The following is a 57083-nucleotide window of genomic DNA, read 5'->3' on the forward strand; positions in this document are numbered from 1 at the left end:
GAGCCGACCACCCCCGCGACGACGGCTCCGGCCGCCGAGACCCCGGCTCCGACCGCGACGCCGACCCCGGACGTCACCACGAAGGCCGCCGACGCGACCGTCACCATCGACGGTGCAGCCAAGGTCGGCACCCTCCTGAGCGCCGTCGTCACCGGCTTCGACGAGGACTCCTCGTACAAGTACGTCTGGGCTGACCAGGACCGCAACGTCCTGTCGAAGACCGCGACCTACCGCATCGACCCCACCGACGTGCGCAAGACGATCACCGTCACGGTGACCGGCACCCTGCCCGGCGCCACCGAGACGACCTCGGTGACCTCCGACGCGACCGCGCCCGTCAGCCAGACCCCAGCCTTCCTCGGCGAGGACGGCAAGCCGACGAAGGCCGGCGCCGACGCTGACCACCCGCTCGAGCTGAGCACCACGGCCGGTGACGCGTTCTCGCACACCTTCCGTGCGCAGGGCTTCCCGGAGCCGAAGTACGCGCTCGCGTGGTTCGACGAGGACGAGCTCGAGGACACCACGTACTACGACGAGAACGGTGACGAGTACGTCCCGGAGCCCGACGAGCAGCTCCCGGACGGCATCACGTTCGACGCCTCCACCGGTGAGCTCAGCGGCGTCTCGACGGAAGCGTCCGACTGGACCTTCGCGGTCACCGCGACGAGCGGCACCGAGACCGTCACGCAGTACGTCGACCTGACCGTCGAGGCCGCCGCGCCGCTCGGCATCATCGTCTTCACGACCGACCGTGCCGGTGCGTTCGACCTCGGCGAGGACGAGGACGACACGAGCACCCGGACCAGCTGGATCATCGACCCGGAGGGCAAGGTCTACACGTTCACCATCACGGGCGACGGTGAGGGCGGCTACACCGGCAACGAGGTCGAGGGCGGCCGGCCGACCATCAAGCAGGGCGGGACGCTCGTCGTGTCCGGCGGCCTGGTCGACGTGTTCGGCAACGAGATCACCGACGAGAACGAGGAGTCGATCGTCCCGACCGTCACCTCGGACGTGGCGAGCGACGTCATCGCGCCGGACCCCGACCTGGGCTTCTTCGGCCTCGTGAACGTCACGTTCCCGCACGCGTCGATCCACAACCTGTCCGTCTCGGCCGGTGACTTCACCACCTCGTTCGCGGTGGACGTCCAGCCGACCGCGGTCCCGACAGTGCCCGGTGTGTCCACTCCGGTCACCCCGGTCCCCGCGGCCGCACCGGTCACCCCGACGAACCGTGGCGGCCAGCTCGCCTACACGGGTTCGGACGCCACTGGCGCCCTGCCCTGGGCCCTCGGTCTGCTCGTCGCCGGTGCCGGCCTGATCGGCGCCCGCACCCTGCGCCGTCGCCGCGCACAGCGCTGACGGACGACCAGCGCTGACGTACGACCAGCGCTGACGGTCCCCCGTCGTCTCCCGTCCGTCGCGTGCCCGCGTGACGGACGGGAGGCCCGGCTCGGCCCCGCCTGTCCGCCTCCCCGGGGCGGCGGGGCCGTTTCCGTCCCACCGTCGGTAGCGTGGGCACCATGCCCACGCTGCTGCACATCGACTCCTCGGCCGACCTCTCCCACTCCCGTTCGCGCGCGCTGACCGCCGCGTTCGCCGATGCGTGGCGCGCACGCGGACCGGAGTACACGGTGGTCCGCCGCGACCTGCACGTCGACCAGCTCCCGCACCTCGAGACCTCGGCGCTGCACTGGGCGGCAGCGGACCGCACCGCGGACGAGTCCGTCGCTCCCGAGGCCGAGGCACTGCGCCAGGAGGTCATCGACGAACTCCTCGCCGCCGACGTCGTGGTCGTCGGGTCCCCGCTGTACAACTACACGGTGCCGTCGACGCTCAAGGCCTGGATCGACCGCATCCACATCCCCGGGGTCCTGGCGGGCGACGTGCAGCCCCTGGCCGGCCGTCCGGTCGTGACCGTGGTCAGCCGCGGTGCGACGTACGACGCCGGCACCCCGACCGAGGACTGGGACCACGGCTCGCCGGTCCTGCACCTCATCCTCGGCACGGCGCTCGGCATGAAGCTCTACCCGATCACGGTCAGTGCGACCCTGGCCGACCGGCTGCCCGACCTCGCCCCGCTCGCCGAGCACGCGTCCGCCGAGCTCGCCGACGCGAAGACGACGATCGAGCGCCTGGCCACCACGCTCGGCTGACGTCAGGACGCGAACGGTCAGGCGGGGCGGACCTCGCCGGACCGGCCGAGCAGCTCGGCGTGGAACGCCGTCTGCGTCAGCGCGCTCGCGAGCAGGAACCCGGTCATCGACTCGATCCCGCCGCTGTACGGCACGCGGGCGGCGACCTCGAACAGCGTGGGCCGGTCGAGCAGGTCGAGTGCTTCGGCGACGTGCCGCGACCGCTCCTCGCGGTGTCGAGCCAACGTCTGCGCGCGGGCGACGACGTCGGCGAACCGGTACTCGTGGCCCGGGCAAGCCTCGAGCCCGGCGTACACGTCGAGTCGGCCGAGCGACGCCAGGTAGTCACCGAGCGGGTTCGTGGCGGTCCGACCACCGAGGCCGATCCCGGAGTTGATCCGCGGCAGCACGTGGTCACCGGTGAACAGCAGCCCGCCCGGCTCGTCGACGAAGCACACGTGCCCGGCGGTGTGCCCGGGCGTCCAGAGCGTCCGGATGGTGCGCCCCGGGATCGGCAGCACGTCGCCGTCGGCCAGCAGCAGGTCGGCGTAGGGCGCCTCGCTCCGCCCGAGCCCGATCCGTCGTCCGCTCCCCCAGGCCGCGACGACGCCGTCGTGCAGCTCGGGCGGCAGGCCCCACGTGGCGATGTCGGCGTCGTTCTGCACCGCGTCGGTGCGCTCGCGGTCGAGGGTGTCCACTTCGAGCCCGTGCATCGCGACCCGTGCACCGGTCGCTCGGCGGATCGCGGCGGCGGCACCGAGGTGGTCGGCGTGCAGGTGCGTCACGGCCACGAGGGACACGTCGTCGAGCGACCGGCCGATCGCCGACAGTGCGGCGCGGACCTCGTCGAGCCCGCCGTCGGCCGACCACCCGGGATCGATCAGCGCGAGGGACCCGTCCGCCCCCTCCACCACGTAGACCAGGGTCGCGTCGGGCACCCCGAACCGGAACGGCACCGCGAAGGTCCAGATCCCCGGCCGGACCTGTTCGACGGGCGGCAGGACGCCGTCGCGGAGCGCGGCGGCCTGCACGGGGCTGATCGGTTCCGGAGCCGGCGCTGCCGACGGGGGCACGGTCGTCACCCGCACCACACTACTGACGCGATCCGACCTGCCCCGGGTGATCCGGGCCTCCCGGCCGCACTTCGTGAGCAGAAATGGTCGAGTCGTCGCGCCGGACCCGACCATTCCTGCTCACCAAGCGCACACCCCGCCCACGCAAGCCCCACCCGCGCCCGAGTAGACACGACGCATGGAGATCGCACCGATGCTGGCCAAGGCCGTCGCCGACGTCCCGGAACCCGACAGCGTGACCGGTGGCCTGCGGTACGAACCGAAGTGGGACGGCTTCCGCGGCATCGTGACGATCGACGGCGACGACGTCGAGATCGGCAGCCGCGGGGCGAAGCCGCTCACGCGCTACTTCCCCGAACTCGTCGAGGCCTTCCGCGCGCAGTTCGGCGGCCGTGACCACCCGGTGGTGCTCGACGGCGAGGTGATCCTTCGCTCGGGCGAGCCCGGAGCCGAGCGCCTCGACTGGGAGGCACTGTCGCAGCGCATCCACCCGGCGGCCTCGCGGATCGCGAAGCTCAGCGCCGAGACGCCCGCGCAGTTCGTCGCGTTCGACCTGCTCGCAGCGGACGGCGACGAGCTGGTCGACCTGCCGTTCGACGAACGACGTGACCGGCTGGAACAGCTCGCGAGCGGCATGTCCGACCCGCTGTTCGTCACGCGCACCACACTCGACGTCGACCAGGCACGCGAGTGGCTCACCACCTTCGAGGGCGCCGGACTCGACGGCGTCGTCGCCAAGCGCCGGGCCAAGCCGTACGAACCGGGCAAGCGGACCATGCTCAAGATCAAGCACCACCGGACGGCCGACGTCGTCGCGATCGGGTACCGCGTGCACAAGAGCGGCTCGGGCGTCGGGTCGCTGCTCGTCGGGCTGTACGGCGACGACGGTGAGCTCCGCCAGGTCGGCGGCGTCTCCGCCTTCTCCGACAAGCGCCGGCTCGCCCTGGTCGACGAGCTCGAGCCCGTCGTGCTCCGCGATGCGGACGGGAGGCCCGTCACCGGTGACGGGGAACGCTCGCGGTTCTCGTCGGGTCGCGACACGTCGTTCGTCCGGCTGGCGCCGGAAGTCGTGCTCGAGGTCCGGTACGACCAGATGGAGGGCGACCGGTTCCGGCACACGGTGCAGTTCGAACGGTGGCGTCCGGACCGCGACGCGGCGTCGTGCGGGTTCGACCAGCTCGAGGTGCCGTCGGCGTACGACCTGCGGGATGTCCTGTCCTGACGCGTGGTTGTCCGTTTTTCGTCGTCTTCCCCGTGATCGCAGGAAAGTAGTTAGTCGAACTAGCGAAACGCTGCCACGATGGTGATCAGCACCACGAGGCACCCATCCCGGGAGCCCCAGGACCGAAAGCGGATCGACATGAGCACCAGCACGCTTGTCCGCCACTCGCAGCGGAACCCCTTCACCGAGGTACGCGAGGCACGCCGCCAGCGCACCCTGCAGCTCAGTGCGGTCATCAGCGCCATCGCCGGCGTGACCGCCACCGCGCTCGCACTCGTCACGATCGGCCTGGGCTCGTGATCGTCGACGGCATCAGCGACGCGCACCGCGGCACCTGGTCGCGCCTGACCCGCCTGCACACGGCGAGCGTCGGGCTGCCGATGCAGACGTCGCGCGTCGACGACCCCGACCGCTCGACGGACACCCTGCCCTCCGTCTGACGGTCCCCGCTGACCCGACTCAGGGTTTCTTGGCTCGGGACGGTTGCACACGCGGCGGCTCGCCGGGCATCTTCGGGAAGTCCGGCGGGAACGGCAGTTCACCCTCGCCGTTCTCCAGGTCGCGCTCCCACCACGCCAGCAGCGGCGCGATGCTCGCTGGCTCGTCGTGCATCGCCTGCCACGGGTCGCCGATCGTCGCCAAGCGTTCGGGGACGGTCCGGATCGTGAAGGTCGTCGGGTCCGCGGTCGGCAGCTCGTCCCACGTGATCGGCGTCGACACCGAGGCGTGCGCGAGAGCCCGTGGACTGTAGGCACCGGCCATCGTCCGGTCACGGTTCGCCTGGTTGAAGTCGACGAAGACCCGCTGGCCTCGCTCCTCCTTCCACCACGCCGTCGTGACCAGGTCGGGCATCCGCCGTTCGAGTTCTCGGGCGGCGGCGATCACGGCGTGCCGGACGTCGAGGAACTCGTGCTCGGGTGCGATCGGGGCGAACACGTGCAGACCGCGGTTGCCGCTCGTCTTGATCCACGCCGTCAGACCCGCTTCGTCCAGGACCTTCCGGAGTTCCTGCGCCACGGGCACCGTATCCGAGAAGTCCGTGCCGGGCTGCGGGTCGAGGTCGATGCGGAGCTGGTCCGGGTGGTCGCTGTCCTCGGCGCGCGACGCCCACGGGTGGAAGACCACGGTGTTCATCTGCGCGGCCCACACCGCGACGGCCGGCTCGTCGATGACGAGCTGCGGGTGCTTCCGGCCGCTCGGGTACGTCACCGTGACCGACCGCACGTACACCGGGGCGCCCTTCGGCGGGTTCTTCGAGAAGAACTGCTCGCCGTCGACGCCGCCGGGGAACCGCTGCAGCGAGATGGGCCGGTCGCCGTTGGCCCGGACGAAGGCGTCGCCCACGGTCACCAGGTACTCGGCGAGGTCGGCCTTGGTGATCCCGGCCTCCGGCCAGAGCACGCGCGAGGGACTGCTGATCCGGACCTCGCGGTCCCCGTCGGGCCCGGGTACCCGCACCGTCGTCGCTTCGCTCGCCATGCAGCGGAAGGTACTCGGTGCACGATGGACGAGTGAGCGCGTACCTCGGAGTGGACCTGGCGTGGGGGCTCGGCACCGCGAGCCGTGCCCCGAACGAGACCGGACTGGTCGCGATGGAGTCCGACGGCACGATCACCGATGCCGGATGGGCCCGCGGGGTCGACGACGTCACGACCTGGGTCGCGGAACACCTCGGGCCGCGGTCGCTCATCGCCGTCGACGCCTCGCTCGTCGTGACGAACCCGACCGGCATCCGCGAGTCCGAACGGCAGGTCGGGCAGCGCTACGGCCGGTGGAAGGTGGCGGCGAACCCGACGAACCAGGCCTCCGCGGCGAGCGCCGGCGCCAGCCTGCTCGACCGGCTCACCGCACTGGGCGTCGAGTACGTGTCCGACACGGCATCCATGCACGCCAGGACCGGGCCGGCGATGTTCGAGTGCTACCCGTACACGACCCTGGTCGGCGTGGAGGAGCTCGGGTACGACGTCGAGCGGCCCCGGTACAAGCGCCTGGACCTCAGGGTGCCGGCAGCCGAGGCCCGGGCACGCCGCGCCGAGGCGTTCGACGAGCTCGTCCGGCGCCTGCGCGAGACCCCGCTCGACCCGCCGTTGCAGCTCGACTCGCATCCGCTGGCTGCGGGCCTCGCCGACCCGTCAGTGCTGCACGGTCCGACGCACAAGCACCGCGAGGACCTGCTCGACGGTGCCCTGTGTGCCTGGACGGCGGCGTTCTGGGAGCGGCACGGGGACGAACGCGTGCAGATCCTGGGAGGCGATGTGGGCCTCCCGTCCGACCCGGTGGACGAGGCGGGCCGCCGGCCGGTCGTGGTGGCGCCTGCGCGCCCGTCGCAGCGGAGGCCGCCGCAGATTGGTCAGTCGTGCTCGCGCTGAGCGTCTGAAGCGATCACCTTTGCGAGCAGGTCGCGCAGTGGACCGAGATCGCCCAGCATCGAGCGGCGGGCTGCAGAGTGGTTTTCGGACTTCGTCGCCTGCTGCCAGTCGAGCGTGACGTCGTGCTCAGCGGCGTACTGTCGCCAGAACTCTCGCTGCGTTCGACCGTTGCCCTCCATGAAGGGGTGGATGTAGTTGAGTGTCGCGAACTGCTCCGTGAGGAAGTCGAGCGGCCGCTTCAGCATCTCTCCCCCGCCAGCCAACTCGCCGTCGAGCTGGGCCATCCGCGGAGCGATGAGTTGGGGAGGCAGGAAAGGTTCGTCCGGGTTCTTCGCGATGCCGTCGAGACGGTACTCGCCAGCCCACTCGTAGACGTCCTGGAAGAGGTGGGCGTGGATTCGTCGAATCCGCTGCGATGGTCGGAGACCGCGGAGACCGCGGACCTCGCCGAGCAGCAAGTCGAGTTCGCGGTCTTGCACCTCAGGCACTTCGAGTGCCGCGAGTGCGGCTCTGCTCGTCGCTCCGAACTTGTTCCGCAGAACGAAGTTCTCGTCGTGGTAACCGCCGACCGGTCGACTCACCGGCGGTGTGCGAAGGCCCGGAGCTCCTCGCGGCTGATCTCACCCCGTGCGAAGCGGCTCATGTACTGAATCCACTCGGGGTTGTCCTCGAACCCTTCGAGTCGACCGGAGTGGATTACCGCCGCCACGGCGTGCGACCGCTTGGCGCGCTCGGCGCCACTGACGGTTCGAACGACTCGCTTGGCCATGAGACCGATTCTACGCGGTCGAGCCCTTGCGCTCCAGAGCCGGGTGGACGCACCGACGCGCGGCTAGGGTTGACCGGTGAGCACGACGAGCGAACCCCTGCACATCGGGCTGGTGTCGCTGCACACCTCCCCCGGAGACGAACCCGGCTCGGGCGAGGTCGGCGGCATGAACGTCGTCGTCCGGCACCAGGCCGAGGCGCTGGCCGATCGTGGCCACCACGTCGACATCATCACGCGGCGTTCGGCGCCGACGCAGCCGGACTCGGTGTCGCTCGTGCCGGGTGTGTGCCTGCGGTTCCTGTCGGCGGGTCCGGCGGAGCCGGTGCCGAAGGGTGAGCACGACGCGTTCATCGAGCCGTTCCGCCACGAGCTCGAGCAGCTCGGGCCGTTCGACGTCCTGCACTCGCACCACTGGTTCTCCGGTGCCGCTGCCCTGCCGGTCGCCCGTCAGCGCGGCATCCCGCACGTGCAGTCGTTCCACTCGATCGCCGCCGACCCCGAGACGCCGTTGTCCGAGGGTGAGCGGCCAGAGTCCGCCGGGCGCATCACGGGCGAGCAGCAGCTGGCGCGTGAGTCCGATGCGGTCGTCGTGGTGTCCGAAGCCGAGGCGTCGACTGTCCGGACGCGGCTCGGCGGTGCCGACGCGCGGATCTGGATCGTGCCGCCCGGGGTCGACGGGTCGGTCTTCCGTCCGGCGGCCGCCGGTGCGCGCCGGGCCGCCACGCCCTACGTCGTCGCGGCGGCTCGCGTGCAGCCGTTGAAGGGGCTCGACCTGGCAATCGAGGCGATCGCGGGCATCAGCCAGGAGGCCCGTCCCACCTTGGTCATCGCAGGGGATGCTTCGAGCGAGGCGGGTGACTACGTGGACGAACTGCGTCGGCTCGCCGCCGCGCGTGGCATCGCCGACCGCGTCACCTTCATCGGGCCGCAGTCGCGTGCCGACCTGGCGTTCCTGTTCCGTGGCGCGGCAGCCGTGCTGGTGCCGTCGCACTCCGAGACGTACGGGCTCGTGGCGCTGGAGGGCTCGGCGTCCGGGGTGCCGGTCGTGGCCGCGGCTGCCGGGGGCCTGCGTGAGGCCGTGGTCGACGGTGAGACGGGTGTCGTGCTCGAGTCCCGTGAGCCGTCGGTGTGGGCCGCCGAGATCGAGCGGATCCTGACCGACTCCGGGTACGCGGCCGCGCTGTCCTCGGCCGGGCGCGAGCACGCGGAGCGTCTGAGCTGGGAACGATCGGCTTCGGGGCTCGAGGACGTGTACCGCCGGGTGCTCGGCAGCGGGTCGCGGGTCGGATCGTGAGATGACGGCGTTCGACGCGTTCTGGGCAGCGCTCGACGCCGTGCCGGTGGAGGCGGACGCCGAGGCGCTCTACGACCTCGGTTCGGCCGAGGGGCGGTTGCGGCGATCGAACCTGCAGCGGTACCTGGAGCAGTTCGGGCCGGCGGCGGACACCCTGCTCGTGGCCGAGGCACCCGGGTGGCGGGGCATGACGAACACCGGCATCCCGTTCACGAGCATGCGCGAGCTCGAGACGGACCGGTTCGGCGACGACTACCTGGTGCCGCCGGAGCCGACCGCCCCGTGGGAGGCCTCATCGCGCGTCGTGCAGGCGGCACTGTCCGACTGGGCCGGGCCGCTCCCCGTGGCGTGGGCGATCTTCCCGCACCACCCGTTCGTCGCCCCGGACCGGCTGACGAACCGCACACCCCGTCCGGCCGAGGTGCGGTCGGGAGCACCGGTCGCCCTCGCGCTGCTCGAGGCACTCGGTGGCGTCGACCGGGTCCGGGTGGTCGCGGTGGGCCGGAAGGCCCAGGGTGCGCTCGCGTTGGCCGGCATCGAGGCGATCGCCGTCCGGCACCCTGCGCAGGGTGGCGCGAAGCAGTTCACCGAGCAGCTCCGAGCGTTGGACCGCTCGCTGTAGTTCCCCGTGCCGGTCCCTCCGGTCAGGCTGAGCGGACCTCGACGCCCTTCGCGGCCAGGGCCTCGGCGACGTGGGCGGGCAGCGGCGCAGCTGCGTACACGGTGCGGAGGGCCGGCAGGTCGAGGACGTCGTCCCAGTTCTGCGGGTCGAAGCGGTCGTCGGAGCCCTCCCACCCGGGGTGTACGTCCTGGAGCACCTCGAGGTCGGTGTCGACGGTGAGCTCCGTGACGAGCGACAGGTGCGACGGCAGGAGTTCCAGGTCGTCGTAGTACTCACGGGCCCGGTCGTCCTGGCCGTCGACGTCGAGGTCCTCGTCCGTCTCGTCGGCAGCCTCCGGGTCGTAGGGGTCGAGGACGTCGAGGTCGTAGCAGAGGACGTCGAGCACCAGCAGCTTCGCGTTGAAGTCGGCGAACTCGACGGGCTCTTCGGTGGTGTTCGACTCGTGGTCCATGGCCCGGAGAGTATCCGTCGCCGAGCGACCGTGTTGCGATCGCGAGAAACCTTCCTGTGGGACTAGACAGCAAGGCGTCTCGCGCGCAAGGGTGACGCATGGCCACCACCAAGACGGACCGACCACAGCAGGAGCAGCCCGAGCTCCGCAGGGTCATCGGTCCCAAGCTCCTGCTGCTGTTCATCGTCGGCGACATCCTGGGAACGGGTGTCTACGCGCTCACCGGTCAGGTCGCGGCAGAGGTCGGAGGAGCAGCGTGGCTCCCCTTCCTCATCGCCTTCGCGGTCGCCCTGCTGACGGCGTTCTCGTACCTGGAACTCGTGACGAAGTACCCGCAGACCGCGGGCGCTGCGCTCTACGTGCACAAGGCGTTCGGCGTCCACTTCATCACCTTCATCGTGACCTTCATCGTGATGTGTTCCGGCATCACCTCGGCGTCGACGGCGTCGCGGGCGTTCGCCGCCAACCTCGGTGTCGGGTTCGGCCTCGAGTTGCCGAACGCCGTCGTGATGCTCATCGCCATGGGCTTCATGCTCGCGGTGATGGCGATCAACTTCCGCGGTGTCAGTGAGAGCGTGAAGACGAACGTGGTCCTCACCCTGGTCGAGCTGTCCGGTCTCGTCATGGTGATCCTGATCGGCTTCTGGGCGATCGCGGGTGGCAACGCGGACTTCTCACGGGTGGTGATGTTCGAGACCCCGGAGGACAAGACCCTGCTCATGTCGATCTCCACGGCGACGTCGCTGGCGTTCTTCGCGATGGTCGGCTTCGAGGACTCGGTGAACATGGCCGAGGAGACCAAGGACCCCTCGCGCATCTTCCCGAAGGTGATGCTCACCGGCCTCGGCATCACGGCCGTGATCTACACGCTCGTGTCGATCTGCGCCGTCGCCGTCGTGCCGATCGGTGAGCTCGCCGGCAACGAGACCCCGCTCGTGACCGTCGTGCAGACCGCCGCCCCGGACTTCCCGATCGCCGACCTGCTGCCGTTCATCTCGATGTTCGCCGTGGCCAACACCGCCCTGATCAACATGATGATGGCGTCGCGACTGCTGTACGGCATGAGCAAGCAGGGCGTGCTGCCGGGCTTCCTGGCCCGCATCTCCCCCGCCCGTCGCACGCCGTCGAACGCGATCGTCTTCACCACCGCGATCTCCCTGCTGCTCATCGGCTGGGTCTCGCTCGACCCGGACTCCCCGATCGTGGTGGTCCTCGGTGGCACGACCTCGCTCCTGCTGCTCACCGTGTTCGCCGTCGTGAACCTGACGGTGCTCGTGCTCCGCCGCGACAAGGTCGACCACAAGCACTTCCGAGCCGGCGTGATCATCCCCGTCATCGGCATCATCACGTGTCTGTGGCTCGTGCTGCCGTTCTCGTCCGGCCGTGACCCGCAGCAGTACCAGATCGCCGGTGCGCTGCTGGCCCTGGGTGTGCTGCTGTGGATCCTGACCTGGTTCACGCACGGTCGCAAGCAGCCCGAGAAGGCCCCGACCGGCCTGGTCACCGAACCGACGAAGGTGCAGCACCCGCCGCACGACCACCGCGACGTCTGATGGACGCGACCGCCGTCATCTGGACGATCGTCATCGCCGCCATCGCGCTCATCTCCCTGTCCGCCGGCGGATGGGGTCGGAGCAGGTCGCGCCGACGCCGACGCTGACGTCGCGGCTGACGGTCCTGGTGCACGAACCCCGTGTTCGGTGCACCAGGACCGTCAGTGCGTCACAGCGACCCCCGATCGGGCGGGTGCGGTTCCCAGGCGGCGCCCGTACGCTCGTCGTGCTCCGCCTGCCCCGCCCCGTCCGCCGAGAGGTCCCGTCATGCGCCGTGTCGGCATCACGCTCGCGTCGGTGTTCGGCGCCGGCATCGTGGTCGTCGGGATCGGGGTCGTGGTGCTCGTCGTGATCGCGGTGAACTCGATCGCCGGCATCGCGAAGTCCAGCGCCGCCGACGCCACCCCCACGTGCCCGAAGGTCGCCTCGAAGACCGTCGGCGGCATGGTCGTCCCCGCCGGCCCCATCGCGGGCTTCTGCCAGGACCGTCTGGTGAACGCCGCGTCGGTGATCCAGGCCGCGAAGGCGGTCGGCATCGGACCGCACACCCAGGCCGTCGGGGTCATGACGGCGATCGGCGAGTCGAGCCTGGTGAACCTGGACCACGGCGACGCCGCGGGACCGGACAGCCGCGGCCTGTTTCAGCAGCGCGACAACGGCGCCTGGGGCACGTACGAGCAGCGGATGGACCCGTACACTGCGGCGTCGATGTTCTACGCGAAGCTCGTCAAGGTCCCCGGTTGGAAGACGATGACGCCGACGCAGATGGCGCACGCGGTGCAGATCAACTCGGACCCCGAGCACTACGCGAAGTCCTGGCCCGCGGCGAAGGCCGTCGTCGAGGGGCTGACAGGCGAGACCGTGCCGGACACCGCCCCGCAGGGCTGACCGGGCACGCGACCGCCGGCCCCGACGCTCACGCGACTTCCTGGTCCTGGTCGTGCTCGTCGAGTTCGATCATCGCGGCACCGCCGTCGTGGACGATGACCTGCGCGCGCAGCCGGATCGCGTGCTCGTCGAGGGCGCAGGCGCACGCGTCGACCCACTCCCAGTCGACCGGGTGCACGCGGTCGACACCGGGCCGCTCCCACGCGAGGACGACGTCGACCGCGCCGAGCTGCCCGACGATCTCGGAGATCAACGACGCGAAGTCGCTGACGTGCTCGTCCGGTTGGTAGGGCAGGTCCGCGATGGGCAGCAGGAACGGGATCGACATCCCGAGCTCGTCGAGGAACACCACCCAGCACTGCCGGCGCACCGGGCGGTCGACCAGGGCGGCGACGAGTTGGACGACGTCGTCGTCGGTACGGACAGGGGTTCGGATCAGGCGGTCGAGGGTGTCGGTGTCAGGCATGACTCCAGCGTCGCGAACCCGGCCCGCCGACCGACGGCCGCCGTGCGCATCTGTGGACAACCTCGCCGCCGCAGCCACCTGTGGAGGAACTTCGGCGATCCCGACGCCCCCGCGGTCGTCGCGGTGCACGGGTTCGACCAGCGCGAGAAGGACGCCGGACGGGCCTCCAGTCCGAACCTGACCGGCTCGGCGAGGTTCCACGACCTGCCGCACGCTGATCGCCGAGGTTCCAGACCTCGACGAACAGGGCGCCGACATGCCGAGATTTCGGAACCTCGGGACGGCAGCGCCACTCAGATGCCGTGCGTCACCGAACTCTCGATGAGGAGCAGCGCCGCGAAGAACACCGCGACGACGGCGGCCATCCCGACGAGCACGACCGGCCATGCCAGCCGACGCCGCACCAGCCGCAGGATGCACACCACGATCGAGGCGACCAGCACCAGCGCGATCAGGATCGGCCCGACCGTGACGACCGAGTCCCCGAGCCCCACGTTGCAGGTGTTCCCCGGGGCAGCGCACGACACGAACGCCAACGACATGAGCTTGATGCCCCAGCCCGCTGCCAACGCTTCGAGCGTGAGCACCACGAGCAGGGCGATGGAGGCGACCATGTCCGCGACGCGGCGGCGCCCTGCCAGGGGGTGGCGGGCCTCCCGTCCGAACCGTGCCGGAGCCGACCCGAGCGGATCGAGACGCGCCCCCGGAACAGACTCCTGACCCGGAACAGACTCCGGCCCGGTCCCGGGAGCCGAACCGGCGTCAGCCGGACCGGACGACCGGGCGGGCGCGTCCATCAGGACCGCCGGCCGCGCGTGGACCAGAGGGCCGCGGCGATGAGCAGCGGCTGCCCGAAGAGGCGCGCGACGCGCTTCTCGTCGGTGTCCAGGCCGAACGCGTCGCGGCGGTTGACCCACTGTGACAAGTTGCCCGGGAAGATCACCGTGAAGAACAGTGCAGCGACGGAGCCGACGAAGCGCCGGACCGGCTTCGGCGCGAGCACGAGCGCCGAACCGAGGGTGATCTCGGCGACACCGGAGGCCAGCACGGTGGCGTCCTCGGAGAGCGGCACGAACTCCGGAACCTGGGCCGTGAACTCCTTGCGCGCGAAGGTGAGGTGACTCGTGCCGGCGAACACGAGCGCCAGGCCGAGCAGGACGCGGAGGAAGGAACGCATGCCTCCATCGTGCCTGCTCCCGGGCGACGGTGCTCGCACGTGTACGGAACCCGACCGGCTCGGTACATTCGGACGTATGGGAGCACCCTCTCGGGACCACGAACCGCCAGCAGCCCCAGCGACCTTCGCCGTGCTGCTCGGTCCGGTCGCGTTCTACCTCGGCATCATCGTGCCGGCGCAGGGCACGGTCCGGCACGTGCTGATCGGTGCGGCGTTCGGCGTCGTCTGCGTGCTGAGCGGTTGGCGCGCGATCGTCATCGCCGGTCGCCGTCGCCGGGCGGTGCAGGTCTGGGCGTGGATCGGCATCGCGATCGGCGCGGCCGGGCTGGCCATGATCGTCTGGCAGCTGCTCGTCATCGCGACCGCCGGGGCGTTCCCGCCGCCGTTCTGGTCGCCCTACGCGAACCGCTGATGCGGGTCACCAGCCGAGCGTGCCGGGCGCACCCTTGAACGGGCCGACGACGTCCGACGTGATCCAGCCGCCGTAGAAGTCGCCGTCCTGCGACTGCACGACCTCGCCGCCGACCTCGCACGAGTCCATCACCGACGGGTAGATCGCGACGCGGTCCCGGAGCGACTCGTACCCCGGCTCGGGCGTCGGGTAGTTCCACGCGGCGCGGCTCGCGACGGTGCCGTCCCCGCCGACCACGTCGAAGTACCGCGCCCGGCCCTTGAACTCGCACATGCTCGACCCCTGGGCGGGGCGGAGGTCGAGGTCGGCCATCGGCAGGTAGTACACCGGCGGGTGCGAGGTCTCGAGGACCCGCACGGCGTCGGTGGTGTCGGCCACGACGGTGCCGCCGAACCGGACGACGACGCGGGCGGTGACGGGCTCGACGGCGGGCGGGCGGGGGTAGTCCCAGACCGATTCCTGTCCGGGGCCGGGTTCGATCCGTGTGGGATGGCGCATGGGATCGTGTCTACGCCGAACGGCTGCGGTCCGGCTGGCGGGCGGGGTGCACTGAGCCGCCGCAAGGTGCACCATGGGCGGGTGACGACGACGACACGCACGCTCTTCCGACGGAAGCCCATCGAGACGATCGATGACGACACCGGAGCCGAGGGTGGCCTGAAACGGCACCTCGGCCTCTGGCAGCTCACCGCGATCGGCATCGGCGGCATCATCGGCGCGGGGATCTTCACCCTCGCCGGCACCGTGGCGAACGGCGTCGCCGGTCCCGCAGTCCTCATCAGCTTCCTGGTCGCCGGCGTCGCGAGTGCCGCCGCAGCGTTGTCGTACGCCGAGTTCGCCGGCCTCATCCCGAAGGCCGGCAGTGCGTACACGTACGGCTACGCGGTCCTCGGCGAGATCGTCGGGTGGTTCATCGGGTGGGACCTGCTGCTCGAGTACACCGCGATCGTGGCGGTGGTCGCGATCGGCATCTCCGGCTACGTCGGGTTCCTGGTCGGCCAGTTCGGCATCGACCTGCCCGCCTGGATGCTCGGCGCCCCCGGCACCGGCGACGGCCACGTGATCGACGTCTTCGCGATCATCCTGTGCTTGGTCACCGCGTTCGTGCTCACCCGCGGCATCCGCAGTGCCGCCCGGTTCGAGTTCGTCGCCGTCGGCATCAAGGTCGCACTCGTCGTGCTCATCGTCGTGCTCGGCGTGTTCCACATCAACAGCGCGAACTACTCCCCGTACTTCCCGTTCGGCTTCGGTGGCGTGATGACCGGTGCCGCGACGGTGTTCTTCGCGGTGTTCGGCTACGACGCCATGTCCACCGCGGCCGAGGAGTCCGTCGATGCCCGCAAGCACATGCCGAAGGCGATCCTGCTGTCGCTCGGCATCTCGATGGTCCTGTACGTGCTGGCGACCCTGGTGCTGACCGGGATGCAGAAGTACACCGACATCGACCCGGCCTCGGGCTTCTCGTCGGCGTTCGCATCGGTCGGCCTCGGTGGTGTCGCGAACGTCATCGCGATCGGCGCCATCGTCGGCATCGTCACGGTGCTCGTCACGTTCATGCTCGGCGCCAGCCGCGTCTGGTTCTCGATGAGCCGCGACGGTCTGATGCCGAAGTGGTTCTCGAAGACCGACCCGAAGCGCCACGTCCCGACCCGCGTCACGTGGATCCTCGGCATCGCGTCGGCGATCCTGGCGGGCGTCCTGCCGATCGGCGTCGTCGCCGAGCTCACGAACATCGGGATCCTGCTCGCGTTCGTGGTGGTCTGCTCCGCGGTGATCGTGCTCCGCTACCGCCAGCCCGACCTCGACCGCCAGTTCCGGCTGCCGTTCATGCCCGTCATCCCGATCATCGGCGTCATCGCGTCGCTGTGGCTCGTGACGTTCCTGCAGTGGGAGACGTGGGTGCGGTTCGCGGTCTGGTTCGCGATCGGCCTGGGCGTGTACTTCGGCTACTCCCGGAAGCACAGCAAGCTGGCGGCCGGCGAGCCGACCGACGCGACGAAGCCGTAGCGAGCAGGCGCCCTAGCGTCCGCTCCAGCGCACCCAGCCCTGCACCTGCGCCGCAGCGCTCTCGAGCGACGAGTGCGCCCCGTTGATCGAGTGGTCCGGCGAGTCCACCGTGAACTGGTCCGTCCGGGTGACGTCGCAGACGACCTCGGAGCCGAGCCACACGTTCCAGTGGTCTGCAGAATCGTGCACCCACCGCAAGCGGTCCGGCATGAGCGTGTCCAATCGAGTGGAGAGCGACGAGCAGTCGTCGCCCGTCCACGCAGACGGTAGCCCTGCTCGATGTGTGCCGTTCGGGTCGGCGGCTCCGCGCGTCGGTGGCACCTGGCACGATTGACCCGTGCCAGCAGCCCCGATGATCGACGCCGTCGACGTCATCCGTTTCGTCGGGCCGCAGACCTTCGGTCGCGCACGCGACGTCGTGCGCGCCGGTCTGGTCGACGATGCCGTCTGGAACGCCGACGACGGCACCGTCACGGCGACCGTCTCCGGCACCGCCGACGACCCGTACGAGTGCCGCATCGACATGACCGTGGCGCGCGGCGACTTCATCCGCCCGGTCCGCAGCACGTGCAGCTGCCCCCTCGGCGGCGACTGCAAGCACGTCGCCGCCGCACTGCTCACCATCAACGCGCGTGCCCTGGCCGCCAACGCCGGCCCGCGTCCGGAAGCGCCGGCTCCGCCGCCCTCGGACTGGAGGCACGACCTCGCCCGCCTCGCCGGTGACGACGAGCAGGCGGTCACCCCGCAGGGCACCCGGATGGGTCTGCAGTTCGAGTTGCGTGACGCGGTCCCCGCAGCCCTCGCGGCCCGCGCCCGGGCCGCCGGCCGAGCCCTGCCTGCGCCGTCTCGCACGGTCCGGCTCGGGGTCCGACCGGTGACCCGCAGCGACGCCGGCAACTGGGTGCGCGGGCAGCTCACCTGGGGCACGCTTCCCTACTCGCAGAACCGCCTGGGCCTCGGCGCCGAGCAGCACGGGTGGTTCATGCAGCTCGCGGCCCTGCACCGTGCCGGCCAGCTGGCGGGGTTGCCCGGCGAGAGCGACTGGCTGCACCTCGACGACTTCCGCAGCCCGCTGCTGTGGCCGTTGCTCCGGCAGGCGTCGGGGCTCGACATCGCCTTCGTCACCGGCAAGCGCGAGGGCGGGGTGGTCCTCGGCGAGCAGGCCCAGGTGCTGCTCGACGTCTCTCGGCCCGGTGTCGCCCGGCACGACGACGCCGTGGTGATCGGCGCGAGCGCGGTGCTCGACGGCCGCCCGGTGGTCCCCGGTGCCGCGCGGATGGTCGGCGACCACGGTGTGTACGTGTTCCGCGAGAGCCCCGAGTTCACGGTCGGGCTCGCACCGACCCCGGCGCCCGTGCCCGAGGACCAACGGCGCATGCTCCTCGAGGGCACCCGCATCACGGTGCCGACGGCCGAGGTCGACGAGTTCCTGGCCGACTGGTCGCCCCGGCTGCGCGGTGCCCTCGGGCTCGTCAGCTCCGACGGGTCGGTGGAGCTGCCCGAGCGCACCCCGCCCGAACTCGTCCTGACGGCGACGTTCGAGCCGGCCAGGGCACCCCGCACCGACGACCGGGTGCACCTGCACTGGCGCTGGCACGTCGACGGCCGCAAGGACCCGGCGTCGCTGCACGGCCCGCTCCCCGACCTGACGGGACTCCGCGCCGCGGACGACCCGGCCAGCACCGACGTTCCGGCCAGCACCGACGTGCCCCCGGCCCTGGACCCCGCCACGTCGACATCGCGAGCCGACGACGCGACTGCGGGCGAGCCTCCCGTCCGCCCTGCCGGACCCGGTGGCGGACTGGACTGGTTCCAGGACGGCACCATCGACGGGGCCGACGTCGCGGTGTTCGCGAACGAGTTCCTGCCGGAGTTGCCGGCGCTCGGCGTCCGCACGGTGGTGCAGGGTGAGCGCCTCGACTACGAGCGGTTGAGCGGGCGGCCGCACATCCGCGTCACGACGATGCCGTCGGACAAGCACGACTGGTTCGACCTCGGCATCATCGTGAGCGTGAACGGCAAGCAGATCCCGTTCACCCCGCTGCTCACCGCCCTGGCCGGTCGGCAGCGGCGGCTGAAGCTCGTCGACAACTCCTACTTGTCGCTCGCCGACCCCGCGTTCGACCGACTCAAGGAACTCATCGACGAGGCCCGCGACCTCGACGAGTGGCAGCCCGACCAGCCGATCCAGGTGACGCCGCTGCAGGCCGGGCTGTGGACCGAGTTCGACCTGCTCGCCGACGAGACCTCGCACGACGAGCGCTGGCAGGCGATCACCGCGGGGCTGATGGGGGCGACTCCCCCGGGTGACGTCCCGGTGCCGGACACCGTGCACGCCGAGCTGCGGCCGTACCAGCACGCCGGGTACGCCTGGCTGTCGTTCCTGGCGGCGCACGGCATCGGCGGGGTGCTCGCCGATGACATGGGCCTCGGCAAGACCCTGCAGGTGCTCGCGATGGTCGCCGCCCGTCGAGCCGCCGAGCCCGACGGGGCGCCGTTCCTCGTCGTCGCGCCGACCTCGGTCGTCGGCAACTGGGTGGCCGAGGCGGCGAAGTTCACGCCGTCACTGCGGGTGGCCGCCGTCACCTCGACATCGCTGAAGGACCCCGGTCTCGTCGCCCGCACGGCCTCGCAGGCCGACGTCGTCGTCACCTCGTACGCGCTGCTCCGGCTCGACTCGCAGGCGTGGACCGACCTGCCGTGGTCGGCGCTCGTGCTCGACGAGGCGCAGTTCGTGAAGAACCCGCAGTCGCAGACCCACCGGGTGGCGTCCGAGCTGCAGGCACCCGTGAAGTTCGCGATCACCGGCACCCCGCTCGAGAACGGGCTCACCGACCTGTGGGCGCTGTTCCACATCGTCGCGCCCGGGCTGCTGTCCACCTGGACCCGGTTCGGCGACGACTACGTGAAGCCCCTTGCCTCCCCCGAGCTCCGGGGCGAAGCGCGCCAGCAGCTCACCGCGAAGCTCCGGCGTCGGATCCGGCCGCTCATGCTCCGCCGGACGAAGCAGGCCGTCGCCGCCGACCTGCCGCCGAAGCAGGAACAGGTCGTCCGGGTCACGCTCGACCCCGCGCACCGCGAGCTGTACGAGCGCACGCTCAACCGCGAGCGACTGAAGGTCCTCGACCTGATCGACGACCTGTCGAAGAACCGGATGATCGTGTTCCGGTCGCTGACGCTGCTGCGGATGCTCGCACTGTCGCCGGCGTTGGTCTCGAGCGGGTCGGACTCGCCCTTGTCGCCGTCGACGCCGATCCCGTCCGCCAAGCTCGACCTGCTGCTCGACGAGCTCGAGCAGCTCGCGGCCGAGGGCCGACGCGCCCTGGTGTTCAGCCAGTTCACGTCGTTCCTGCGGATGGTGTCCGATGCCCTCGACGAACGGGGCGTCGGCTACGAGTACCTCGACGGCTCGACGCGCAAACGCCCACAGGTGATCGAGCGCTTCCGGCAGGGCACCGCGCCCGCGTTCCTCATCTCGCTGAAGGCCGGCGGCTTCGGGCTCACCCTGACCGAGGCCGACACCGTGTTCGTGCTCGACCCGTGGTGGAACCCCGCCGCCGAGTCCCAGGCCGTCGACCGAACCCACCGCATCGGGCAGACCCGGTCGGTGAGCGTGCAGCGCTTCATCGCCGAGGACACCATCGAGGAGAAGGTCCTGGCCCTCGCTGCGCGCAAGGCCGAGCTGTTCGCCACGATGATCGACGACGACGCCCTGTTCGCCGACGACCTGACCGCCGACGACATCCGCTCGTTGCTCGCCTGACGCGCAGTGCGCGGTTGCGCGTCAGGCGAGCGCGAGCGCGGGTGTCAGCGCGCGCGAGCGTCGGCGGGCGGGCGGGCGCGTCGGCGGGCGGGCGCGTCAGCGGGCGAGCGCGTCGATCGCCGCGATCTCGTCCGCCGACAGCTCGATGCGGGCACCGGCGGCGTTCGACCGGATGCGCTCCGGGTTCGACGACTTCGGGATGACGACGAAGCCGTGCGCGACGTGCCACGCGACGATGACCTGGGCGCTGTCGGCGTCGTGCGCGGTGGCGATGTCGAGCAGCGTCGGGTCCTGCAGGTTGCTCGCCTTGAAGGGGCTGTAGCCCTCGAGCACGACCCCGCGCTCGGACAGCCCGTCAGCGATCGTCTTGTCGTACTCGACCGGGCTCCACTTGATCTGGTTCACGGCCGGGGCGGTGCCGGTCGCGGTGACGAGCTCGTCGATCTGGTAGAGCGAGTAGTTGCTCACACCCACGGCTCGGGTCAGTCCGTCGGCCTGCGCCTGGACGACCTGTTCCCACACGTCCGGGCGGGCCTCGCCGTTCGGCGGCCAGTGCACGAGCCAGAGGTCCAGGTGGTCGAGGCCGAGCTGGTCGAGGCTCTCCTCGATGGTCTCGCGCACGCGGTCGGCGTTGTCCGGCGGCAGCTTCGTCGTCACGAACACGTCGTCGCGGGCGAGTCCGGACTCGGCGAGGGCTTTCCCGACGCCGCGCTGGTTGCTGTAGCCGGTGGCGGTGTCGATGTGGCGGTACCCGGCCGCCAGTGCTTCGCCCACGGCGGCGGGGGCCTCGCCGTCGGGGATCTGCCAGGTGCCGAAGCCCAAGAGCGGCATCGACCCACCGGTGACGGACACGGACGGATTCGCGTAATCGGTCATGCGGACCTGTCTACGCCGTGGTCGTTCGGCCGTTCAGAGCGTGGCGGTCCGCAGCCGTGTCCGAGGTCTCCGGCATGATCGTCGAGGCCACCCCGGCCGGCACAACCGCATCACTGCACCACCGCACCGCCGCACCGCCGCCCCACCAGGAGTTCCACGCACCCATGACGTCCCGCCGACGCCGCCGCACCCGCATCAGCCTCACCTCCGTCCTCGTCGTCCTCGCCCTCGCGGTCGGCGGCTACGCGCTCGACGCCACCGGCGTCCTCGGACCGGACGCCGACGCGGCTGCCGGGCCCACGGCGGTCGCCACGGCCACGGTCGGTACGGAGCGCGACGCACCGGAGCCGAGCCGAGCCTCCAGTCCGACAGATTCGACGGATCCGACGGATCCGACGGATCCGACGGATCCGACCGTCAGCACGTCGACCGACACCGACGCTGCGGACGCCCGCGCGCTCCTCGCCACGCTGCCCGTCAAGGGCAAGGCCGCCGGCACCGGGTACGACCGCACCGGCGAGTTCGGCAGCGCGTGGATCGACGTCGACCACAACGGCTGCGACACCCGGAACGACGTGCTCGCGCGCGACCTCAGCGGCATCGTGCGCCAGGGTCCGTGCAAGGTGGTGACCGGCACGCTCGTGTCCCCGTACACCGGCACGACGATCGACTTCGTGCGCGGCAACACGACCTCGACCCTCGTGCAGATCGACCACGTCGTCGCGCTCGAGAACGCCTGGCGCACCGGTGCCCAGCAGCTCAGCCAGTCGGAGCGGGAGGCCCTGGCGAACGACCCGTCGAACCTGTTCGCCGTCGACGGCCGGTCGAACTCGCAGAAGCGCTCGGGCGACGCCGCGACCTGGCTGCCCGCGAACAAGGCCTTCCGCTGCACCTACATCGAGCACCAGGTGTCCGTGAAGGCCGAGTACCGCCTGTGGGTCGTGCCCGCTGAGCGCGATGCGATGGAGCGGGTGCTCGGCGCCTGCTGACGTCGGGCGGTCTGCCGCCGCTGAGTGTCGACCTGGAGGCCCGGCGCACCTCCGCCCCGCGTGGCAGGCTGCGGACATGGCTGAGCAACTCACGGTCCCGCAGGCGTTCGCGCTCCTCCAGGTCGAGCCCGACGGGCGCAAGTCCCTCGACGGGCAGACGCTGGACACCGGTCTCGCGGGAGCGGTCCTCGCCGACCTGGCGCTCCGCGGTGCCGTCTCGCTGCAGAACGGCCTGGTCACCGTCGTCGACGGCGCCGCCACGGGCGACCCGGTGCTCGACGGTGTCGTCGGCTCGATCGCGGCGTCCGGCGCGCCTCGCAAGGCGAAGTGGTGGGTGAGTCGGCTCGGGAAGCAGCGGCTCCGCGACGACGTCTTCGCCGGACTCGTCGAGCGAGGGATCATCAGCGTCGAGCAGGGCAAGGTGCTCGGGCTCTTCCCCACCACGAAGCACCCGGAGCGCGACGGGGCGCCGGAGGCGCTGCTGCGATCGGGCATCGCGGACGTCCTGGCTCGGCGGGCGACCCCGACACCGTTCTCCGCTGCGGTCATAGGGCTGCTCGACGCGACGAACACGCTCCGCAAGCAGTTCGGCGCGGTCGACAAGGGACTGGTGAAGGAGATCACCTCGGGCACCTGGGCGAGCCCCGCGGTGAAGGCCGTGCTCGAGGAGATCCAGGCCGCGGCGATGATCGTCATCATGGCGGCGACCACCGCGACGACGACCACGGTCATCACGAGCTGACGTCGCCAGCACACCCTGCAAAACGACAGGTGTAGCCTAAAGAGAATTCATCGTCGAAGACCTCAGGAGGCCTCCCTATGCCCGAAACCAGCACCAGCACGTCCCGCTTCGCCGGCCGCGTCGTCCTCATCACCGGCGGCGGCTCCGGCCTCGGACGTGCAACCGCCGTCCGCCTGGCCACCGAGGGCGCTGCGCTCTCCCTCGTCGACGTCTCCGAGCAGGGTCTCGAGGCCTCGAAGGCCGCCGTCCTCGAGGCCACCCCCGACGCCCAGGTCCTGACCACCGTCGCCGACGTCTCCGACGAGGCCCAGGTCGACGCCTACGTCGCAGCCACCACCGAGCGCTTCAGCCGCATCGACGGCTTCTTCAACAACGCCGGCATCGAGGGCAAGCAGAACCCCACCGAGTCGTTCACCGCCGCCGAGTTCGACAAGGTCGTGTCGATCAACCTGCGCGGCGTGTTCCTCGGGCTCGAGAAGGTCCTCAAGGTCATGCGTGAGCAGGGCTCCGGCATGGTCGTGAACACCGCGAGCGTCGGCGGCATCCGCGGCATCGGCAACCAGTCCGGGTACGCCGCCGCCAAGCACGGCGTCGTCGGCCTGACCCGCAACTCCGCCGTCGAGTACGGCCGCTACGGCATCCGCATCAACGCCATCGCCCCCGGCGCCATCTGGACGCCCATGGTCGAGAACTCGATGAAGCAGCTCGACGCGGAGAACCCCCGCAAGGCCGCCGAGGAGTTCATCCAGGTCAACCCGACGAAGCGCTACGGCGAAGCCCCCGAGATCGCCGCCGTCGTCGCGTTCCTGCTGTCCGATGACGCGTCCTACGTCAACGCGACGGTCGTCCCGATCGACGGCGGGCAGTCAGCCGCGTACTGAGCCGCACCGGTCCGACGCCCGGCGCACCTCCTCGTGCGCCGGGTGACGACCTGGAGGCGCGGCTCGGCCCCGGCGTGTCCGTCCAGCGTGACAGCATGGTTGGCGTGAGCAACGACGAGACGAACGGATCCGCCTTCGGCCGAGGCGTCGACAAGGCCCCGCCCACCGCGGCCGCCGAACTCCGCCGCCGGATGGCAGCCTCGCCGGCGGGCTTCCTGCGCAGCGCGGCGTGGGTGCCGTGGAAGCCATCGGGTACACCGGAGGCCGGCAGCGTCGCCCACGTCATGATCCGTGACAAGCCGTTCGTGCCCGTCTTCACCGACCCCGCCGAACTCGCCGCTGGCCTGCCCGACGCCGAGGGGCGTCCGGTTCCGATGACCGAGCTCGTGACCGCGCTGCCCGAGGAGTTCGGCATCGTGGTCGACCCCACCAGTGCGGCCGAAGCGAACTTCCTGCACGCCGACGTACTCGCCCAGATGCGGGTCCAGATGCAGGGTGGCGTCCCGACCAGCGACGGCTGACTCGAACGGTCGTACCAGTCGAGTACGCCGGGCAGGTCGGCCGCTGCTCAGCTGCTCGCGGTCAGAGCGGCACCGGCGATCGCCCACCAGTAGCCCAGCAGCGCTCCTGCCGGGACTGCAAGTACGGCGACCGCGACGGCGCGACGCATCATCCGCTTCCGCCGCGCCGCCTGGCCGATCTCCCGCTCGAGCCGTTCGAATCGCTGGACGTGGCGAAGGGTGTCGTTCACCACGACAGCCTCGACATGCCAGGTCCCACGTTCCTCGGCCAGCATCGACAGGAACCGGACGGCTTCGTCGGAGTGGACTCGCGGCAGATCCCTGATCCAGGCGCCGATCTGACGGGGCTCGACCGTCACGACGGCCGGTGCGGTCTTCCCGAACTGCAGCGTTCCCGCTGCGATGACCAGGACCGGCTGGACCGGGACCGGTCCGCCGGCTGCGGCGGACAACAGGCGAGTCGCTCGTTCCCCCTCGGCGAGGGCGCGGTGCACGTGCGGGGTGCGTTGCCCGTTGACCATCAGGGTTCGGCCACCCGCCCAGACCTTCTGCCCCGAATGGTTCTTGGTGTTGATCGAGAACACGCCGGTGGATCCGACGACGACGTGGTCGATGTCCGTCGTGCTCTTCCCGACCGGTACCGCGTGCAGCACCGTGAACTCGGAGCCGAGCGCATCGAGCTGGGCAGCGACCTGCCGTTCTCCCACAGCGCCCTTGAACCACGAGCGGGCTTCGTCACGAAGCGGGTCGTGCCCCCAGAAGCGCTGCCAGCCGGTTCGCGCCGGCCCCTCGGCCTGGATGGCCAGGCACTCCTGCATGACCGCGTACCCGGGCTTCCGCGCTCGGAGCGTCAGCGCGGCCCCGCCCCTCGGAGTCGGGCGGTGGTCGGCGACAGCGGTGTTCTCCCCCATGTGTCCACCGTCCCAGGACGACAGGTGTCGGGACCAGCCCTCGTTCTGGCGTCACAGCCGCGGCGGTGCGGCTCGGCGCTCTGGCACGCTGACGGTTCTGGTTCACGATCGCCGGACTTCCTGAACCAGGACCGTCACTCGCCTGGCAGCACGCCGGGCTCCGCCACCGAGCGGCGGCAGAGCGGCCCGCGCGGCCGGCGCGGTCGTCAGCGAGCGGGCTGGACGAGCTCGATGAAGCGGGACAGCAGCGACAGGCCGGTGATCGACGGCGGGAGCCCCGTGGTGAGCGCCGGCGAGTGCGCGAGGTACGCCGCCCACTTCGCCCGCGAGATCGCCACGTTCAGCCGGTTCGGCATGAGCAGGAAGTCCAGCCCGCGCGGGATGTCGGCTGCACTCGACGCCGCCAGGGACACGATCGACACCACGGCCTCGCGGCCCTGGAACAGGTCGACCGTGCCGACCTGGGTACCGGTGAAGCCAGCGCGATCGAGCTCCTGACGGATCAGGGCACCCTGCGCGTTGTACGGGGCGACGACGATGACGTCCTCGTCGGTCAGGGCGCGAGCGTCCGAGCCGTCGGTCCAGGTCCGCCCGACGACATCGCCGACGAGGGCCACCACGCGGGCGGCTTCCTCCGGTGACGAGGTCGTGTTGCCCGCGTGCACGACCGGCACGGGGTGCACGCCCGCGTCGATGCCGTCGAGGTGCCGACCGGACACCATCGACGCGAGCTGCCCGTCGTAGGACAGCGCCGAGACGGACTCGGTCAGCGCCGGCTCCATCCGACGGGTGCGGGCCAGGAAGTAGCCGAACTCCGGCGGCAGGACGTGCTCGCCGTCCGCCAGCCACCCGAGCGCGGACTCGTCGACGGGCTCCGGGTGGGAGCCCTGGGACACCTGCGGCAGCTGTTGCGGGTCCCCGAGCAGCAGGAGTCGGGTCGCGGCGATCGAGGACGCGATGGTCGGTGCGAGCGAGAACTGTCCGGCCTCGTCGACGACGAGCAGGTCGAGGGAGCGGCGCTCGATCGTCGACGCGTTCGCGAACGTCCACGCGGTCCCGCCGACGACGCCGCCGGTGCCGGAGGCCTCGCACGAGGACAGGAACGCGGCGACGGCAGCACCGTTCTTCACGGGCGTCCACGCGGCGGCATCGAGTTCGTCCTCGGTCACCCCGGACTTCGGCACCTTCACGACTCGGTCCGCGGGCACGCCGGCGTTCACGACCGAGGACAGGAAGTTCTCCGAGGTCGCATGGGACTGCCCGACGACGCCGACCCGCCAGCCGTACTCGCGGACGAGCCGTGCGACGACGTTCGACCCGACGTAGGTCTTGCCCGTGCCGGGAGGCCCCTGGATCGCCAGGTACGAGTGGTCGAGGCCGAGCAGCGTCGCCACCACGGCGGACACCGTGTCGTCGCCCTGCACGGGCACGATCGCACCGCGCGGCGGCACCCGACGCAGCAGGTCGAAGGCCGGGTCCGCCACCATCGAGGGCAGCTCGTCGAGGACCTGCTGCCCCCACTCGGCGATCGCCTCGGGCTGCGGCTTCGCGCGGGGCGGTGCCGACGGCGCGAGCGCGACGGGGAAGTCGTGGTGCGGTTCCGCCCCGACGGGCAGGCCCTCCTTCACGAGCACCTCGACGGCGTCGCCGTTGTCCCACACGTCCACGATCACGGCGCGGGATGACGCGCCCTTCGACCCGGGGCCCGGAGACACGACCGACGGCGGAAGCGGGTCGTCGTAGACGAGGTGGGGCGTGCCTCCAGGCCGGAGCCGCGAACCGGGCGCGAGCGTCCCCGACAACCGGAGTTCTCGCGACTGCGAGCGGGCACGCGGCAGCGTGTCCCAGTCCCGCTCGACGGACGCGCGCTCCACGACGAGGACGTCGCGGGTGTCGGCCCAGTCGTCGACCGGGTTGCGCAGGCGGTCGAAGTGGTCCTGCCAGAAGGTCTTCGCCTCGCGCCGGTGGTAGTCGATCGCGGCTGCGGCGAGCGCCAGCGCGGTCTCGTCCGGCGTGCGGTCGAGGGCGTCGACGTCCTCCAGGTGTGATGCGAGCGCGACGTAGACCGGGTTCGGTTCGCGCTCGACGGGGATCGGCGGAACGTCGAGTTCGAGTGCCGGATCCGCTGCGTCCGGGTCGTCGGTGCGCAGCGACCGGAGCCAATCGCGCAGGCGCAGGGTCGAGCGGCAGTCGTAGGCGTTGTAGTCCGCGACTTCGTCGAGCATGTGCTGACCGGCGGCGGGGTCCCCGTTGCGGAGTTCCTCGATCGCGTCGACGTAGGCGGTGATGCTGTCGGCGGCGTTCGTGACGTCGCTCTCGCGCAGGTCGTCGCCCATGTACAGCGGCTCGAGCTTCTTGATCGAGTAGCTGTGACTGCCGACCACCAGCGCCTTCCGCACGATCGGGTACAGGTCGACCAGGACGCCAGCGCGCAGCAGGTCGTCGACGGCCTCTTCACCGACCCCGTGCCGGACGGCGAGCGACAGCAGGTGCGTCCGCTCGTAGGCGGCGTAGTGGTAGATGTGCATGCCCGGGTACTGCTGCCGCCGGGCCGCGATGAACGCGAGGAACTGCTCCAGCGCAACTCGCTCGTCTCGGATCGTGTGCGCCCAGAACGCGGTGAACTCCGCGCGGTCGTCGACCAAGCCGAAGAGGTAGTCGAGGCCCCAGTGCACGCCGTCCTCGGTGTGCAACGGGTCGCCTTCGAAGTCGAAGAAGACGTCGCCGGCGTCGGGGGCCGGGATCGCGTCGAGCGCGCGGGCATCGAGGACTTCGAAGCGCGGCTTCACAGGCTGGTCCGGCCCGTCGGCGCCGTTCCGTCGGGCGGTCTCCGTCTCGATCTGGAGGCTCGCCTGGCGCACCAGCCGATCCTGCGTCGCGCGGGACAAGCCCGGCACTGCCCGGGTGCGGACCGCCAGGTCGTCGATCGTCCGCACCTCGTGCTTGATGAGCTTCGCCCGCTGGTCGAGGCGCATGCCCGCAACGAGGACGAGGTCGCGATGCTCGGCCACCTGGGTCGAGCAGACGTCGCAGCGCCCACAGCTCGAGTAGCGCGGGTCGCCCCACTGCAGTTCGGCGTCGGCGGCGATGCGCTCGGCGATGACCCGCTGCAGCTCGGCGCGCTGCGTGCGGTACACCGGCGCGATGTCGGCGAGGTCGTGCGTGGTCGTCGTCCGGTCGCCGAGCACCAGGTGCACCTGGGCTCCGGTGGGGATGCCGTGTGCTTGCATCTGCTCGGCGTAGGCGGCGAGCTGCAGCAGGGCGCTGATCTTGGCGTGCCGGGCGAGCTTGGTGTCGTAGACCTCGTACTCGCCCTGGTCGTTGCGGATGATGAAGTCCGCGAAGCCGATGAAGCCCGGGCTGCCCGCCGTGGGCGCCGCGTGGAACGTCGGCTGGTACAGGACGTCGGCGCCGTCGGCGAAGGCCTGTCGCGCTTCGGCTGCGGCGCGTGCGTAGTCCGGCGGGGCGGGGCGGTCGAACTCGACGACGTTCCGGGTGCCCTTCAGGATCGCGAGGTAGTCGAGCTCGTGCTGGTCCCCCAGCCGGGCGGTGCGCTCGAGCATGTCGTCGTGCGCATCGGGCAGGGGTTTCCCGCGACCGAGCTTGACGTCGAGTCGGCGCAGGAACGCCCATTCGCAGGCCGACCACGTGCTGAGGTCACTCGGGCTGAGCAGCACGTGCCCATCGACGCCGATCTGCATGCGTTCCCCCGTCTCTCTGGTGCCCTGCGAGCCTAGGGCCGCCCGCAGACACCGGCGCCGTGCGCGATCAGTCGGCAGCGGCCGGCGTCAGCGCACCTCCGCGGAGTCCCAAAGGCGGCGCGCCAGCCGACCGGCCTCAAGGACGGCAGGCCAAGCGACCACGGCGAGCAGACAGCCGTCCGTGACGGCGCGCGTCAGCGGAACGAGCAGCAACGGCACCTGCGTCCAACTCGCGAGCATCCAGCAGCCCGCGGCGATCCCGATGATGCACCCGAGACGCCGCAGTGCCGTGGAACCGGCCCGACGGGCGATCACCACGCCGATGGCGAGCGCGAGGACCGGCCCGAGCATGTGCGCAACCGACACCGACCAGTACACGGCCATTGGTTCCACATCGACAGCCATGCGACCAACCACCTGAACAGCCAGGGCACCGAGCGTCCAACACACGAGCCGGTCTCCACGCCAGCTGAGCACGCCCCCGATCAGCAGCAGCACGATGCTCGCACCCGCCAACACGGCGGACGAGCTGGCCATCGGACTCTCGAAGAAGATGCGGGTGAAGTCATCGGCTGCCTGGATCGTCACTCCGAGAGCCCCGAGCGCCCCGGCGCTTCGTCCGATCGACACAACGCGCATCAGTCCTCCGCTCCGGACCGGAACAGGTCGTCGTGCCGTGACATGGCTGTTCGACACACCTGTTTCCACGCGGGGCCGCGCTCGGACAGCATCGATGGCCATCGCGCCTCGTCGTCCTCCGCACGGAGGAGCGCGAGATCACGCTGGTCCAACGACGCTCGCACGGCTTCGCCGACGCCAGAGAACGCCCGGTCGTAGTACGCACCGTCCGTCTCCGTCACCCGCTCACCGCGGATCGCACGGACGGCCTCGTCGAACGTGTACTGGGAGCAGTTGGTCAGGAACTCCTGCTGCGCCGTCGGGGCAGGGGCGGATGTCGACGACGACCGCACCTCGGGATCCTCGCGAGGCGGATCGACCTGGGAGATCAGATCGCGCGGTCCGACGACGAACCAGTTCACGCCGCGACGGGCTCCGCGTCCGTCCACGAGAGCGTCAGCCCATGACGGGAGGATCTGGTCGACGGACCGGCTGCTGCCGTACACACGAACGGAGACCGTGTCGGCCGCGTCCACGCAGTCGTAGCCACGCATCGAGTCCCAGAACGTCAAGTCGTCCTGGTAGTCGTCCCGGTCCTCACAGGGGAGCCCCGCAATGAGCACATCGGCAAGACGCTGCTGCGAAACGGTCTCGATGATCCGGGCGCTTTCCGTCGCCGGGCGAACGGTCGTGGTGGTCCGGGGCGTTCGGGTCGTCGTCGAGTCGGGAGCACCGCACCCGGTCGCGGCGACCGCGACGGCGCAAGCGCCCACCCAGATGAGCGAGCGCTTGCGCCGACGTGTCGCGATCAGCCCCACTGCACGCCCGCGACGCCCGAAGCAGTCATTCCCCGGATCTGCTTCGATGCCGCAACGTTGCCCCAGTTGATGACCACGCCACGGCGACCGGTCCCGCATCCCGACGCGGTCCACGTCGTCTGCGCACGAGCGTTGAAGCCCTTGCTCCACACGCAGACCCCGACCCGGCCTCGGTCGCGGTACCAGCTGTACGTGACCTTCGTCTTCGTGCTCGACCCGATGATGCTGCACCCCGACACGGACGTGAGCATCTTCGGGATCGCCGCGAACGCGCGGTCATGGCAGGGATTCTTCCGGCCGATCGAGTTCCCATCCTCGTCGACCCGGGTCGCGTTCGCGGGGTCGAAAGTCGGGTCGACGACCACGTTGTCGGGAACGGCCGACGATGGGTCAGGTTCGGCCGCGACCGCCGGGCCAGCTGCCAGCAACGGTGAGACCACCGCGGCGACCGCGGCGACAACCAGCATTTGCTTCATGGTGTGCTGCACTGCACATCCCCCTCTCAGTCAGACAACCGCTCTGGTTGCCACTGCAAGGTATATCAATGTGCTGACTGATATGACAAATCTGACTAGTCTGCTCTCCGTGCCGGCACGAACCGCGGGCCGTCGTACCCGTCGCGGGTCACGTGCGCCGTGAAGTCAGCGAGCGAGCGGACCCAGTGCCCCCGCTCGCCGTACAGCGCCTGGTAGACGACGACCGGTTCCTCGGTCTCGACGTCACGGGCGACGAGCAGCACCTCGTAGTCGTTGCCCTTGAAGTGGCGGTACCGGCCAGGAGTCACGTCGTCGCTCACACCCGCGACCCTAAGCGCTCCTACACTCGGGCCATGACCGAGCACGCTCGAACGGACCGCGGCCTCGACCGACTCGTCAACTTCTCGGACGCCACGGTCGCCATCGCGATCACGCTCCTGATCCTGCCGCTGGTCGACATCGCCAGTGACCTGCGCGACGGCGAGGGCGCGGGCGACCTGCTCCGGGAGCACTGGCCCGCCCTGCTCGAGTTCCTCATCACGTTCTGGTTGATCTCGCGGTTCTGGATCCTGCACCACCAGGTGTTCGAGCACGTCCGCTCCTACAACGCCCGGGTCATGCAGCTGAACTTCGTGTGGCTCATCAGCATCGTGTTCCTGCCCTTCGCCGCCAACCTGCTCAACAGCGGCGAGAACGACGACCGTGTGGCGCACGCGCTCTACCTCGGCAGCATGGTCGTGACGAGCCTGGCGCTCACCGGCATCGAACTGGTGCTCCGGCGGAACCCCGAGTTGCTCTCCACGCCGCTGGGCGACTCGGCGCGGGGGCTCATCGCCGCCGGCCTGCTGTCGCTCGCCCTGATCCTGTCGGTGGTGTTCCCGAGCATCGGCCTGCTCTGGGCGTTGCTCCTCGTGCTGCAGGGCACGGTCGCCCGGCTGCTCCGCCGAGTCTGATCGCGGTACGGTCAGCGCATGGGCCTGGGGGACGCGGAGACCGTACTGGCACGCAAGAACGCGAACTTCGTCATCGACGAAGCGGCAGCGGAGGCCGGCCTCGTCCGCTCGATCGCAGCACCCGGCCGGTTCGGCATGCGCCGCCACGAAGCCGCGGGAGGCCGACTCACCCTCACCCCCGCGGTCCTCTGGTTCCGCGCGCACCCGTTCAACTTCGTCCGGCCGACGTTCGGCATCCCGCTCGACTCCATCGCGGAGCTCCACGACACCTCACGCAACGTCTCGCGGCAGATGCAGGTCGTCCTGCAGGACGGGCAACGCTTGACCTTCGTCATCTGGGGCGTTCGAGCGTTCATCGAGCGGATCGACCGGGCGCGCGCCGCGCTCTGACGAAACGCGAGTCCGCCCGCGTCACGTCACCGGTCCACCGCGTCCGGCGACCGCCGCGCGCCGCCCTTGGCGGCGGTCCAGGCGTTGGTCCCGGTCGCGCTCCCTTGAATAGTATGCCTATTCTAGGCGCCGTCGACCGGCCGGCCGGTCGGCCGGTCGGACCTCCGGACGCGAGCCCCTCCACGATCGTCCGACCGCTCCGAGACCGTCACGTTCGGTCACGTTCGCCCCTGGACGCACCAGAACGACGTACCGTCACGGCATGACCGTCATCGTGGCCGTCGCCGTCGTGGTGGGAGTCCTCGCACTCGCCACCGTGATCGGCCTGCTCCTGCGCACGAGAACGGGCCGAGCGGTTCCCCAGACCGGTCGCGCGCGCAGCACCCACGCCAGCCCCGATCGCACCGTCGCCGACATCGCTCCGGCAACCGCCTTCGGCACCAGCGCCACCCTCGTCCAGTTCTCCACGCCGACCTGCGCCCGCTGCCCGGCGACGGCCCGCCAGCTCGACGCCCTCGCAGCGCAGCACGCCGGAGTCGAACGGCTCGAGATCGACCTCGCCGAGCACCCGCACCTCGCCACGCGCTTCAACGTCCTGCAGACCCCCACGGTCCTGCTCGTCGACGGCTCCCACGCCGTCCGCACCCGCTTCGGAGGCCCACCCCGCCCACCGGAGCTCGCCGCAGCCCTCAACACCGTCCTCACCGGCCCCCAGGAGTCCCGATGACCACCGCCCCCGACAAAGCAGGCATCGACCCCCGCTCCCCACGCTTCGGAGCCGCGATCACCACGGTCCTGCTCGCCGCGACGATCGTCCTGACGCTGATCCCCGCCACGTGGGTCGCCGGCATCGTCTTGCTCGCGGTCATCGTGGCGCTCTTCGCAGTCGGCGGCATCGCCGGCATCCGCCGCCACCCGTACGGCGCGCTCTTCCGTCGCTTCGTCCGGCCGAGGCTCGCCCCGCCCGCCGAGCTCGAGGCTCCTGAACCTCCGACCTTCGCCCAGCAGGTCGGCCTGTTCGTCACCGCTGTGGCGCTGCTCCTCGCCCTGTTCGGCGTGCCCTACGCGGCACCGATCGGCGCCGCCGTCGCCCTGATCGCAGCCTTCCTCAACGCCGTGTTCGACGTCTGCATCGGCTGCCTGCTCTACGTGTGGCTGGTCCGCGCGGGCGTCTTCCGTCCGCGACGCGGCATCGCCTGACGGCGGACGACCGGGAGGCCCGGCTCACCTCCGCCCCGCCACCCGCGCTGCCGACATGGTCGCCTCCAGAGCGTCGGGCCGGCCCCACGAGCACGACCGGCCCGACGGCGGAGGCTCCCCCCACGGCAGCCTCCGACGCCGGGCCGGTCAGACGGCGAGCGCCTGCTCACTGAGCGCGACGAGATCGTCCGCCCGCAGGTTCGGCCAGCCGTGCAGCAGTTCGCGCCACTGGGCCGGCAGCGTCGATGCGCCGTACAGCGCACCCGCGAGCCCGCCGGCGATCGCGGCGACGGTGTCGGTGTCGTTGCCGGTACGCACTGCGCGGACCAGAGCGTCCTCGAGCGAGGAACTCTGGCGCACCGCGGCGTAGGCGGCCTGCAGCGCGGACACCACCCACCCGTTCGACTCCGTGAAGTCAACGGGCTGCGAGTGCTCAGCCGTGACGATCCGGTCCACCCACAGCCGGCGCCGGTCGAGGTCGAGCAGGTCGATGCCACGCAGGAGGTCGAGCTCGCCGGTCAACACCGCGTGCCGGATCGCCACGCACCAGAGCACGCACGCGTCCCCCGCGTCGGACTCGTAGTGCGTCAGGTCGCTGATCGCGCGAGCCGCCGCTGCAAGCCGTTCCTCTTCGCCGACGTCACCGCGCAGGTAGGCGAGCACCAACGGTGCGGTGCGCATGAGCGACCCGTTGCCGGCGGAGCGGCCCCTGTACTCGTGCTCCTGCCGGGCCGAAGCCCGCGCGACCGAGGCGATCCGCGCCTCCAGACCGGTCAACACGTTGCGCGTCTGGATGCCGACGTCGGGCGCGTTGACCGACCACGCTGCCCAGGCGGCCACCAGGCCGTCGAGGGCTGGCTCCGACGCTGGGTCGCCGCCGCGGGCGACCGTGCGGAGGATCGGAACGGCCATGCTCGTGTCGTCGGTCCACTCCCCCGGCGCCCAGCCGAAGGAGCCGCCGCCGGTCATCGTGATCGGAGTCGGCTCGGGCACTGCCGGTCGGAACTCGTACCCGGCGCCGAGGGCGTCGCCGGCGGCGGAGCCGAGGACGGCACCGACTGCTCGGTCGTGGATCTGCGGGGTGGTCATGTGGACTCCGGATCGGGTTTACGCGAGATTGCGTAAAACCGATCCTGCACCACTCGTCACGTTTGCGCAAGCGTGCGTAAACTCACCGGCATGACCGACGAGTACCGCGACGCGAGCGGCCGACGCCTGACGGACTACCCGCGACCCTCCGTCGCCGTGGACACCGCGGTGCTGACCGTCCCCGCGGGCGGACCACTGTCCGTCGTGCAGGTCCGCGATGCCACCGAGGGCGACTGGCGACTCCCGGGGACGTTCGTGCACGAGGGTGAGCGGCTGGCTTCGGCCGTCTTGCGGTCACTCTCCACGAAGGCGGGCGTGACGGGGCTCGCGCCGGAGCAGCTGCACGTGTTCGACGATCCGGCGCGGGACGACCGTGGGTGGGTGCTGTCGGTGGCGCACCTCGACGTGGTGCCGGCTCATGCTCTGGACCTGGACGAGCCCGAGGTGCGACTCACGCCGGTTTTCGAGGCGCGCGGGATGGTGCACGGGCACGACGACATCCTCGAGTTCGCGGTCGCTCGGCTCCGGTCCGTCTACAGCGCTGCCCCGGATCCGCACGGGCTGCTCGACGAACCGTTCACGATGTCGGAGTTGCGGCAGCTGCACGAGGCGGTCCTCGGCGAGCGCCTCCTGCCGGACTCGTTCCGGCGAGCCATGCTGCCGAAGCTGGTCGCGACGGACACGAAGCGCGCGGACGGGCCGGGGAAGCCGGCGACGCGGTACACGGCGATCCGCTCGTAGGGTGGAGGCATGGGGGAACTCGAACTGACAGCACGCCGCGCCTGGCGACGGACGACCCTGCTCGCACTGATCGGAGCCGTCGTCGGCGCCGTCATCGGCTGGTCGCTGGCCACGACCGAGTCGGGTGCCGTCGCAGTCCTCACCGTCGTCGGCTTCGGCGCATCCGTCGGAGGTCTGACCGGTACCTTCTCGATCCTCGCCACGACCATCGGGATGTCGACCGCGATGCAGGCCACCACGGCGGGGCTCTCCCCTGCGGGCAAGCGCATGGTGACGCAAGCGATCAAGACCGGCAGCCCGATCCAGCCACCCGAGTCCGACCTCGCCCTCCGGGCACGCGAGCATGCACGGCTGCTCTCCACCTACCAGCCGCTCGCCCTCGCGCAGTTCCTCCTGCTCTACCTCGGCATCGCTGGCGCCCAGTTCCCGATGCTCGCTGACGAGGACGTCTCCGGCTCGGCGTTCCCCCGGTTCCTCTGCGCAGCACTGCTCATCACCGCACTGATCATGACGCCGATCCTGCTGCGAGCAGTACGTCGGTCGCGGCGGTACCTGCGGGCGGCGACCATCGAGGCATCCCCGGCCCCGCAAGCGTGACGCGCACGACCGCCCAGGTTCGCGTCCGCCGCTCATCGAGTGAGCAGAAAACGTCGAGTCCGCCGCGACGACTCAACCTTTTCTGCTCACTGAACGCGCGAGCCCCCGCCGCGCAGCCACCCAACCACCCGTAACACGCAATTTACTTTCACCCCTGGCGCTCGCGCACGAAAGACGCTTTCATAGCGGGATGACGATCACCGAGCGAGCCGACCGGGTCGAGCGCGCCGACGCCTTCGCCCTCGTCCGCACCCAGTCGGCCACGATGCCGTCGAGCATGCGCGCCATCGCCGACGCCGTCCTCGAGGACCCGGCGGCAGCAGCCACCACGAACGCCGCCGAACTCGCCGGCCGCGCAGGCGTCTCCCCCGCCACCGTCTCCCGCTTCGCCCAGCACCTCGGCTTCGCGAACTTCGCCGGCCTGCAGCGCAGCATGACCCGGGCCGTCGAACGGGGCATCCACGAGCGGGAGCACACCGAGATCCACGCCGGGGTCGCCGTCGACGACGACGTGGCCACCGTCATCGCGAAGGTCACCGAGGACGTCCGCGCCGTGATGGCCGACACCCGCGCCGCGCTCGACCCGCACGCCCTCGAAGCAGCGGCCGCAGCCGTGAGCAGTGCCCGCCGCGTCGTCCTGTACGGCGTCGGCGCGAGCGGCATCGTCGCGCGGGACCTGCACCTCAAGCTCGAGCGCATCGGCATCGTGAGCTCGATCGCCGACGACCCGCACAACGCCCTGACCCTCGCGAGCGTCATCGGTGAGCACGACGTCCTGGTGCTCGTCAGCCACTCGGGCTCCACCACCGAGACGCTCGAGGTCGCCCACGCCGCCGCAGCTCAGCGGTCGACGATCGTGGCGATCACCGGCCACGCCAACGCCCCGCTCGCCACCACGGCCCACCACGTCCTGCTCGGCGTCGCCGGTGCCGAGAGCGCCCTCCGCCCCGCCGCCATGGGCAGCCGCATGAGCCAACTCGCCATCGTCGACGCCCTGTTCATCGTCGTCGCGCAGCGCACCGACGAGCGGTCCCAGCCGCTCCTCGCCCGCAGCCGCGACGCCGTCCGCACCCACCACCGGAACTGAGCACCACCATGACCACGAAGCACGACACCCACGACGCCCTCCGCGACGAACTCGCCGCCCTCACCACCGAGGCGACCGACCACTCACTCGACGACATCGACACGATCTCCACGCTGGAAGCTGCCCAGCGCATGAACGCCGGCGACCGCAGCGTGCCTGCGGCACTGGAGCCGTGCCTCCCGGCCATCGCGCTGGCGGCAGACTCGATCGCCGCAGCGTTCGCGCGCGGCGGCAGACTCGTCTACGTCGGCGCCGGCACGCCGGGCCGACTCGGCGTCCTCGACGCCAGCGAGTGCCCGCCCACCTTCGGCACCGACCCCTCGCAGGTGGTCGGCGTCATCGCCGGCGGCGACGTCGCCCTGACCAGCGCCGTCGAAGGCGCGGAGGACGACGAAGCAGCGGCCGTCCGCGACCTCGACGCGCTCGGCCTGACGGCCGACGACGTGGTCGTCGGGATCAGCGCGTCCGGCAGGACGCCCTACGTGATCGCAGCCATCCTGGAGGCCCGGCGCCGCTCCGCCCTGTCGGTCTCCGTCGCGTGCAACCCCGACTCGGCCGCGGGGCGGGAGGCGGACATCGCCATCGACGTCGTCGTCGGCCCCGAGTTCATCGCCGGCTCGACCCGCCTGAAGGCGGGCACCGCGCAGAAGCTCGTGCTGAACATGCTCACCACGCTCGCGATGGTGCGCAGCCACAAGACGTACGGCAACCGCATGGTCGACGTGCGGGCCACGAACGCGAAGCTCGTCGCGCGGGCGTTCTCGCTCGTGCAGGACGTCACCGGCGCTGCCTCTGCCGAGGTCCAGGCGGCGCTCGATGCCTCAGACGGCGAGGTGAAGACCGCCATCGCCGTGATCCTGACCGGCGCCTCGGCTGCTTCGGCCCGTGAGCGCCTCGTCGCTGCTTCCGGCTCGTTGCGCGCCGTCATCTCCTGACCCGCTCTCCCTCTTTCCGCTCGATTCCTTCCCCCGAGGAGCACAGCAATGCCCGATGCACAGCAACTCGCCCAGCAGATCCTCGACTCCGTCGGAGGCTCCGCGAACATCGCCGACGTCGAGAACTGCATGACCCGACTCCGGGTCGAGGTCGTGTCCACCGACGCGGTCGCGCTCGACGAGCTCAAGTCCACCGACGGCGTCATGGCCGCGCTGGCGGCCGGCTCGAACCTGCAGATCGTGCTCGGCCCGGGCCTCGTCGACCGCGTGGCCGTCGACCTGGAGGCCCTGCGCGCGGCCGCCCCGTCGGTTGCGGCTGGTGGGGCTGGTGCATCCAGTGCCGCTGCCGCGTCGGGTGCATCCGGTGCGTCCGGTGCGTCACCCGAGGAGCTCGCCGCTCGCGGCGCGTCGATCAAGGCGTCAGCGCGGTCCCGCTCCGACGGCCGCACCATGCGCGCGATCCGGAAGATCTCGGCGATCTTCATCCCGCTCATCCCCGCGCTGATCGCCTGCGGGCTGATCGCCGGGATCAACGGCATCCTGACGAACCTCGGGTGGGTGCCCGGAGTGACGCCGTTCCTCGGTGTGCTCTCGTCCGGCTTCCTGTCGCTGCTCGCCGTGTTCGTCGGGATGAACGCCGCGAAGGAGTTCGGCGGCACGCCCATCCTCGGTGGTGCGGTCGGCGGCATCATCGTCGCGGCCGGTGTCGCGAACGTGACCGTGTTCGGCGAGACCCTGGCTCCCGGGCAGGGCGGCGTGCTCGGCGCCATGGCCGGCGGCATCCTCGCCGCCTACGTCGAGCGGTTCATGCGGCGCGTGACTCCGGACGTGATCGCGCTCATCGTCGTCCCGACCGTGACCGTGCTCGTTGCCGGTTCGGTGACGCTGGGGATCCTGATGTCCGTTGCCGGTGTCGTGTCGGTCGCGATCGGGACTGCTGCGACCTGGCTCCTCGCGAACGGTGGGGCCTTCGCCGGCTTTGTGCTCGGAGGCTTCTTCCTGCCGCTCGTCATGACCGGCATGCACCAGGCCCTCACGCCGATCCACACCACCCTGATCGACCAGACCGGGTGGACCGTGCTGCTGCCCGTCCTGGCGATGGGCGGTGCCGGCCAGATCGGTGCGGCGCTCGCGCTCTGGATGCGCTTCCGTCGCAACGAGGCCCTCTCCCGCACGATCCGCGGCGCGCTACCTGCCGGGCTCCTCGGCGTCGGCGAGCCCCTGATCTACGGCGTGACGCTGCCCCTCGGTCGGCCGTTCATCACAGCGTGCATCGGTGGGGCGTTCGGTGGCGGTGTCGTCGGGCTGTTCGACCAGCTCGGGCACTCCGTCGGGGCGATCGCCATCGGCGCATCGGACCTGTCGCTCATCCCGCTGCTGAACGGCTCGTCCGGGTACGGGTGGGCCCTTCTCGGGTACGGGTCGGGGCTCATCGTGGCGTACGTCGTCGGGTTCGTGGCAACGTTGCTGTTCGGGGTGTCCGACTCGGTGCGAGCCGACCTCGAGGCGCAGTCGTCCGCACCGTCCGGCGACCCCGTCGCTCCGGACGCCCCGCTCGACGTGCAGGTCACGCCAACTGACTCCGTGGGAGCTGCGCGCTGATGCGGTTGGGCGCGAGCGCGTACCTGGCGCATGGTCCGCTGGCTGGCCCGACCTTCGAGGCCGCCGCGGCCGCGGGTGCGACGCTCGCGTTCACCTCGCTGCACATCCCGGAGGATTCGCCCTCGGGTGCCCGAGCCGCTGCGACCGCGCTCGTGTCGGCTGCTGCGTCCTCGGGGCTGTCCGTCGTCGCCGATGTCTCCCCGAACACCGCTCGGTTGCTCGGGGATTCGCCGTGGGACTTCCTGCGGTCGATCGGAGTGGCTCGGGTCCGGATCGACTTCGGGATCCCGGTCCCTGAGATCCTCTCGATCGCCGCCGTCATGCCGATCGCCCTCAACGCGAGCACGCTCCGGGCCGCCGATCTGGCGCCGTTCGCGGACCTGGACGTCGAGCTGATCCACAACTTCTACCCTCGGGAGTGGACTGGGCTGGCGCTGCCGTCAGTGGCTTCGTCTGTCGCTGTCGCCCGGTCCTTCGGCTGGCGCGTCGGGGCGTTCATCGCCGGCGACTCCGTGCGGCGTGGGCCGCTCGGCGAAGGGCTGCCGACCGTCGAGGGGCACCGAACCATGCCGCCGTTGTTCCAGGCGCTCGAACTCGTCGATGCAGGCGTGGACGATGTGTACGTCGGGGATCCGGCGCTGACCGATCACTCGTGGTCGCGGTTGGGGTCGTTCGTCCGCGACAACGTGGTCGTGCTCGACGGTACTGCTGCGACGGGTGTGCACCCGGAGGTCGTCGAGGCGCTGGCGGTCCCCGATCGGAACCGCCCTGATGCGGCTGAGGCCATGATCCGGCTGGAGCATTCGCGGGAGCGGTTCGCCAGGCTGCCGTTGCCCGAGGTCGGTGGGCAGCCGAGGCCGGCGGGTTCGGTCACCGTGCAGGTGGCGTCAGCGGGGAGGTACTGCGGAGAGGTTGCGATCATTCTGCGGGATCTGCCGGCAGACGATCGTGTCGCTCTCCTCGGGATGGTCGATGTCTCTTTACCGTCGGTCGGAGCTCGTTCCCTCACAACTCGCTTCCGCTGACCCGTCATCCGCTTCTTGCCAGCTCCTCGATCTTGGCCGAGCTGATGCGACGCTGAGAATCAGATGTCTCACGGCGACCGCATTGAGCGGTCCGGCTGATGGACACCCATGCAGGCCTGGAGGTGCTTCCCGGCTTCTACCACCGAGGTCACCGGCGCTTCGGGCCTGCGTGGACCATCAACTCGGCCGTGCCCAGTTAGGCAAGGGCTGACGCGGACCGCATCGCAGTCCCTACCGGCGTTTCACGGGTCTGACTGACTTCCTCACTGGCGGTCCGTCGAACGGGAACGAAATCGAGTTCTACCAACCTCTCGTCGAGTTCGATGATCTGGACGACGTGGAAGTCGGAGGCGTTCAGAAGCGTCGCCTGGGCTGTTCGGCGCGGGGTTGGGGCCTCGAACTGAGCCAGCAAACCCTGTCCGCACGCAATCGCGTCTCGTGCCACAAAAGCGTCAGGAAATGCTCGACCTCAAGAGCTGGCGCTCCGGTGCGAGCTTGCACACCGCGAGGGCTGCGGCAGGCAGCATGGCGGCTCAACGACGAGTATCCGGCGAGGCCGCTTGGCTACGCTTGAGACCACCATCGGTCTCTTCCAGTCGCCTCTCTCGCAAGAGAGCGAGGATGATGCCAAGCAGCCGTGTTCGAATGTCCCCTCCGATGCGTTTCCACCCGAACAGCGCAGCTGCTTGCGTCACCAGGGCATCTTCGGTGATCACGACCGCGTCCTGCGTGAGCAGTTCCAGCGCCCGACCTAGCTCGTCGTCCGGGATCTGATCGACGGATCGAACGAACGCCCCTCCACTTCTGACAACGGCCGTGTCGTCGCGTCCGTTCCGCACGAAGATCCCGTCGGTGGCGAGGCCGGCTTGCCGCACAGCGAGAATGAGTGTTCCTCGGATACGAGAGCCGATTCGCCCGTAGTCGGAGTGCTCGCGCAACCGTTGCGCGAGTACGTCCGTGTGCAACGGCGCTTCGGCTCCGGCGATCGCCTGGACGAATGGGATCAACGCAGGGGCATTGAGCGGATCGCTCAGATCGATTTGAGGAGGGACGCGGGTCGTACGCCCGACCTGATACTCCGTGACCCAACCCGGCGGCGCGTCCAAAGGCGTCTCCACCACGTCCACGACCACAGGCGTCGGAGTTTGCCGCTCATCGGCGACGACTCGTCCGACGACGGGTTGGGCTGCGAGTCCTTCCAGGATCTGCCGGAGCCGCTCCTTCTCACGGTCGGGATGCCGGTACCAGGCGGTACCCCAGATGTGGTGCAGATTCCATCCGAGGCCTTCAAGGATCTGGTGCCGAAGGCGGTCGCGATCTCGTGCCGCGCGACTCGAGTGGTACATCGCGCCGTCGCATTCGATCCCGATCATGAACGCTCCGGCCAAATTCGGGTGCTTCACGCCGATGTCGATCCGGTAGCCGGAGACGCCTACCTGTGGTTGGACGTCGAAGCCGAGGCCGCGGATGAAATCCACGACCGAGTCTTCGAAGGGCGATTCTGTGTCGAGGCCGGACGGACCGAGTTCCATCGCGAGCGCCGCCGGTCCTCGCTCTGCGAAGTCGAGGTAGCGCCGCAGGTGCCGAGTGCCGGCGGAGGTGGCTTCGCCGATGTCGCCGGCGCTCATCGAAGTGACGACTTCGACCAGTTCCTTCGCACGGGTGATGGCCACGTTCAGTCGTCGTTCCCCGCCGGCACGTCCGACGGGCCCGAACTGACGGTAGATCTTTCCGTGTTCGTCGGGTCCGTAGCCGGTGGAGAAGATGATCACGTCGCGTTCGTCGCCCTGCACCGACTCGAGGCTTTTGACAAAGAATCCGGACACGCGGTTCTCGTCGAAATGCGCATCGAGGTCCGGCCGGTTGGAGCGGGCCAGCTCGACGGCCGCTTCGATGGCGTCGCGTTGCGCAGTGGAGAACGCGACGACCCCGAGGCTCTTGTTGGGTCGGGTCGTGTAGTGATGCAGCACACGTTCGGCGACATGTCGCGCTTCGATTGGGTTGTCGCGCCCGGCCGATCTCCGATAGACGCCGTCGACCTTGAAGTAGCGGACGCCGGCGTCGGCGCTCTCGGCGACGGCGCCCGGGAACGTGACGAGCCGGGAGTCGTAGAAGGAGGCGTTCGAATAGGCGATCAGGTGCTCGTGCCTGCTGCGGTAGTGCCAGCGGAGGCTTTGTGCGGTAAAGGCGCCACTGGACTTCATCAGGTCGAGGATCGACTCGAAGTCGTTGGCGAGGTCCTCGTCGCCGTCTTCGTCCCCGTCGTCGGCGTTCGCTTCGAAAAACGAGGTGGGTGGCAGCTGCTTTTGGTCGCCCGCTGCGATGAGTGCGGCTCCCCGATAGACGCAATTGATCGCATCGCCTGGCAGCACCTGGCTTGCCTCGTCGAAGATGACGACATCAAACAGCTGCTCGGCGGGAAGGTACTGCGACACCGCCAGGGGACTCATCATGAAGCACGGATGCAGTGCGAGTACGACGTCCTTGGTCTGTCCGATAAGTTCCCGGACTGCGATGTGCTTGCGCTTCTTCTCCGCTTCGCGTCGGATGATTGCGGCTTGCCCGCTCGCCGACCGCGGCCGACGGGCGGACGCGGACTCGACGATCCTGGTGACGGCGGTCTTCGCGAGTTCGGAGTCGAGCTCCCGGAACTGGGCGACGAGTTCGTCGCGATCGGCTCCGGATCCCGCAGCCAATCGGGGGTCGGACTGAATTTGCGCCTCGATCCAGCCGCGGAGGACCGTCTCGGTCAGGAATGCCGCGACCGAGGCCTTCGGCAGATCTTCCGCAAGCGCATGTTGGACGGATGTGCCAAGGCCGTGGCTTTCGAGCTTTGACATCGAGCGTTGCAGGTCGAACCACGCGTCCACCCCGTCGAGGTCAGCCCGCAGTCGGGCGACCGATTCGGCGGCGTAACCGAGGTCGGCGAACGCTCGCCGGAGTTCGTCGCGTCGTGGCTGATCGAACTTGTCAAACAGTCCTTCGCTGGCCTGCTGGTATTCGTCCGCCACGCCCTTGATGTCAATGTGCGGATGCGTGCGCCGGAGCAGATTGATCTGTGCACTTTCGAGGCGGCGGAGGTTCGGTACTGTCGTGGCGGCGTCGAGGAGACGTCGTGCCCAGTGGATGTGCCTGCGGATCGCGTCCGGTTCGGGGTCCAACGATGTTCCGGTAGTCGAGTCTTCCGGAGCCGTTGCGAGCACGTCGCCCCAAGAGCGCGCCGCCGCGGCGGTGGCGGATTCGAGTTGAACGCGCAGCCGAGCGGCGTGCATGTGGCGATCGATGCTCGCGTTGGGGCCGAGCACGTCTGCCTGCAGTGCGACGAACTCCAGCACGGGCCGCAAGCGCCGTAGCTGCTCCTCCAATTCGGCGGCGACCTCGACGAAGGACTTGCGGACGTCGCTGACGGTGGAGTGCCAGTGTCGGAGGTCGTCTCCGAGCCGGTCGGCGAGTGCGGCGAGTTCGTGGCGATGGACGGGGTCGCCAGTGGCGAGTCGTGTCTGTGGTTCGTCGACGAACGGGATGTCCGTGAGCGCGTGCAGGTTGAGGAATCGGCGGTCGATTAGCTCCGGTCAGTCCTGCCCCGTTTCCACCCCGCGGCGGTCCGACCTGGTCGGTGCGGTCTCGTTCGAGTCGGCCGAGAATGTCGTGGAAGGTGACGTCCAAGGGTTGGCGGATCTCGTTGGCCGCCTCGGCGTAGTCGCTGAGGTCCCTCCGCGCTTGTTCGAGTTGCCCGAGCTTTACCGCGCTCATGCCGGCGGGCGGGACCGGCGTAGCTCCGAGTGCATCGCCGAGTCGCCGGGCGACGTCTTTTCGAACAGCCTTGCTGCTGTGTAGTTCGAACAGGAATGCACCGAGGCCCTTGTCGGTGAGGCGGTTGCGGACGACGTCCAGGGCCACCGCCTTCTCAGACACGAACAGCACGCTTCGACCTTCAGCGATAAGAGCGCCGATGATGTTTGCGATGGTCTGGCTCTTGCCCGTGCCAGGTGGTCCGTCGAGCGTGAAGCTCTTCCCCGCGACCGCGGCGTGAATCGCTGCTCGTTGGCTTGCATCCGCGTCGAGGACCAGTGGCGTGGTCTCTGGTGGGGCGACGACGTCGATGACGTCGTCGCCGGCAGGGTCGAATACGAACTCGGATTGTTCGGGCGGGATGGCGCCTGAGAGGGCACGAACGAGGTCGGAGTTCGCGACCGCGTCGGCGTTGTCCAGCAGGTCGCGGTACATGGCTTCTTTGGCGAACATGAACGCGGCCAGAGCCGCGAAGTCGTGCACTTCCCAGCCGTCGGGCCAGTTCATCGATGCCAGACGATTCAGTACTGCTTGGACCCCGTCGGCTTCGAGTTCCGCTTCGAGGTCGTCGGCGGACGGAAGCTCGATGCCGTACTCCTGCGCAAGAAGCAGAGACAGCGCCGGATTCACTGCGAAGTCGTCGTCGGAGAATCGGACGTACGTTCGTTCCCTGGGCCCAGGCGCGGCGAGCTCGGCTGGCACGAGCAGGAGCGGACTGCGGCGGGTATCGCCGGCGCCGTCGACCCATCGCAGTTCGCCGAGCGCCACGTACAGGATGCGCAGACCCTTGTCGATGAACTCACGCTTGGACGCTGCTGCTAGGTTCCGGAGGGCTCGGTCGACGTCCCGCTGCGTCTTGTCGGTAAACAGGTGTCCGCGGTGCTGCTCAAAGTCGAACTCGCGGAGCTGCTCAAGCACGGCGCCCTCGACGTCGGACGTCGCCAGTTCTTCGTCGTCGGCAACCGACCCGGCGTTGCGCTCGTCCGCCCGTGTGCCCAGCGTGAACGTGAGGCTCTCCGCTGCGATCAACTCGAAAACCTCGGCCGCGGAGTGCCTCGAGTACTCGATCGTCGACGATCGAGTTGGCCGGTAGTTCAGCAGTCGATTCCGGCCTGAAAGGTTTAGGAGAGAGTCGCGCCATTGCGTGATCGCTCGGTCCGCTTTGCCAGTTTCCGAGTCCAACGCCAATGCTCCTGCCTCTCGAACGATCGTCCGTCCGTTTTTCCTTCACCCCCGAGCGGGGTGCCTGACGCCCCTCACCGACTCGCGCCCGAGGATAGGCGCGGTCCGCTCAGCGGCTTCGAGCGATCCTCCCATTCTGGTCGAGACACTGACTGACCGCACGCGTCCCGATCGGCGGGGGGCGTGTCCTTCGCTGACTACTTCAGCGGCAGTTGCCCCGCAGCGGTCAGCTCTTCAAACCGTTGGAACAGCACCCGCTGCCGATCAGCTTCCGAGTCGAGAGCTTTCCGCGCACCGAACGCCTTGTCGACAACTCGGTCAAGCGCGTGGTGCGCTGCGATGAGTTTCGGGTCCATCGCGTCCGGGTTGTATGCGTCCTCGAGGGACCGGCCGGGGTGCAGTTCCCGCGCTTCGAGTACCCTCTTCCCGGCGGCGATGACAGATTGCCGCACCGAATCGGTGACCTTTGGCAGCGGCAGCGTGTTCCACACAAGGGTGTTAGAAAATGACGGGTCCGATTTGAGGCGGCCGCCGACAGTCTTCTGCCACGTGATGAACATGGACGACGAGATGATGGCAAACGCGAGCCCGTCCGGGTCATCGACCTTGTAGACCTTGTCGCCCGCGATGACGTCCGCGTCGAGTCGTGCAGCGGTCGCCCAAAGGCGCCGTTCAGTGAACACCTTCGGGATGCCGAGGTACGGCGTTGTCGGCTGTGAGCGCTGCCCGAACAGGTGCGGTGTGAGCGCCATCTTCCGGGTGGACTCCGCTTTTGAGTCCTTCCGCATCTCACGGACCCCGTCGAGGCGCTTCTTGAGGACCGGGGACCGTTGCACGTCCTTCGGGTCTAGGTCGGTCATCCACAGGCACCAGCGCTGCTCCCCGTTGATGAACTCCTCTCCCATGACGAACGGGCGGACGTACTTCATCGCGACGGGGTCCGCGGCGACCTCTGCGTACTGGTCCTGTTCGATGAGGAGGTTCTTCCCGTCTCGCGGCATGCTCCCCATCGTCACGGCGGGAAGGTCGGGCGCGAGGACGGTGCGGCGCTGTTCTACGAGGAGGTTCGGTCCATCGACGAGGTACGCGTTCACGGACTTCACCGCCTCTGCTCGCGGGTCGGCGCGGAGTGTGTCGTAGAAGAACAGCCGCGGTGCCGGTGCCGTTCGGCCTCCACGGTCGAAGCCGACGATGACGCAGTGGACCGCGGCGGCGCCGGGCGCTTCCGACGTCCACAGGAACGTGCGGTGCGCGAACCGGATCCGCCAGCCCGCGGCGAACACCGGTGCGAACAGTGTCGCCACCGGCTCTCCTTGGGCGATGGAGTTTGTCGACACGAATGCGAACCGTCCGCCGACGGTTCCGTCGAAGTACTCGACCGCCTTCTTGTACCAGGCTGTGACGTAGTCGAGTCGGCCGATATCGTCACGACCCCAAACGGCGCGGAGGTCAGCGGCCTGCTCGTCGCTTCGTCCTCGGTGCCCCTTGAACGGCGGGTTCCCGACGATAATGGTGTCCGCGGTCGGGGTGAGGATGTGCGACCAGTCGGTGCGGAGGGCGTTGCCAACGCGGACGGTTCCGATGGTGCCGAGCGGCAGGGACTCCGGTGCCATGCCGAGCTCGAGGGACATGGCCTGATTCGCCTGGTGGTCGGCGAGGTGCAGCGCGGTCGCTGCGATGCGAGCCGGCCACTCCTCGATCTCGATGCCGAAAAAGTGTTCCGGCTTCACGACCAGGTCGTCGCGGGTGAAGAACATCGTCGGCACTTCGGTGGTGTCGCCGAGTTCCCGGAGCCGGGTGAGGATACTGAGGTCGAGGGCTCGGAGTTCCCGATATGCCAGGAGGAGGAAGTTCCCGCAGCCGGATGCCGGGTCGAGGACGCGCAGGTCGCCGAGGTGACGGCGCAGCTTCTTAAGCTCCTGGATGGAGTGCTGCTGGTGCGCGAACCGGTCGCGGAGGTCGTCGAGGAACAGCGGCCCGAGCGTCTTGAGAATGTTCGTCTCGGTCGTGTAATGCTCCCCGAGCTGCCGGCGGGACTTCTTATCCTTCACCGCCTGGAACAGCGACCCGAAAATGGCGGGGCTGATGCCGGACCAGTTGAACCCGCACGCGTCGAGCAGCTTCGTCCGCATCTCGGAGTCGAACGCGGGGATGCTGATGGGCTCAGCGAACACCCCGCCGTTCGCGTACGGCAGCTTCTGCAGCGCTTCGTCGAGGTGCCCGGGCTTGGTCTTCTGGTTCAGCACCTGGAAGAACATTGAAAGCTGCGGGCCGAGGTCGGAGCCGTCTTCGCGGGTGCGGTCTTCGACGAACTCCTGGAAGAGATCGCGGTCCCAGAGGCCGGAATCGTCGGCGTAAAGGCAGAACAGCACGCGGACGAGGAACACCGACGCCTCATGATCGGGGTACCCGGACTTCTCCAGCGTCTCGTACAGCGACGCCATGATCTTCGCCGCACGAACCGAAGCGGTCTCCTGCTCCGCTGAGCCGAACGACCGGGTCTGGTAGCCAGCGAGGAACGCGAGCTTGTCGGCCTTCACCGGCAGGTCGAGGAGGGTGAACTCCTCGATGGCGCCCTCGGTGCGGTTGTGGAGGTCAAGGACCCGGAACCGTTTGAAGTCGGAGGTGATGACCCAACGGGGTGCCTCCGCATCGGTGAGCGCGTCGATGTAGTCCAACGCCTGCTGCTCCGCCTTGACGAGGTCCTTGCCCTCAGACTTCATCTCGATGAGCGCCAGCCCGGGCACGAGCGCGTCGATGTACCCGCCGCCGCCGGTCGTGGACCGCTTCGCTCGCAGCTCGTACGACGCCGCTTTCGTCTCCGTGATGCCGTACACGGCGAGGAGGTCACGAACGAACGACTGCGCCCACTGCCGTTCCTCCCCTGGGGTGTCCTTCCACTCGGAGACGAACTTCGCGCCCTGCTTGCGGATCTCGTTCAACGACGTGGTCGCCACCAGCACTACCCCTCACCCGTGCGGGCGTCTCGGTCACCGTCCGTGGCGACGAAACAGCCTCGCTGCCTGAAACGACCGTACCTGAACGGCGAATGAATCTCGCGTCTTGCTCCGCGGCTGCGCATGCGAAAGGCCCTCCTGTCGACCGCGCGCCGGATCTTCTGCGCCGCTCTACGAGTTGTCAGGTACGGGCATGGCGCACGCCAATAAGAGGTGTTCGGTCTATTCGCGGATGCCAGTGCTGGCGCGGATCGAGGATCCCAGTAGTTCCGGGCGTTCCACGGGTTTCGGGGATTCGTTCCACAGCTCTAACGAGGACGCTAGAACACGCCCGGCGCACTCGCGGATGTGGTCGGCGTGGGTAGCCCCGACTAGAGTCCGACCTAGTTCCGCGGGAGGCGCAGGAACTCGGCAGCAGGGGTGAGGCGATGGCAAGGGCACTAACGCGCGCCGCGCTTCCTCGACGTGTTCAGAGTCACTGGTCGGGCGAGGACCCAGCGCGTTGGGTGACAACGGCGGCAGCAGCGCACGTCGACAACCCGCTGATGTTGCCGCTGACGCGGTTGTCGGGGTCGTTGGTGTTCCCGGTGTTGAACGGAGCGCACGTCGCCGAGCGTGCTGACGTACTGCAGCTGGCGTTGGTAAGCGTCATTCCGCCACGCCAGGCGTTGCGGGAACTGCTTCCCCTGAGGGCCTACGGGCCAACGGTGGTGCTCCTGCCGCCGGCGGCGCCGCACCTGTTCTTCGACATCGCCGAGTTGGACATGCAGGGCGTCGGGGTCGTCGCGGCAGAGCCGGACGGCGCAGTGCGCTCCCTCGTGCGTCCAGAACCGCATCCACGGGTCGGCCGGTTGGCGCCCTGGTGGCGGGCGGAACGCCAGGATCAACTCCTACACCTAGCCGGTTTTTAGGCGCCGACGCGGGTCGGCTGGTTCGCCCACCAGGCACCGAGGAATCCCTGCGGCTCCCAGTTTGGACCCGACGAGTCGATCTCGTACGAGTAACTCTGCGCCGCGGCGCACATCTGTATCCACGTGGCGACCGGGTCGGAGCTGCCGAGAACCCTCCGCGCGATGCGAGCGATGACACCGAAGTTGTGCGCGACGATGTCCGCCTGGAACCGCAGCGCGTGGTCGATCCGACGGCCGAAGCAGGTGTCGCACTCGCAGAGCCAGAACGCGTCGTCGTCGTACACCGCGGCGGCGTCCATTACCCGGTCCTGCGTCTTCCACGTCAGTGACTTCTCCACCAGGATGGACGGGTACGGCGATGGGGCGTACCCGCCGTTCTGCATCGGGTAGATGTGGCGAAGGGTCGCGGTGGTGCCGATCGCGGCGCCCGGTGCACCAAAAGCGAGTGCGCCGATACCGGACAGGTCAACGCGGCGCGGCTCCACGTTCCCGAGCGCAAGCACCCGGATCAGGGAGCCGACGGTGCTCTTTGCCGCCAGCGGGTCGCCGGCATTCCCGAGCGCGAGGCCGACGGCGACCCGGGCGCCGCCGAGGATGTCTACGAGGGCGTCCGGTTCCGTGCGCAGGAGCGTGGAGTTGATCGCGATCGTGGCCATGATGGGTGCGTCTATGACGTGTTGCATGTCCTCGGCAAGGCGGATTGCCGCGGCGACGTCGCGGACGTCGCTGTCGATGTAGCCGCCGTTGGTGAGCACACGACGGACGCCGAGGGGTCCCTGCATCTCACACCAGGCGCGGTCCAGCGGCGTGGCGCCGAGGGAGCGCGCGTTGCCGGCGTACCGGTTTGCGTCCAGTTCCGGGGTCTGCCCAGTCAATTCAACGAAGCGTCGCGCTTGCCGCTCGAGTGTCGCCGCGGGATTCCGTCGAGGGTCCGTGGAGGCCGTGAGTACGACATTGAAACCGTGCGCGGCGTGCAGCTCAGCGGCGTGGTCGGTTTCCGCGGCGGACGCCTGCAGCGCGAGCGTCGCTGACCCGGCGAGGGGTGGCGGGGTGAACATGGAGAGCGGTTCAGGCACTATGTACGACCACCTTCGCGTCGGGACGCTCGTCCGGAAGGAAGACCCGACCGAACTCTTTAGGCGTCATCAGGGCCGCGAACGCGAGCGCCTCGATGTCGAGGTGCTCCTGCGTGCGCAGGGCGGAGATGACGGAGTGCATCAGCCGCGGCGACTCCGGCGGGAGGTTGCCCGGCTCCATCTGCCGCCAGCCGAGCCGGCTGAGGCGGATGTGGAAGTCGCGGTATCGGGCCTCGTCGATCTGGTCGAGATCGTAGGCCCGGCGGATCAGGGCCGCGATCGACATCCCCCACTTGGTCTTGAGCTGCATCAGTCGACCCATGTCGCCGGCGGCGAGCCCGACGAGGTCCGGCTGGATTTCCTCGGCAGGGGCGAGGAACTCGCTGGCGAACGTGTTCGCTTCCTCTTCCTGGTTGTCGGCTGGCGCGTGGTGCATGACGAGGTGGCCGAGTTCGTGCGCCACCGTGAACCGAAGCCGGTCGGTGGGGAGACCGCTGTTGACGAGCATCATCGGCTTCCCGCCGGTGGGCCAGGTGCTCACCGCGTCCTGTGACGCGGTACCGAGCGGGCGGGCGACGATGAGCACTCCGGCACCCTCGGCGCTAGTCACTAGGTCTCGAACACAACGTTTGGGTTGCGCGGCGGGTGCCCTCGAGCCGCCTATCCGAACCACGATGATGGTTTCTGTCGCGCCAATCTGCCATGCTGCTGGTCACCTCGAGGGCGCTCTGAAGACCTGGCCGTGCGATCCACCCCAACAGCGCCGTAGCGGTGCGGTGCCTCAGGCTCCGAAGATGTCGCGCTCGAGCTCTGCGAAGACGGCAAGCTCGGGCGTGATCAGTGGGGCGAGCGTGGTCTTCGCGAACGCTTGCCACGTGCTACCGCCGCCGCGAATTGCCAGGCGTTTACGAAGCTCGACGTAGATGCCGCCAGCAAATTTCTTCATGTTGTCTTCGTCGATGCCGCGCGACGGCGCCTCAGCGATCGCGCGCCGCTTGATCGCGAGGACATCATCGATCGCACCCGGATTCTCGAGTTGCTCGCAGAGCTTCCGCAGCACCTCATCGTCGAGTAGGAAGGCTTCGATGTGGCGCCTGCTGAGGACCCGCACGTTGTCCCGCTGTAACTGCTGCACCTCGTCAGCGTTCAGGTCGTCGCGGTCGCGCACTCGGGTGATCTTCGTGCCGGTGGTGATGGTCTGGATTGCTCGACCTACCTCGAGCCGATCGGTGGAGACGTCCGCCGAGTTTCCGACCGAGAGGAAGTCGACGTTTGGGTGGGTCGTCGCGAAGATGCGGCGATAGCAGGCGGCGTCGAACTCTGCTGTCGTATCCCGCTCGTTGCTCGGTGGGCGACCTTCGCAGAGCACGACCTCGCTCGGAGCCAGTAGCGTTGCCAGGTCGCCGAGCGCGACATCGAGGGTGCGCGCCCAAAACGCTCTGTCGGCCACGACTGGTTCGACCACAACCGACTCGTCGAAGTTGTGCCCGTCGAGGTCGATGAATACGACCTTCGAAGGGTCCGCCTGCGCAAGGTCCCACGCTGCCTTCATGAACCCGATGCTGTGGCTGGCGAGCCAGAGCTGGCAGCTGTCGGGCAGCAGCTCCAGAATCACCTGCAGCAAGGTGGCCTGCACGCGGGTATTCAGATGGACCTCGGGTTCGTCGATGCACCAGATCGTGTCGTTGAAGTACTCGCGCTTGACGACGATGTCGAGCAGGAGATCAAATGTAGCTTTCTCCCCGGCAGACAGATTTTTGTACAGAAACCCGTCCGACGCGCCCTTCCTGAAGTAGAACGAGCCCTGCTGCTCGCTTCCAGCTCCGATGGCTCCCACTCCGGTCAGTTCCAAGTCCGGAAACACCTGGCGGAGGGCAGTGGCGACCGAGCCTATGAGCCGGTCACGCAGCTCGCCCTTGCTAGTGCTGTCAGGAACGACGCTGTCGAAGACACTGTCGAGCGTGAGCATCACCATGCGTTGGTAGTTCTCGGACACACTAATGTCCGCGTCTACGAGGCGACCGACTCGCGGAGCAGCCAAGGGACTTGGCAAGCGACTGAAGGTCGAGATGTTGAAGTCTGCCTCGTTCCGGAACGCGGTCCGAATGTAGACGCTCCGCTGTTGGGCGAGAGTGTCCGTGGGTTCGCCCTCATGGAAGTCGAGTTGGATGTGGTTGGGCCACGAGATCGCCGGCGTCCCCACTTTAAGGCCGTACGACTCGTCCCATCCGATCGACGAGCTCACACCGTGCGCGGTCTGCCAGGTGCGAAATCCGTCGAAGAGACTGGATTTGCCGACGCCGTTCGGGCCAGCGAGGACCACCAGTCGAGCGGTCGTCGGCAGACCTGAAATCATAGTGTTGGTGAACCGCTTAAAACCGTTCAGTTGCAGCTTCGCGACGCGCACGGACCCTCCTCGGGAAGTTGATCGAAAGCTAGCGTAACCATTAGTGCTTACGGCTCGCTCCTCCCGGCGGACCGAGTTGCCCAGCCCGCCCATTGCACCGCCTTGCGCCTGCCGCCCAAGGAAGGGTCTGCTGCGGGTTGCGTTCACTGAGGACACCCCGCGTGCTCTCGGAACGTCACGGACGCACGTTCCGCCTGTCCTCGAACACCCGGTCACGTTCAGCCACGGCAAGCGCCACATTCAGAAGCGACCCAAACTCGCTCCAGTGCGCATGGTCGTTAGATCGTTCGCACCGCTCTCACAGCCGGAGCATCCGACCTCCCCCAATCGGGCGGAAGCTCGGGTGCCGTCATAGCGTCTACCCATTGCCGGTCATCACCTCCCGGCCAGGATCCCGGAGCATTGGGCCCTGCGTAGACCCACTCGCTCCTCCACCCTGAACCACCGATAGCGAGCACCCATCCACTCGGAAGAACACGCCAGGCGCGCCAACGCTGAGCGTCTGGGGCGGTCTGCACTGTGATGCCGTGCTCCGCCGGAAGGCCGTGCTTCAACGCATCCACGATGGTGTCCGTCAGGCCATCCGCATCACTCCAGTAGCGATCGTCGTTCCCTTCGTATCGTCCCATCTCGCAGACACTGACCCACCGCAGACGCTCCTTGGTTTCGTGAAACTCTCGACGGTCGAGCTGCGCTCCGTTCGCGTCCACGCCGGCAAGCCCCGTGTTCGCTTCGAGCGTCGCGAGCCGCTGACGCTCTGCTTCGTCCTGCTCGTGAACTTCACGGCGAAACGTGCGCATGAAGGACGAGGCCTCCCGGAATGAGCGCGACGTCGCAACCTGGTTGTACCGCCCAATGAACCGCGAAGCGAGCTTCACGCGCATTCGGAGCCCCAAGAGAACGGCAATGTGCACTCGAATTGGCAACCGCGTCGCACTCGAGACAAGACGCAACCGCACAGATACCGTCTCGGCCACCATCAGGAAAGCGGCGCCGTAAAAGAACGGAAGCAGGAGTGCCGGCAGCCAAACGCCGAGGAGGAAGGAACGAAAAAGGCCGACCCAGTCTAGCGCATCTCGGTCCCGGATGATCGCGGCGGTGGTCCAGAGAACGAGACCCACGCCGATCACCGAGAGCAGGCCGCCAGTGACCTTGCGCACCGATGCCCATTCCCGCCTTGTTGCAGCCACGCTGTTGAGCATTACCAGAGCGGTCGCTACGACCTGAAGCAGGAGTTCTCCGACCAGCGACAACGGCTCGACGTTCACGTAGAATTCGAAAAGAGCCACGAAGCCCAGCGCATCGAGCGCCAACCGACGCACTATAGCCCCGCCCGTCTCCGCTTTCGGTATGCGGAACATCATCGGGATGGCGAAGGTGAGCGTGATGATGATCGAGTCCTTCAGCAGACTCAGATCCCACAGCGCTACGAGCGAGCCTAAACGGAGGCAGACTGCAATCCAGCACAAGAGCGCAAGAAAACTCACTACCAGTTTCCAATGTAAGGCCCGTACGATCGAACCCGATCCTTCGCGGAGGGCACTACGCGTCGAGGGCCAGGAGAGCAGCGCGATGAGCGCGGCCCCGAGCAGAATGAGCGAAGCAATTTCGCGGGTTGTGAGCAAGTTTCCCCCTTCCGAGCAATCGTATTTTGAGCCGCCGACGTTTCAACGTCCGTGAATCCGCCGGGTCGAAGAGTCCGCGGCTAGCCGATAAGAGGTGTTCGGCTTATTCGCGGATGCCAGTGATGGCGCAGATCGTGGATCCCGGTGCTGACGGGCGTTCCACGGGTATCGGGATCCGGTTCCACGGACTCCGGCCGACGTCGACGGGCTCGGCGTCGGCGCGGGCGGCCGCGAACGGTCGCAGCAACTGACCGTGCGGCGGACGAGCGCTACCCGGCTGGCGCCACTCATCCGCACACGCTCGCTTCGGCGAGCTCACCGAGACCGGCCGCGAAGTCGCCGACTGGTCCGACGGGCGTAAGGCGGCGGCTTGCGCACCCCGGCTGGCGGATCCTGCAAGCCCATCTGAGTCGCTCGCAGCTCCATCTCCGCAGATTTCGGAATCCTCGACGCCTGGTAGGCAGTGTCCAAGACGGCTCCCTCCGCGTTGAACAAAACGGTCAAGCACCTATCTACTTCCAGTTGATACTGCTTGGCGGCGGCGTAGTCAGAGAGTGCAGCGAGCGCACCGCTATCACGAGCACCGTGTCCGGTGCCGAAGACGACAGCGCTGAATCCCCAGGGCCCCGGCAGCGCCACAAACAAGCTGTGGCGCTTGCCATCTCCTCGAGCTGCACGGAGCAGTTTGGTGATGCTGCTCATGATGGAAGCTCGCTGCTCGGACGAGCCGTTGAGAAGATCGGTACTTGTGGACAGCCACCCCTGCCCACGGTGCGCAGCAAGCGCGTCGACAAGCTCGTCCATCCCGTCGTCGCTTCGGAAGCTGGGCCGCTCCGCCGGAGCGTCGATGAGGCCGTCGGTGTGGTACATCCAGGCATCAAGGTCGTCGGTGTGCGTTCCCACTCGAGTGAGCTGAGCCTCCTTCCTGTACCGGGCACGGTCGGCACCAGTGAGCCGTGGGGCTTTCGGATACTTCGCATGCATGACCGCAGGGTCGAGATCCACCCAGAGCTGACCTTCGACGAAGAGCATCACGAAGTCGAGCTCGTCGATCCCCGAGTAGCGCGTCGCAACTTCGGAATCTGTGCGGCGGCGCAGATAGAGCAGAAGCTCGGATGCTCGGTCGAGAATCCGCGTGGTGACGATGAGGTCGTGTAGTGAGACAACCCAAGGCAGGCGTCCTGCGGGCATGACCCGAGCGCGCACGAGCGCGTCGAGCGAACAGTTCAAGGAGCTCAAGTCTTCGAGCGTGACGGCGATGGAACGAACCTCGCGCACTTCGCTCAGATCGAGCCAGCCTTCGTCGGGTACCCAGAGCCCGTGATTCCGCTCGATGAGGTCAGCTAGCCGATCTGCCTGACTTCGAGCGTCGCCAACCGTCTTCTCGAGGTCCTTTGCGAGGCGAAGGACGCTTCCGCGGCGGGCGCTGGTGCTGATTGCGGCCGCCTTCACCTCCACGCAGATGGCGATGTCATCGATGACCATCAAGAGATCGGCTTCTGCTGGCTCTCCATGAGTGGCCGGGCGGTCACAAGCGGAGCCCAGCGTGTCAGCCTCCATTCCAGAGATCGGTCGGAAATACTTGATCGATTCGTACGAACGATCCGGTTGAAGGACCGCTTGCAGATGCCGCGCCGCCAAACGCTCCGCTACGACGCCTCGGTGCTTCTGGTACCGGTCCCACGCTTTCTGGACTGGCTTGATCGCTTCCTCAAAGATGGGACGAAGGCCGTCGATACCGAGATCACCCCCGACTCCGAAATAACGACCCCTAGAGTCCTTCAAAAGGTTGCGGAGCAACAGCTCGTTGTCGCCCCTGAGAAAGGCTTGCGCAGCTTCAATCGGGGTGCGAGTTGTGTCGAAGGGCAGCGCGAACGCGTCCAGCACCGAGGTGCATGTCTCGCTGGATAGGCCTGAGCGCCGGGAGATTTCTTCGGCAGTCACAGTCATCGAGACCCCTGGCTTGAACATGGCGGTGTCCATGGCCGCTTGCAGCTGAGCGCGAAGCTCATCGGTCGGCTCGTCGTCCTTGTGCTCTTCGTACAGCCGATGCAACTCCTCAAGCGAACCGCTCCGGTTCTGCGACCACTGCTCGCCGAACGCCACGCGGACGCGCTGGAGGTCGTTGTACGAGAATCCGAGATGCCGGTCCATGAGCTCTGACACCGCCGCGACTCCAAAGAGCTCGTCTTCGACTGTCGACTGCACCGACTGGTACTGCCGCCCTCGTACACGGAGTTCGGTCATGCGGAACTGTCCAGCGAGCACAGCGAGGGGGTGGTGACCCTCGGTTGACTCGCTCAGCAGCAGCCACAGGTGAGCATCGATTGCCCGCTCTGCCGCAATGACGATCTCTCCAGGATCGGTCGAAGGATCCGGTGCAGGCGCGTCATCGCCAGCAGCTCGGTGTCGAATCATCGAAGCCACGAGTTCCAAAGTCGCCGGCGAGCTCTGCGACTCACTCTCCCGGTACCCCTCCAGAGTGGGTGGCACCGTGTACATCCGAACAAGACCAAGGAGGTCGAAGGCGTTGCTCTGCGCAATGAGCCCCTCCAGCGACTGCAATGAACGGTCGAGCTCTTCCCGAGCCCTCACGAGAACGTCGGCGTGCGTCTTTGCGCCTTCAAAGAGAGGTGCCATACTTTCGAACGCCGCAGCTACCTGCTCGTTCGCGGCGCTAGAAGCGGTTAGCAGTTGGTAGGCAGGAGCGGCAGATTTTCGGCGAGCCAAGGGAATCTCCAGGCTTGTAACAACGAGGACTACCCAACCTTCGCATGCAC

51 protein-coding genes and 2 pseudogenes (1 of these 53 running past the window's edge) are annotated in these 57083 nt (G+C 68.9%); 28 read left to right on the forward strand and 25 right to left on the reverse strand.

All coding sequences use genetic code 11. From position 1 onward, the window contains the following. Together EDF48_RS07305 and EDF48_RS07310 are read left to right on the forward strand one after the other, a co-directional pair. Positions 1 to 1362: the 3' portion of a putative Ig domain-containing protein gene (locus EDF48_RS07305; RefSeq protein ID WP_131879044.1), read on the forward strand. It extends 300 nt beyond the left edge of the window; the window shows 1362 of its 1662 coding nt (coding positions 301-1662); its start codon lies off the left edge, out of view; its stop codon occupies positions 1360 to 1362. Between the two features lie 161 nt (positions 1363 to 1523). Next, on the forward strand, positions 1524 to 2156 hold the full coding sequence (locus EDF48_RS07310) for an NAD(P)H-dependent oxidoreductase (protein ID WP_111086856.1): 633 nt from the start codon (positions 1524 to 1526) through the stop codon (positions 2154 to 2156). Between the two features lie 17 nt (positions 2157 to 2173). Here the strand turns inward: EDF48_RS07310 and EDF48_RS07315 are convergent, their stop codons facing one another. Further along, the gene (locus tag EDF48_RS07315) at positions 2174 to 3217 is read right to left on the reverse strand and encodes an MBL fold metallo-hydrolase (protein WP_165932340.1); all 1044 of its coding nucleotides are present in this window, start codon (positions 3215 to 3217) and stop codon (positions 2174 to 2176) included. Between the two features lie 169 nt (positions 3218 to 3386). Between EDF48_RS07315 and EDF48_RS07320 the strand changes: the two genes are divergently transcribed. The 3 genes from EDF48_RS07320 (at position 3387) to EDF48_RS19045 (ending at position 4870) form a co-directional block, all read left to right on the forward strand. Continuing rightward, positions 3387 to 4430, forward strand: coding sequence for an ATP-dependent DNA ligase (locus EDF48_RS07320; RefSeq protein ID WP_131846292.1), 1044 nt, complete (start codon positions 3387 to 3389; stop codon positions 4428 to 4430). Between the two features lie 138 nt (positions 4431 to 4568). Beyond that, a complete protein-coding gene (locus EDF48_RS19040) occupies positions 4569 to 4730 on the forward strand; it encodes a hypothetical protein (RefSeq protein WP_159573681.1) in 162 nt (53 codons plus the stop codon). Further along, the gene (locus EDF48_RS19045; RefSeq protein ID WP_165901405.1) at positions 4727 to 4870 is read left to right on the forward strand and encodes a hypothetical protein; all 144 of its coding nucleotides are present in this window, start codon (positions 4727 to 4729) and stop codon (positions 4868 to 4870) included. Before EDF48_RS19040 ends, EDF48_RS19045 begins: the two co-directional genes overlap by 4 nt. A 19-nt stretch (positions 4871 to 4889) precedes the next feature. Here the strand turns inward: EDF48_RS19045 and ligD are convergent, their stop codons facing one another. Further along, positions 4890 to 5909 (reverse strand): non-homologous end-joining DNA ligase, encoded by a 1020-nt coding sequence (gene ligD / locus EDF48_RS07325; RefSeq protein WP_131846293.1) that lies wholly within the window; start codon positions 5907 to 5909, stop codon positions 4890 to 4892. A gap of 32 nt (positions 5910 to 5941) precedes the next feature. On the opposite strand from ligD, the gene EDF48_RS07330 reads away from it, so the two are divergent. Continuing rightward, on the forward strand, positions 5942 to 6799 hold the full coding sequence (locus EDF48_RS07330) for a DUF429 domain-containing protein (RefSeq protein WP_131846294.1): 858 nt from the start codon (positions 5942 to 5944) through the stop codon (positions 6797 to 6799). On the opposite strand, the gene EDF48_RS07335 is transcribed toward EDF48_RS07330, so the two are convergent. Both EDF48_RS07335 and EDF48_RS07340 read right to left on the reverse strand, forming a co-directional pair. Further along, positions 6781 to 7380 carry a Fic family protein gene (locus EDF48_RS07335; protein WP_131846295.1) on the reverse strand — a complete coding sequence of 200 codons (600 nt, stop codon included), beginning with the start codon at positions 7378 to 7380 and terminating at the stop codon, positions 6781 to 6783. The two genes, EDF48_RS07330 and EDF48_RS07335, sit on opposite strands and share 19 nt — an antisense overlap. Continuing rightward, complete coding sequence (locus EDF48_RS07340; protein WP_131846296.1) at positions 7377 to 7568, reverse strand: antitoxin VbhA family protein; 192 nt, start codon at positions 7566 to 7568, stop codon at positions 7377 to 7379. Before EDF48_RS07340 ends, EDF48_RS07335 begins: the two co-directional genes overlap by 4 nt. Before the next feature lie 76 nt (positions 7569 to 7644). Here EDF48_RS07340 and EDF48_RS07345 point away from each other — a divergent pair, with 76 nt between their 5' ends. Together EDF48_RS07345 and EDF48_RS07350 are read left to right on the forward strand one after the other, a co-directional pair. After that, positions 7645 to 8862, forward strand: a complete 1218-nt coding sequence (locus EDF48_RS07345; RefSeq protein WP_131846297.1) for a glycosyltransferase — start codon at positions 7645 to 7647, stop codon at positions 8860 to 8862. A gap of 1 nt (position 8863) precedes the next feature. Then, positions 8864 to 9484 (forward strand): uracil-DNA glycosylase, encoded by a 621-nt coding sequence (locus EDF48_RS07350; protein ID WP_131879048.1) that lies wholly within the window; start codon positions 8864 to 8866, stop codon positions 9482 to 9484. Positions 9485 to 9506: 22 nt separating this feature from the next. On the opposite strand, the gene EDF48_RS07355 is transcribed toward EDF48_RS07350, so the two are convergent. Further along, a complete protein-coding gene (locus EDF48_RS07355) occupies positions 9507 to 9935 on the reverse strand; it encodes a hypothetical protein (protein WP_131846299.1) in 429 nt (142 codons plus the stop codon). 98 nt (positions 9936 to 10033) lie between these two features. Between EDF48_RS07355 and EDF48_RS07360 the strand changes: the two genes are divergently transcribed. Both EDF48_RS07360 and EDF48_RS07365 read left to right on the forward strand, forming a co-directional pair. Further along, positions 10034 to 11488 carry an APC family permease gene (locus EDF48_RS07360; RefSeq protein ID WP_123292412.1) on the forward strand — a complete coding sequence of 485 codons (1455 nt, stop codon included), beginning with the start codon at positions 10034 to 10036 and terminating at the stop codon, positions 11486 to 11488. Positions 11489 to 11755: 267 nt separating this feature from the next. Beyond that, complete coding sequence (locus EDF48_RS07365) at positions 11756 to 12376, forward strand: hypothetical protein (protein WP_123340324.1); 621 nt, start codon at positions 11756 to 11758, stop codon at positions 12374 to 12376. A 28-nt stretch (positions 12377 to 12404) separates the two neighbouring features. On the opposite strand, the gene EDF48_RS07370 is transcribed toward EDF48_RS07365, so the two are convergent. From EDF48_RS07370 to EDF48_RS07380, 3 genes and pseudogenes are all read right to left on the reverse strand, one after another. Further along, the gene (locus EDF48_RS07370; RefSeq protein ID WP_131879050.1) at positions 12405 to 12842 is read right to left on the reverse strand and encodes a hypothetical protein; all 438 of its coding nucleotides are present in this window, start codon (positions 12840 to 12842) and stop codon (positions 12405 to 12407) included. A 293-nt stretch (positions 12843 to 13135) separates the two neighbouring features. After that, positions 13136 to 13672: pseudogene (locus tag EDF48_RS19385) on the reverse strand (DUF6264 family protein); the annotation flags it as partial. Further along, positions 13639 to 14019 (reverse strand): hypothetical protein, encoded by a 381-nt coding sequence (locus tag EDF48_RS07380; protein WP_131879052.1) that lies wholly within the window; start codon positions 14017 to 14019, stop codon positions 13639 to 13641. The gene EDF48_RS07380 and the pseudogene EDF48_RS19385, both read right to left, overlap by 34 nt. Positions 14020 to 14095: 76 nt before the next feature. Here EDF48_RS07380 and EDF48_RS07385 point away from each other — a divergent pair, with 76 nt between their 5' ends. Beyond that, entirely contained in the window at positions 14096 to 14431 is a 336-nt protein-coding gene (locus EDF48_RS07385; RefSeq protein WP_131879054.1) for a hypothetical protein, read from the forward strand. A gap of 6 nt (positions 14432 to 14437) precedes the next feature. Here EDF48_RS07385 and EDF48_RS07390 read toward each other — a convergent pair whose 3' ends face one another. Next, the gene (locus EDF48_RS07390) at positions 14438 to 14929 is read right to left on the reverse strand and encodes a DUF427 domain-containing protein (protein ID WP_131879056.1); all 492 of its coding nucleotides are present in this window, start codon (positions 14927 to 14929) and stop codon (positions 14438 to 14440) included. An 81-nt stretch (positions 14930 to 15010) separates the two neighbouring features. Here EDF48_RS07390 and EDF48_RS07395 point away from each other — a divergent pair, with 81 nt between their 5' ends. Next, positions 15011 to 16438: an amino acid permease gene (locus tag EDF48_RS07395; protein ID WP_123292405.1), complete on the forward strand. Its 1428-nt coding sequence runs from the start codon at positions 15011 to 15013 to the stop codon at positions 16436 to 16438. A gap of 12 nt (positions 16439 to 16450) precedes the next feature. Here the strand turns inward: EDF48_RS07395 and EDF48_RS07400 are convergent, their stop codons facing one another. Next, complete coding sequence (locus tag EDF48_RS07400) at positions 16451 to 16648, reverse strand: hypothetical protein (protein WP_123292404.1); 198 nt, start codon at positions 16646 to 16648, stop codon at positions 16451 to 16453. Positions 16649 to 16775: 127 nt separating this feature from the next. On the opposite strand from EDF48_RS07400, the gene EDF48_RS07405 reads away from it, so the two are divergent. Further along, the gene (locus tag EDF48_RS07405) at positions 16776 to 20201 is read left to right on the forward strand and encodes a DEAD/DEAH box helicase (protein WP_131879058.1); all 3426 of its coding nucleotides are present in this window, start codon (positions 16776 to 16778) and stop codon (positions 20199 to 20201) included. Positions 20202 to 20297: 96 nt separating this feature from the next. Here the strand turns inward: EDF48_RS07405 and EDF48_RS07410 are convergent, their stop codons facing one another. After that, positions 20298 to 21077 (reverse strand): aldo/keto reductase, encoded by a 780-nt coding sequence (locus EDF48_RS07410; protein WP_207913230.1) that lies wholly within the window; start codon positions 21075 to 21077, stop codon positions 20298 to 20300. Positions 21078 to 21151: 74 nt separating this feature from the next. Here EDF48_RS07410 and EDF48_RS07415 point away from each other — a divergent pair, with 74 nt between their 5' ends. The 4 genes from EDF48_RS07415 (at position 21152) to EDF48_RS07430 (ending at position 24210) form a co-directional block, all read left to right on the forward strand. Next, on the forward strand, positions 21152 to 22066 hold the full coding sequence (locus EDF48_RS07415; protein ID WP_207913231.1) for an HNH endonuclease family protein: 915 nt from the start codon (positions 21152 to 21154) through the stop codon (positions 22064 to 22066). A gap of 76 nt (positions 22067 to 22142) precedes the next feature. Further along, entirely contained in the window at positions 22143 to 22808 is a 666-nt protein-coding gene (locus EDF48_RS07420) for a GPP34 family phosphoprotein (RefSeq protein WP_165932341.1), read from the forward strand. A 77-nt stretch (positions 22809 to 22885) separates the two neighbouring features. After that, the gene (locus tag EDF48_RS07425; protein WP_131879062.1) at positions 22886 to 23689 is read left to right on the forward strand and encodes an SDR family oxidoreductase; all 804 of its coding nucleotides are present in this window, start codon (positions 22886 to 22888) and stop codon (positions 23687 to 23689) included. Between the two features lie 104 nt (positions 23690 to 23793). After that, positions 23794 to 24210 carry an SseB family protein gene (locus EDF48_RS07430; protein ID WP_165932342.1) on the forward strand — a complete coding sequence of 139 codons (417 nt, stop codon included), beginning with the start codon at positions 23794 to 23796 and terminating at the stop codon, positions 24208 to 24210. A 47-nt stretch (positions 24211 to 24257) separates the two neighbouring features. On the opposite strand, the gene EDF48_RS07435 is transcribed toward EDF48_RS07430, so the two are convergent. The 5 genes from EDF48_RS07435 to EDF48_RS07455 all read right to left on the reverse strand — a co-directional run bounded on the left by EDF48_RS07435 (position 24258) and on the right by EDF48_RS07455 (position 31054). Then, positions 24258 to 25121 carry a nuclease-related domain-containing protein gene (locus EDF48_RS07435; protein WP_131879066.1) on the reverse strand — a complete coding sequence of 288 codons (864 nt, stop codon included), beginning with the start codon at positions 25119 to 25121 and terminating at the stop codon, positions 24258 to 24260. A 206-nt stretch (positions 25122 to 25327) separates the two neighbouring features. After that, positions 25328 to 28822, reverse strand: a complete 3495-nt coding sequence (locus EDF48_RS07440; protein ID WP_131879068.1) for a TM0106 family RecB-like putative nuclease — start codon at positions 28820 to 28822, stop codon at positions 25328 to 25330. Between the two features lie 87 nt (positions 28823 to 28909). After that, on the reverse strand, positions 28910 to 29410 hold the full coding sequence (locus tag EDF48_RS07445) for a hypothetical protein (protein ID WP_123939277.1): 501 nt from the start codon (positions 29408 to 29410) through the stop codon (positions 28910 to 28912). A 50-nt stretch (positions 29411 to 29460) separates the two neighbouring features. Further along, the gene (locus tag EDF48_RS07450) at positions 29461 to 30372 is read right to left on the reverse strand and encodes a hypothetical protein (protein ID WP_131879070.1); all 912 of its coding nucleotides are present in this window, start codon (positions 30370 to 30372) and stop codon (positions 29461 to 29463) included. A gap of 457 nt (positions 30373 to 30829) precedes the next feature. Next, positions 30830 to 31054, reverse strand: a complete 225-nt coding sequence (locus tag EDF48_RS07455; protein WP_165932343.1) for a DUF1653 domain-containing protein — start codon at positions 31052 to 31054, stop codon at positions 30830 to 30832. Positions 31055 to 31087: 33 nt separating this feature from the next. Between EDF48_RS07455 and EDF48_RS07460 the strand changes: the two genes are divergently transcribed. The 4 genes from EDF48_RS07460 (at position 31088) to EDF48_RS07475 (ending at position 33277) form a co-directional block, all read left to right on the forward strand. After that, entirely contained in the window at positions 31088 to 31687 is a 600-nt protein-coding gene (locus EDF48_RS07460) for a TMEM175 family protein (protein ID WP_131879072.1), read from the forward strand. An 18-nt stretch (positions 31688 to 31705) separates the two neighbouring features. After that, positions 31706 to 32077, forward strand: coding sequence for a hypothetical protein (locus EDF48_RS07465; protein WP_131879074.1), 372 nt, complete (start codon positions 31706 to 31708; stop codon positions 32075 to 32077). Between the two features lie 262 nt (positions 32078 to 32339). Next, a complete protein-coding gene (locus EDF48_RS07470; RefSeq protein WP_131879076.1) occupies positions 32340 to 32804 on the forward strand; it encodes a thioredoxin family protein in 465 nt (154 codons plus the stop codon). Beyond that, complete coding sequence (locus tag EDF48_RS07475) at positions 32801 to 33277, forward strand: DUF4395 domain-containing protein (RefSeq protein ID WP_131879078.1); 477 nt, start codon at positions 32801 to 32803, stop codon at positions 33275 to 33277. Before EDF48_RS07470 ends, EDF48_RS07475 begins: the two co-directional genes overlap by 4 nt. Before the next feature lie 147 nt (positions 33278 to 33424). Here the strand turns inward: EDF48_RS07475 and EDF48_RS07480 are convergent, their stop codons facing one another. Next, entirely contained in the window at positions 33425 to 34366 is a 942-nt protein-coding gene (locus EDF48_RS07480) for an ADP-ribosylglycohydrolase family protein (RefSeq protein WP_131879080.1), read from the reverse strand. A 90-nt stretch (positions 34367 to 34456) separates the two neighbouring features. On the opposite strand from EDF48_RS07480, the gene EDF48_RS07485 reads away from it, so the two are divergent. The 6 genes from EDF48_RS07485 (at position 34457) to EDF48_RS07510 (ending at position 40353) form a co-directional block, all read left to right on the forward strand. Further along, positions 34457 to 35107, forward strand: coding sequence for an NUDIX domain-containing protein (locus tag EDF48_RS07485; RefSeq protein ID WP_131879082.1), 651 nt, complete (start codon positions 34457 to 34459; stop codon positions 35105 to 35107). A gap of 9 nt (positions 35108 to 35116) precedes the next feature. Then, on the forward strand, positions 35117 to 35704 hold the full coding sequence (locus EDF48_RS07490; protein WP_131879084.1) for a hypothetical protein: 588 nt from the start codon (positions 35117 to 35119) through the stop codon (positions 35702 to 35704). A gap of 190 nt (positions 35705 to 35894) precedes the next feature. Next, positions 35895 to 36791 (forward strand): MurR/RpiR family transcriptional regulator, encoded by an 897-nt coding sequence (locus tag EDF48_RS07495; protein ID WP_131879086.1) that lies wholly within the window; start codon positions 35895 to 35897, stop codon positions 36789 to 36791. An 8-nt stretch (positions 36792 to 36799) separates the two neighbouring features. Then, positions 36800 to 37726 (forward strand): N-acetylmuramic acid 6-phosphate etherase, encoded by a 927-nt coding sequence (gene murQ, locus EDF48_RS07500; protein WP_131879088.1) that lies wholly within the window; start codon positions 36800 to 36802, stop codon positions 37724 to 37726. A gap of 48 nt (positions 37727 to 37774) precedes the next feature. Beyond that, entirely contained in the window at positions 37775 to 39328 is a 1554-nt protein-coding gene (locus tag EDF48_RS07505) for a PTS transporter subunit EIIC (RefSeq protein ID WP_131879090.1), read from the forward strand. Continuing rightward, on the forward strand, positions 39328 to 40353 hold the full coding sequence (locus tag EDF48_RS07510) for a MupG family TIM beta-alpha barrel fold protein (RefSeq protein WP_131879092.1): 1026 nt from the start codon (positions 39328 to 39330) through the stop codon (positions 40351 to 40353). Before EDF48_RS07505 ends, EDF48_RS07510 begins: the two co-directional genes overlap by 1 nt. 533 nt (positions 40354 to 40886) lie before the next feature. Here EDF48_RS07510 and EDF48_RS07515 read toward each other — a convergent pair. From EDF48_RS07515 to EDF48_RS07525, 3 genes and pseudogenes are all read right to left on the reverse strand, one after another. Next, positions 40887 to 43688 carry a DUF3320 domain-containing protein gene (locus tag EDF48_RS07515; RefSeq protein WP_165932344.1) on the reverse strand — a complete coding sequence of 934 codons (2802 nt, stop codon included), beginning with the start codon at positions 43686 to 43688 and terminating at the stop codon, positions 40887 to 40889. 466 nt (positions 43689 to 44154) lie between these two features. Then, positions 44155 to 45333: pseudogene (locus tag EDF48_RS19390) on the reverse strand (DUF4011 domain-containing protein); the annotation flags it as partial. A gap of 191 nt (positions 45334 to 45524) precedes the next feature. Then, on the reverse strand, positions 45525 to 48284 hold the full coding sequence (locus EDF48_RS07525) for a DNA methyltransferase (RefSeq protein ID WP_207913232.1): 2760 nt from the start codon (positions 48282 to 48284) through the stop codon (positions 45525 to 45527). 506 nt (positions 48285 to 48790) lie between these two features. On the opposite strand from EDF48_RS07525, the gene EDF48_RS07530 reads away from it, so the two are divergent. Then, positions 48791 to 49195 (forward strand): hypothetical protein, encoded by a 405-nt coding sequence (locus EDF48_RS07530; RefSeq protein ID WP_131879098.1) that lies wholly within the window; start codon positions 48791 to 48793, stop codon positions 49193 to 49195. Here the strand turns inward: EDF48_RS07530 and EDF48_RS07535 are convergent. The 5 genes from EDF48_RS07535 to EDF48_RS07555 all read right to left on the reverse strand — a co-directional run bounded on the left by EDF48_RS07535 (position 49192) and on the right by EDF48_RS07555 (position 56943). Next, on the reverse strand, positions 49192 to 49977 hold the full coding sequence (locus EDF48_RS07535) for a hypothetical protein (protein ID WP_165932345.1): 786 nt from the start codon (positions 49975 to 49977) through the stop codon (positions 49192 to 49194). The genes EDF48_RS07530 and EDF48_RS07535 overlap by 4 nt on opposite strands. Before the next feature lie 286 nt (positions 49978 to 50263). After that, positions 50264 to 50881 carry an ImmA/IrrE family metallo-endopeptidase gene (locus EDF48_RS07540; protein ID WP_165932346.1) on the reverse strand — a complete coding sequence of 206 codons (618 nt, stop codon included), beginning with the start codon at positions 50879 to 50881 and terminating at the stop codon, positions 50264 to 50266. Positions 50882 to 51052: 171 nt separating this feature from the next. Next, positions 51053 to 52678, reverse strand: coding sequence for an AAA family ATPase (locus EDF48_RS07545; protein ID WP_165932347.1), 1626 nt, complete (start codon positions 52676 to 52678; stop codon positions 51053 to 51055). A 278-nt stretch (positions 52679 to 52956) separates the two neighbouring features. Continuing rightward, a complete protein-coding gene (locus EDF48_RS07550) occupies positions 52957 to 54303 on the reverse strand; it encodes a hypothetical protein (RefSeq protein WP_131879106.1) in 1347 nt (448 codons plus the stop codon). A 315-nt stretch (positions 54304 to 54618) separates the two neighbouring features. Next, entirely contained in the window at positions 54619 to 56943 is a 2325-nt protein-coding gene (locus tag EDF48_RS07555; protein ID WP_131879108.1) for a hypothetical protein, read from the reverse strand. Positions 56944 to 57083 lie beyond the last annotated feature (140 nt).

Source organism: Curtobacterium sp. PhB191 (assembly GCF_004346515.1).
Taxonomy (GTDB): Bacteria; Actinomycetota; Actinomycetes; order Actinomycetales; family Microbacteriaceae; genus Curtobacterium.

Bases quoted from the DNA above. Each gene is read 5' to 3' on its own strand.
- EDF48_RS07465 (WP_131879074.1), top strand. From the start codon at position 31,706: ATGGGCCTGGGGGACGCGGAGACCGTACTGGCACGCAAGAACGCGAAC.
- EDF48_RS19040 (WP_159573681.1), top strand. From the start codon at position 4,569: ATGAGCACCAGCACGCTTGTCCGCCACTCGCAGCGGAACCCCTTCACC.
- EDF48_RS07380 (WP_131879052.1), bottom strand. From the start codon at position 14,019: ATGCGTTCCTTCCTCCGCGTCCTGCTCGGCCTGGCGCTCGTGTTCGCC.
- EDF48_RS07460 (WP_131879072.1), top strand. From the start codon at position 31,088: ATGACCGAGCACGCTCGAACGGACCGCGGCCTCGACCGACTCGTCAAC.
- murQ (WP_131879088.1), top strand. From the start codon at position 36,800: ATGACCACGAAGCACGACACCCACGACGCCCTCCGCGACGAACTCGCC.
- EDF48_RS07340 (WP_131846296.1), bottom strand. From the start codon at position 7,568: ATGGCCAAGCGAGTCGTTCGAACCGTCAGTGGCGCCGAGCGCGCCAAG.
- EDF48_RS07475 (WP_131879078.1), top strand. From the start codon at position 32,801: ATGACCACCGCCCCCGACAAAGCAGGCATCGACCCCCGCTCCCCACGC.
- EDF48_RS07350 (WP_131879048.1), top strand. From the start codon at position 8,864: ATGACGGCGTTCGACGCGTTCTGGGCAGCGCTCGACGCCGTGCCGGTG.
- EDF48_RS07385 (WP_131879054.1), top strand. From the start codon at position 14,096: ATGGGAGCACCCTCTCGGGACCACGAACCGCCAGCAGCCCCAGCGACC.
- EDF48_RS07360 (WP_123292412.1), top strand. From the start codon at position 10,034: ATGGCCACCACCAAGACGGACCGACCACAGCAGGAGCAGCCCGAGCTC.
- EDF48_RS07490 (WP_131879084.1), top strand. From the start codon at position 35,117: ATGGGGGAACTCGAACTGACAGCACGCCGCGCCTGGCGACGGACGACC.
- EDF48_RS07415 (WP_207913231.1), top strand. From the start codon at position 21,152: ATGATCGTCGAGGCCACCCCGGCCGGCACAACCGCATCACTGCACCAC.
- EDF48_RS07370 (WP_131879050.1), bottom strand. From the start codon at position 12,842: ATGCCTGACACCGACACCCTCGACCGCCTGATCCGAACCCCTGTCCGT.
- EDF48_RS07535 (WP_165932345.1), bottom strand. From the start codon at position 49,977: ATGCAGGGACCCCTCGGCGTCCGTCGTGTGCTCACCAACGGCGGCTAC.
- EDF48_RS07390 (WP_131879056.1), bottom strand. From the start codon at position 14,929: ATGCGCCATCCCACACGGATCGAACCCGGCCCCGGACAGGAATCGGTC.
- EDF48_RS07420 (WP_165932341.1), top strand. From the start codon at position 22,143: ATGGCTGAGCAACTCACGGTCCCGCAGGCGTTCGCGCTCCTCCAGGTC.
- EDF48_RS07555 (WP_131879108.1), bottom strand. From the start codon at position 56,943: ATGGCACCTCTCTTTGAAGGCGCAAAGACGCACGCCGACGTTCTCGTG.
- EDF48_RS07470 (WP_131879076.1), top strand. From the start codon at position 32,340: ATGACCGTCATCGTGGCCGTCGCCGTCGTGGTGGGAGTCCTCGCACTC.
- EDF48_RS07480 (WP_131879080.1), bottom strand. From the start codon at position 34,366: ATGACCACCCCGCAGATCCACGACCGAGCAGTCGGTGCCGTCCTCGGC.
- EDF48_RS07410 (WP_207913230.1), bottom strand. From the start codon at position 21,077: ATGACCGATTACGCGAATCCGTCCGTGTCCGTCACCGGTGGGTCGATG.
- EDF48_RS07355 (WP_131846299.1), bottom strand. From the start codon at position 9,935: ATGGACCACGAGTCGAACACCACCGAAGAGCCCGTCGAGTTCGCCGAC.
- EDF48_RS07510 (WP_131879092.1), top strand. From the start codon at position 39,328: ATGCGGTTGGGCGCGAGCGCGTACCTGGCGCATGGTCCGCTGGCTGGC.
- EDF48_RS07440 (WP_131879068.1), bottom strand. From the start codon at position 28,822: ATGCAGATCGGCGTCGATGGGCACGTGCTGCTCAGCCCGAGTGACCTC.
- EDF48_RS07495 (WP_131879086.1), top strand. From the start codon at position 35,895: ATGACGATCACCGAGCGAGCCGACCGGGTCGAGCGCGCCGACGCCTTC.
- EDF48_RS07485 (WP_131879082.1), top strand. From the start codon at position 34,457: ATGACCGACGAGTACCGCGACGCGAGCGGCCGACGCCTGACGGACTAC.
- EDF48_RS07320 (WP_131846292.1), top strand. From the start codon at position 3,387: ATGGAGATCGCACCGATGCTGGCCAAGGCCGTCGCCGACGTCCCGGAA.
- EDF48_RS07310 (WP_111086856.1), top strand. From the start codon at position 1,524: ATGCCCACGCTGCTGCACATCGACTCCTCGGCCGACCTCTCCCACTCC.
- ligD (WP_131846293.1), bottom strand. From the start codon at position 5,909: ATGGCGAGCGAAGCGACGACGGTGCGGGTACCCGGGCCCGACGGGGAC.
- EDF48_RS07425 (WP_131879062.1), top strand. From the start codon at position 22,886: ATGCCCGAAACCAGCACCAGCACGTCCCGCTTCGCCGGCCGCGTCGTC.
- EDF48_RS07365 (WP_123340324.1), top strand. From the start codon at position 11,756: ATGCGCCGTGTCGGCATCACGCTCGCGTCGGTGTTCGGCGCCGGCATC.
- EDF48_RS07435 (WP_131879066.1), bottom strand. From the start codon at position 25,121: ATGGGGGAGAACACCGCTGTCGCCGACCACCGCCCGACTCCGAGGGGC.
- EDF48_RS07505 (WP_131879090.1), top strand. From the start codon at position 37,775: ATGCCCGATGCACAGCAACTCGCCCAGCAGATCCTCGACTCCGTCGGA.
- EDF48_RS07400 (WP_123292404.1), bottom strand. From the start codon at position 16,648: ATGCCGGACCGCTTGCGGTGGGTGCACGATTCTGCAGACCACTGGAAC.